This window comes from Paenibacillus harenae DSM 16969, assembly GCF_000422465.1.
GTDB classification, from domain to species: Bacteria; Bacillota; Bacilli; order Paenibacillales; family Paenibacillaceae; genus Pristimantibacillus; species Pristimantibacillus harenae.
The window spans coordinates 1,606,710-1,664,380 of the sequence record NZ_KE383842.1 but is presented as its reverse complement, the minus strand read 5'-3'; the positions used below and the strand labels follow the sequence as shown (position 1 = coordinate 1,664,380).

The 57,671-nt window shown below is 50.7% G+C and carries 52 protein-coding genes, 2 tRNA genes and 1 riboswitch (2 of these 55 cut by a window edge); of the genes, 35 read left to right on the top strand and 19 right to left on the bottom strand.

Annotated elements, in window-relative coordinates:
• The 5 genes from ectB to H581_RS0118225 all read left to right on the top strand — a co-directional run.
• Positions 1-1,091: the 3' portion of a diaminobutyrate--2-oxoglutarate transaminase gene (ectB, locus tag H581_RS34420; RefSeq protein WP_051250926.1), read on the top strand. 193 nt of this gene lie to the left of the window's left edge; only the last 1,091 of its 1,284 coding nucleotides appear in the window; its start codon lies beyond the left edge, outside the window; its stop codon occupies positions 1,089-1,091.
• 287 nt (positions 1,092-1,378) lie between these two features.
• On the top strand, positions 1,379-3,040 hold the full coding sequence (locus H581_RS0118240; protein WP_028611278.1) for a PhoX family protein: 1,662 nt from the start codon (positions 1,379-1,381) through the stop codon (positions 3,038-3,040).
• A 64-nt stretch (positions 3,041-3,104) separates the two neighbouring features.
• Positions 3,105-3,326 (top strand): twin-arginine translocase TatA/TatE family subunit, encoded by a 222-nt coding sequence (tatA, locus tag H581_RS0118235; protein WP_028611277.1) that lies wholly within the window; start codon positions 3,105-3,107, stop codon positions 3,324-3,326.
• 1 nt (position 3,327) lies between these two features.
• Complete coding sequence (gene tatC, locus H581_RS0118230) at positions 3,328-4,065, top strand: twin-arginine translocase subunit TatC (RefSeq protein WP_028611276.1); 738 nt, start codon at positions 3,328-3,330, stop codon at positions 4,063-4,065.
• Positions 4,066-4,258: 193 nt separating this feature from the next.
• The gene (locus H581_RS0118225; protein WP_028611275.1) at positions 4,259-5,368 is read left to right on the top strand and encodes an N-acetylmuramoyl-L-alanine amidase family protein; all 1,110 of its coding nucleotides are present in this window, start codon (positions 4,259-4,261) and stop codon (positions 5,366-5,368) included.
• 42 nt (positions 5,369-5,410) lie between these two features.
• On the opposite strand, the gene H581_RS0118220 is transcribed toward H581_RS0118225, so the two are convergent.
• The 4 genes from H581_RS0118220 to H581_RS0118205 are packed head-to-tail and all read right to left on the bottom strand — an operon-like array spanning position 5,411 to position 9,318.
• On the bottom strand, positions 5,411-5,614 hold the full coding sequence (locus tag H581_RS0118220; RefSeq protein ID WP_028611274.1) for a hypothetical protein: 204 nt from the start codon (positions 5,612-5,614) through the stop codon (positions 5,411-5,413).
• Positions 5,611-6,723 (bottom strand): GerAB/ArcD/ProY family transporter, encoded by a 1,113-nt coding sequence (locus H581_RS34415; protein ID WP_051250925.1) that lies wholly within the window; start codon positions 6,721-6,723, stop codon positions 5,611-5,613. Before H581_RS34415 ends, H581_RS0118220 begins: the two co-directional genes overlap by 4 nt.
• Positions 6,724-6,728: 5 nt before the next feature.
• Positions 6,729-7,862: a Ger(x)C family spore germination protein gene (locus H581_RS0118210; RefSeq protein WP_483823582.1), complete on the bottom strand. Its 1,134-nt coding sequence runs from the start codon at positions 7,860-7,862 to the stop codon at positions 6,729-6,731.
• 4 nt (positions 7,863-7,866) lie between these two features.
• On the bottom strand, positions 7,867-9,318 hold the full coding sequence (locus tag H581_RS0118205) for a spore germination protein (protein WP_051250923.1): 1,452 nt from the start codon (positions 9,316-9,318) through the stop codon (positions 7,867-7,869).
• Positions 9,319-9,529: 211 nt separating this feature from the next.
• Between H581_RS0118205 and H581_RS0118200 the strand changes: the two genes are divergently transcribed.
• The 3 genes from H581_RS0118200 to H581_RS0118190 all read left to right on the top strand — a co-directional run bounded on the left by H581_RS0118200 (position 9,530) and on the right by H581_RS0118190 (position 12,509).
• Positions 9,530-10,204, top strand: coding sequence for a DUF1961 family protein (locus H581_RS0118200; protein WP_028611271.1), 675 nt, complete (start codon positions 9,530-9,532; stop codon positions 10,202-10,204).
• A 282-nt stretch (positions 10,205-10,486) separates the two neighbouring features.
• Entirely contained in the window at positions 10,487-11,938 is a 1,452-nt protein-coding gene (locus H581_RS0118195; RefSeq protein ID WP_028611270.1) for a SulP family inorganic anion transporter, read from the top strand.
• A gap of 97 nt (positions 11,939-12,035) precedes the next feature.
• Positions 12,036-12,509, top strand: coding sequence for a GNAT family N-acetyltransferase (locus H581_RS0118190; RefSeq protein ID WP_028611269.1), 474 nt, complete (start codon positions 12,036-12,038; stop codon positions 12,507-12,509).
• Between the two features lie 99 nt (positions 12,510-12,608).
• Here the strand turns inward: H581_RS0118190 and tlp are convergent, their stop codons facing one another.
• From tlp to H581_RS0118160, 6 genes are all read right to left on the bottom strand, one after another.
• Positions 12,609-12,824: a small acid-soluble spore protein Tlp gene (gene tlp / locus H581_RS0118185; protein WP_028611268.1), complete on the bottom strand. Its 216-nt coding sequence runs from the start codon at positions 12,822-12,824 to the stop codon at positions 12,609-12,611.
• Positions 12,825-13,015: 191 nt separating this feature from the next.
• Complete coding sequence (locus tag H581_RS0118180) at positions 13,016-13,225, bottom strand: YrzA family protein (protein WP_028611267.1); 210 nt, start codon at positions 13,223-13,225, stop codon at positions 13,016-13,018.
• A gap of 61 nt (positions 13,226-13,286) precedes the next feature.
• Complete coding sequence (locus H581_RS34410) at positions 13,287-14,726, bottom strand: sugar porter family MFS transporter (RefSeq protein WP_051251060.1); 1,440 nt, start codon at positions 14,724-14,726, stop codon at positions 13,287-13,289.
• A 235-nt stretch (positions 14,727-14,961) separates the two neighbouring features.
• Positions 14,962-16,314, bottom strand: coding sequence for a helix-turn-helix domain-containing protein (locus H581_RS0118170; protein WP_028611266.1), 1,353 nt, complete (start codon positions 16,312-16,314; stop codon positions 14,962-14,964).
• A complete protein-coding gene (locus tag H581_RS0118165; protein ID WP_028611265.1) occupies positions 16,289-17,740 on the bottom strand; it encodes a sensor histidine kinase in 1,452 nt (483 codons plus the stop codon). The genes H581_RS0118170 and H581_RS0118165 overlap by 26 nt, the downstream gene beginning before the upstream one ends.
• The gene (locus H581_RS0118160) at positions 17,737-18,735 is read right to left on the bottom strand and encodes a substrate-binding domain-containing protein (RefSeq protein ID WP_028611264.1); all 999 of its coding nucleotides are present in this window, start codon (positions 18,733-18,735) and stop codon (positions 17,737-17,739) included. Before H581_RS0118160 ends, H581_RS0118165 begins: the two co-directional genes overlap by 4 nt.
• A gap of 255 nt (positions 18,736-18,990) precedes the next feature.
• On the opposite strand from H581_RS0118160, the gene H581_RS0118155 reads away from it, so the two are divergent.
• Together H581_RS0118155 and H581_RS0118150 are read left to right on the top strand one after the other, a co-directional pair.
• Positions 18,991-20,655, top strand: a complete 1,665-nt coding sequence (locus tag H581_RS0118155; RefSeq protein WP_028611263.1) for a hypothetical protein — start codon at positions 18,991-18,993, stop codon at positions 20,653-20,655.
• Positions 20,656-21,033: 378 nt separating this feature from the next.
• A complete protein-coding gene (locus H581_RS0118150; RefSeq protein WP_028611262.1) occupies positions 21,034-23,790 on the top strand; it encodes a glycoside hydrolase family 2 protein in 2,757 nt (918 codons plus the stop codon).
• A gap of 62 nt (positions 23,791-23,852) precedes the next feature.
• Here the strand turns inward: H581_RS0118150 and H581_RS0118145 are convergent, their stop codons facing one another.
• On the bottom strand, positions 23,853-24,272 hold the full coding sequence (locus tag H581_RS0118145; protein ID WP_051250921.1) for a GNAT family N-acetyltransferase: 420 nt from the start codon (positions 24,270-24,272) through the stop codon (positions 23,853-23,855).
• Positions 24,273-24,604: 332 nt separating this feature from the next.
• Here H581_RS0118145 and H581_RS0118135 point away from each other — a divergent pair, with 332 nt between their 5' ends.
• Complete coding sequence (locus H581_RS0118135) at positions 24,605-25,984, top strand: M48 family metallopeptidase (RefSeq protein WP_036718793.1); 1,380 nt, start codon at positions 24,605-24,607, stop codon at positions 25,982-25,984.
• 85 nt (positions 25,985-26,069) lie between these two features.
• Here H581_RS0118135 and H581_RS0118130 read toward each other — a convergent pair.
• The 3 genes from H581_RS0118130 to pdxR all read right to left on the bottom strand — a co-directional run bounded on the left by H581_RS0118130 (position 26,070) and on the right by pdxR (position 27,752).
• Positions 26,070-26,146, bottom strand: a tRNA-Pro gene (locus tag H581_RS0118130).
• A gap of 8 nt (positions 26,147-26,154) precedes the next feature.
• Positions 26,155-26,230, bottom strand: a tRNA-Thr gene (locus H581_RS0118125).
• Positions 26,231-26,339: 109 nt separating this feature from the next.
• Positions 26,340-27,752, bottom strand: coding sequence for a MocR-like pyridoxine biosynthesis transcription factor PdxR (gene pdxR, locus H581_RS0118120; RefSeq protein WP_036718791.1), 1,413 nt, complete (start codon positions 27,750-27,752; stop codon positions 26,340-26,342).
• A 110-nt stretch (positions 27,753-27,862) separates the two neighbouring features.
• On the opposite strand from pdxR, the gene H581_RS0118115 reads away from it, so the two are divergent.
• Complete coding sequence (locus H581_RS0118115) at positions 27,863-28,387, top strand: pyridoxamine 5'-phosphate oxidase family protein (protein WP_028611258.1); 525 nt, start codon at positions 27,863-27,865, stop codon at positions 28,385-28,387.
• Positions 28,388-28,458: 71 nt separating this feature from the next.
• On the opposite strand, the gene H581_RS0118110 is transcribed toward H581_RS0118115, so the two are convergent.
• Positions 28,459-29,778: a hemolysin family protein gene (locus H581_RS0118110; protein WP_028611257.1), complete on the bottom strand. Its 1,320-nt coding sequence runs from the start codon at positions 29,776-29,778 to the stop codon at positions 28,459-28,461.
• A gap of 239 nt (positions 29,779-30,017) precedes the next feature.
• Between H581_RS0118110 and H581_RS0118105 the strand changes: the two genes are divergently transcribed.
• The 9 genes from H581_RS0118105 (at position 30,018) to thiI (ending at position 39,981) form a co-directional block, all read left to right on the top strand.
• Positions 30,018-30,788 (top strand): DUF1836 domain-containing protein, encoded by a 771-nt coding sequence (locus H581_RS0118105; RefSeq protein WP_028611256.1) that lies wholly within the window; start codon positions 30,018-30,020, stop codon positions 30,786-30,788.
• A 71-nt stretch (positions 30,789-30,859) separates the two neighbouring features.
• A riboswitch (cyclic di-GMP riboswitch) is annotated at positions 30,860-30,944 on the top strand.
• An 84-nt stretch (positions 30,945-31,028) separates the two neighbouring features.
• A complete protein-coding gene (locus H581_RS0118100) occupies positions 31,029-32,783 on the top strand; it encodes a methyl-accepting chemotaxis protein (protein WP_028611255.1) in 1,755 nt (584 codons plus the stop codon).
• Between the two features lie 279 nt (positions 32,784-33,062).
• Positions 33,063-34,466, top strand: a complete 1,404-nt coding sequence (locus tag H581_RS34405; protein WP_051250919.1) for a sensor histidine kinase — start codon at positions 33,063-33,065, stop codon at positions 34,464-34,466.
• Positions 34,459-35,157, top strand: a complete 699-nt coding sequence (locus tag H581_RS0118090) for a response regulator transcription factor (protein ID WP_028611254.1) — start codon at positions 34,459-34,461, stop codon at positions 35,155-35,157. Before H581_RS34405 ends, H581_RS0118090 begins: the two co-directional genes overlap by 8 nt.
• Before the next feature lie 75 nt (positions 35,158-35,232).
• Positions 35,233-35,919 carry a YwaF family protein gene (locus H581_RS34400; protein ID WP_051250917.1) on the top strand — a complete coding sequence of 229 codons (687 nt, stop codon included), beginning with the start codon at positions 35,233-35,235 and terminating at the stop codon, positions 35,917-35,919.
• A gap of 100 nt (positions 35,920-36,019) precedes the next feature.
• Positions 36,020-36,622 (top strand): nitroreductase family protein, encoded by a 603-nt coding sequence (locus tag H581_RS0118080; protein WP_028611253.1) that lies wholly within the window; start codon positions 36,020-36,022, stop codon positions 36,620-36,622.
• Positions 36,623-36,835: 213 nt separating this feature from the next.
• A complete protein-coding gene (locus H581_RS39335; protein WP_028611252.1) occupies positions 36,836-37,513 on the top strand; it encodes a lytic transglycosylase domain-containing protein in 678 nt (225 codons plus the stop codon).
• Between the two features lie 96 nt (positions 37,514-37,609).
• Positions 37,610-38,758, top strand: coding sequence for a cysteine desulfurase family protein (locus H581_RS0118070; RefSeq protein ID WP_028611251.1), 1,149 nt, complete (start codon positions 37,610-37,612; stop codon positions 38,756-38,758).
• A 2-nt stretch (positions 38,759-38,760) separates the two neighbouring features.
• Entirely contained in the window at positions 38,761-39,981 is a 1,221-nt protein-coding gene (gene thiI / locus H581_RS0118065) for a tRNA uracil 4-sulfurtransferase ThiI (protein ID WP_028611250.1), read from the top strand.
• Between the two features lie 25 nt (positions 39,982-40,006).
• On the opposite strand, the gene H581_RS0118060 is transcribed toward thiI, so the two are convergent.
• The gene (locus H581_RS0118060; protein ID WP_028611249.1) at positions 40,007-40,702 is read right to left on the bottom strand and encodes a TerC family protein; all 696 of its coding nucleotides are present in this window, start codon (positions 40,700-40,702) and stop codon (positions 40,007-40,009) included.
• Positions 40,703-40,842: 140 nt separating this feature from the next.
• Between H581_RS0118060 and H581_RS0118055 the strand changes: the two genes are divergently transcribed.
• The 6 genes from H581_RS0118055 (at position 40,843) to H581_RS0118030 (ending at position 45,755) form a co-directional block, all read left to right on the top strand.
• Positions 40,843-41,502, top strand: coding sequence for a TerC family protein (locus H581_RS0118055; RefSeq protein WP_211231473.1), 660 nt, complete (start codon positions 40,843-40,845; stop codon positions 41,500-41,502).
• A 170-nt stretch (positions 41,503-41,672) separates the two neighbouring features.
• The gene (locus H581_RS0118050; RefSeq protein ID WP_028611247.1) at positions 41,673-42,155 is read left to right on the top strand and encodes a hypothetical protein; all 483 of its coding nucleotides are present in this window, start codon (positions 41,673-41,675) and stop codon (positions 42,153-42,155) included.
• Between the two features lie 41 nt (positions 42,156-42,196).
• The gene (typA, locus tag H581_RS0118045; RefSeq protein ID WP_028611246.1) at positions 42,197-44,038 is read left to right on the top strand and encodes a translational GTPase TypA; all 1,842 of its coding nucleotides are present in this window, start codon (positions 42,197-42,199) and stop codon (positions 44,036-44,038) included.
• A 78-nt stretch (positions 44,039-44,116) separates the two neighbouring features.
• Positions 44,117-44,428: a YlaH-like family protein gene (locus tag H581_RS0118040; RefSeq protein ID WP_028611245.1), complete on the top strand. Its 312-nt coding sequence runs from the start codon at positions 44,117-44,119 to the stop codon at positions 44,426-44,428.
• A complete protein-coding gene (locus H581_RS0118035) occupies positions 44,425-44,697 on the top strand; it encodes a hypothetical protein (RefSeq protein WP_028611244.1) in 273 nt (90 codons plus the stop codon). Before H581_RS0118040 ends, H581_RS0118035 begins: the two co-directional genes overlap by 4 nt.
• Before the next feature lie 17 nt (positions 44,698-44,714).
• Positions 44,715-45,755, top strand: a complete 1,041-nt coding sequence (locus H581_RS0118030; RefSeq protein ID WP_028611243.1) for an LCP family protein — start codon at positions 44,715-44,717, stop codon at positions 45,753-45,755.
• Positions 45,756-46,021: 266 nt separating this feature from the next.
• Here the strand turns inward: H581_RS0118030 and H581_RS0118020 are convergent, their stop codons facing one another.
• Positions 46,022-46,561 (bottom strand): YhcN/YlaJ family sporulation lipoprotein, encoded by a 540-nt coding sequence (locus H581_RS0118020; protein WP_036719257.1) that lies wholly within the window; start codon positions 46,559-46,561, stop codon positions 46,022-46,024.
• Positions 46,562-46,683: 122 nt separating this feature from the next.
• Between H581_RS0118020 and H581_RS0118015 the strand changes: the two genes are divergently transcribed.
• Both H581_RS0118015 and H581_RS0118010 read left to right on the top strand, forming a co-directional pair.
• Positions 46,684-48,015, top strand: coding sequence for a PhoH family protein (locus H581_RS0118015; RefSeq protein WP_028611241.1), 1,332 nt, complete (start codon positions 46,684-46,686; stop codon positions 48,013-48,015).
• A 168-nt stretch (positions 48,016-48,183) separates the two neighbouring features.
• Entirely contained in the window at positions 48,184-49,473 is a 1,290-nt protein-coding gene (locus tag H581_RS0118010; protein WP_028611240.1) for an ABC transporter substrate-binding protein, read from the top strand.
• Between the two features lie 48 nt (positions 49,474-49,521).
• Here the strand turns inward: H581_RS0118010 and H581_RS0118005 are convergent, their stop codons facing one another.
• On the bottom strand, positions 49,522-50,625 hold the full coding sequence (locus H581_RS0118005) for a coiled-coil domain-containing protein (RefSeq protein WP_036718785.1): 1,104 nt from the start codon (positions 50,623-50,625) through the stop codon (positions 49,522-49,524).
• A gap of 75 nt (positions 50,626-50,700) precedes the next feature.
• Here H581_RS0118005 and H581_RS34395 point away from each other — a divergent pair, with 75 nt between their 5' ends.
• Positions 50,701-51,867 (top strand): class I SAM-dependent methyltransferase, encoded by a 1,167-nt coding sequence (locus H581_RS34395; RefSeq protein ID WP_051250913.1) that lies wholly within the window; start codon positions 50,701-50,703, stop codon positions 51,865-51,867.
• Positions 51,868-51,941: 74 nt separating this feature from the next.
• On the opposite strand, the gene H581_RS0117995 is transcribed toward H581_RS34395, so the two are convergent.
• Positions 51,942-52,178, bottom strand: a complete 237-nt coding sequence (locus H581_RS0117995; protein ID WP_028611238.1) for a DUF2626 domain-containing protein — start codon at positions 52,176-52,178, stop codon at positions 51,942-51,944.
• Positions 52,179-52,444: 266 nt separating this feature from the next.
• On the opposite strand from H581_RS0117995, the gene H581_RS0117990 reads away from it, so the two are divergent.
• From H581_RS0117990 to H581_RS0117970, 5 genes are all read left to right on the top strand, one after another.
• Positions 52,445-53,095 (top strand): RsfA family transcriptional regulator, encoded by a 651-nt coding sequence (locus H581_RS0117990; RefSeq protein ID WP_028611237.1) that lies wholly within the window; start codon positions 52,445-52,447, stop codon positions 53,093-53,095.
• Positions 53,096-53,294: 199 nt separating this feature from the next.
• Positions 53,295-54,332: a ketopantoate reductase family protein gene (locus H581_RS34390; RefSeq protein WP_051250911.1), complete on the top strand. Its 1,038-nt coding sequence runs from the start codon at positions 53,295-53,297 to the stop codon at positions 54,330-54,332.
• On the top strand, positions 54,307-54,708 hold the full coding sequence (locus H581_RS0117980; RefSeq protein ID WP_028611236.1) for a DUF3397 domain-containing protein: 402 nt from the start codon (positions 54,307-54,309) through the stop codon (positions 54,706-54,708). Before H581_RS34390 ends, H581_RS0117980 begins: the two co-directional genes overlap by 26 nt.
• A gap of 144 nt (positions 54,709-54,852) precedes the next feature.
• Positions 54,853-56,493, top strand: coding sequence for a bacillithiol biosynthesis cysteine-adding enzyme BshC (bshC, locus tag H581_RS0117975; RefSeq protein ID WP_028611235.1), 1,641 nt, complete (start codon positions 54,853-54,855; stop codon positions 56,491-56,493).
• A gap of 50 nt (positions 56,494-56,543) precedes the next feature.
• Positions 56,544-57,671 carry the 5' portion of an adenosylhomocysteinase gene (locus H581_RS0117970; protein WP_028611234.1) on the top strand. Its footprint extends 138 nt past the window's final position, so only the first 1,128 of its 1,266 coding nucleotides appear in the window; its start codon is at positions 56,544-56,546; the stop codon falls past the right edge of the window.

Genomic DNA, 57,671 nt, shown 5'->3' with positions numbered 1-57,671 from the left:
TGGAATCCGACGGTATGACGCACGGTTTAGATATGCATACATCGGCGAAGGAAATGTTTCTAAACCGGTTTTCGGAGCTTATTTTACAGCCTAGAAATCTGTCCTATAAAGTCCAATTCAGCGGACCGACCGGCACGAATGCGGTCGAAGCGGCATTGAAGCTGGCACGCAAGGTGAAAGGGAGAAGCGGCATATTCTCGTTCATGGGGGCATTTCACGGAATGTCGCTCGGCAGCTTAGCCGCCACCAGCAATTTATATCATCGAAACGCTGCAGGCACGGATTTGGATCGTGTCCATTTTATGCCTTTTCCGCAAGGCTTTATGAATTCATTCGATACGATTCAATATTTGGAAGAGGTTCTTACGGACGGCCATTCCGGAATTGAGAAGCCTGCCGCGATCATATTCGAAACGATTCAGGCTGAAGGCGGAATTAATGAAGCTCCGATTCCATGGATGAAGCAGCTGCGAGAGCTTTGCGACTGGCATGAAATCTTACTCATTTGCGATGAAGTCCAGGTTGGATGCAGTCGGACAGGCCCGTTTTTTTCGTTCGAAAGAGCGGATATCGTTCCTGACATCGTCGTGCTTTCGAAATCGATCAGCGGTTACGGTCTTCCGATGTCAATCGTTCTCATGAAGCCGGAGCTGGATATTTGGAATCCGGGAGAGCATACCGGCACATTCCGCGGCAACCAGCTTGCTTTTGTCGGGGCGACAGCCGCACTGGAATATAGCGAGTTGATCAGTCTCGAAGCGGATGTCTACCGGAAAGGGCAGTTTATCAGTCAGTTTTTGACCAATACTATTGCACCGATCAGTCATTCCATCGCTATTCGAGGAATGGGGCTTATATGGGGAATCGATGTTTCCGCGAGCAAGCATGACAGCCTTTCTAAGGAAATTGCGTCACGCTGCTATGAACTCGGTCTCATTCTTGAACGGGTAGGACGCGACGATAAAGTGATTAAACTGATGCCGCCGTTAACGATCTCTATGGAGGAGCTTGAAGAGGGTTGCGCAATCGTGAAGCAGGCGATACAAGAATGCTTTGAGAAGTATAATGCTTCCGAATACCTGTTGGCGTAAGCAGGCTTGAATGATGAACTTCAATTGTAAGTTGTGAACGATGATCCGGAACCTGATATTCACGATTCGAATGAGGCACTATTCGTAAAAACCGCGCGCTGCTCGGGCGATTAGCCCCGGCAGCGCTTGGTTATGCCATGTTCGCATATCATCACGGACAGCAATGATAATGATTCCCGCATTTACAAACAATACAGGTCCAGGAAACAATAGCTTAACACTACCTTATTATCCTTATATCTGTAGAGGATCTTAATGATAGGGAGTGGACAAGCTTGAATAAGAACATGGATCGTAAAACGTTTCTTTCTTTTTTAGGAACCGGAGCAGCTGCTTTGGCTGCGGCATCGGCGGGACTAGGTGCGTTAGATGGTAAAGCGTCCGCAATGTCATCGACTGCTGACCATTTGTTCGGCTTTAAAACGAATAAGGTTAGCGGATACTTTGATCCGATTCAACCAACGAAAGAAGACAATCTGGTTATACCTAAGAACTTTAAATATGATGTTGTCGCTGCTTTTGATGATGTTATTAACACCGCCGGAGAAAAGTTTGGCCAAGGTGCCGACTATAACGCATTTTTTCCAATCAATGGATCGAATACGCGCGGATTGCTTGTAACTAACCATGAGTATACGAATATTTTCTCTTTAGGTCCGATTGTCGATGATAAGATGACTGCAGACCAGATAAAAAAAGATCTTTATTATCAGGGTATGTCTGTCATCGAAGTATTCCGTGACGAGAACGGTACCTGGAAAATGGACACAACTTCTAAATATGCGCGCCGAATCAATGGAACAACTAAATTTGATCTTACAGGGCCGGCAAGAGGGTCCGCAGCACTGGGCAACTCGACAACCGCCATCGGCACATTTGCGAATTGTTCCGGCGGAGTAACGTTCTGGAACACGGTTCTGTCATGCGAAGAGAATTACTCGGATACTGCTGCAAACGCAAAACTTCCCGACACACATTACGGATGGGTAGTTGAAGTTGATCCTTTTGATCAAGCTTATCTTAAGAAACATACGGCTTTGGGGCGTTTCAACCATGAGAACACGGCAATGGGAATGGCAGCCGATGGCAGAGTCGTCGTATACATGGGCGATGATAAAAAGGACGCTTGTGTGTATAAATTTGTAAGTAAGGGTAAATACGATAAGCTGAAAGGCCGCGGCAATTCCGCATTGTTGGAAGAAGGGACGCTATATGTAGCGAATCTCAAATCGGGTAAATGGCTGCCTGTCACCATTGAAGAAGTGAAAAAAGTATTATCCAATGAAAAATATAAAAATCCTTATGGCATTTCCGCAAAGAAAGAAGATCTTCTTAAAAAGTTCGGAACTCAAGGCGATGTCGTAACATTCTGCCATGAAGCCGCGCTGCTGGTAGGCGGGACTCCCACAGACCGGCCGGAGGATATCGAGATTTCACCGTTCGACAATACGGTCTTTATCTGTCACACAAATAATGATACTCATGGTAACATTCATGGGCACATCACACGTATTTTTGAAGCAGGCAACGACTTAGGTTCGCTTGAGTTTGACTTTGAGATTTTTGCGGCCGGCGGCAGACAATCCGGTTTCAGCTCGCCGGACAATTTAGCGTTTGATTCAAACGGAAATCTATGGGTAGTTACGGATATCTCCACGAGCAGCCACAATAAGGGTGTATACAAATCGTTCATGAATAACGGATTGTTTGTTATTCCGACAAGCGGAGAAGGCAAAGGTACGGCGCTTCAGTTTGCTTCCGGGCCGGTAGATGCTGAATTAACGGGGCCGTTCTTCACACCTGATGAACAGACTTTATTCTTATCTGTGCAACATCCAGGTGAAATGACTACTGATCTAAATAAACCGACAAGCACATGGCCGCACCGCAAGGGCGATAAGATGCCTCGCTGCGGAGTTGTAGCGATAAGCGGTTTTAAATTGGGTTAATGTTCGTAAGATCAGCCACGGATTGCATCCGTGGCTGAATACTATCATCTAAGGAGAGGTTTATATGCCGTTTGGTAATATTGGAATCGGAGGATTAGTGCTAATTCTCATTATTGCGCTTATTGTTTTCGGGCCGTCGAAGCTGCCCGAGCTGGGCCGGGCTTTCGGGCGGACGCTGAGCGAGTTCAAAGGGGCTACGCGCGGACTGGTAGGCGGCGATGACGAAGACCGCAAAGACAGCAAAGATGAGGAAGCGTCGAAGGCTTCGGCGGCTGTCGGCAAGTAAGATGAAAAATCCGAATGAGCAGAGTGTTATCGGTCATTTGGAGGAGATGCGTTCGAGATTAATCCGGACGCTGGTCGCATTCCTTGTTGCGATGGCAGCGGCTTTCATCTACGTGAAGGATATCTATCAGTGGCTTGTCAGGGACTTCGACCAGAAGCTGGTGCTGCTCGGTCCTTCTGACGTCATCTGGGTATATATGATGATTGCGGGCGTCGTTGCAATTGCCATTACACTTCCGATTGCAGCCTACCAGGCTTGGAAGTTTGTCACGCCTGCGCTACCTCAGCAAACACGGCGCGCGACACTTCTGTTTATACCGGGCATTAGCTTGCTGTTCATCATCGGCATATGCTTCGGATACTTCATTTTGTTCCCGATGGTGCTGCATTTTATGAACAGCATGGCCGCAGACGAGTTTGTTACAATGTACACGGCTCAGAAGTACTTTACGTTCATGATTCACATGACGGTGCCGTTCGGGCTGTTGTTCGAAATGCCGGCCATCGTTATGTTTCTGACGAAGCTCGGGATTCTGAATCCCAACCGTCTGGCGAAAGCGCGCAAGCTGGCTTATTTTATACTGGCGATTGTTGCGATCACGATCACCCCGCCGGATATTTTGTCGGATATCATCGTCATAGTGCCTTTATTTCTGCTCTATGAAATCAGCATTACGATCTCTAAGTTCGTATATCGCAATCAGCTTAAGATTCAAAATGATAGGATGGCAAACGTATAAATTAACAAAGAAGAGCAGCCGCCGGGCTGCTCTTTTTTGCAGCGACACAACTGTCGTATGGCTATAATTCCAGTTTTTTGACGGCGCATGGAGAATGCTGGCGTAATTTTGCATATTTAGGTCTGCACGAATCTAGTAATTTCAGGTATAATAGTAGACCTACATATCCTAAAGTATATTGAAGGAGATTTGTATGAAAAAAATTATATACCTGACAATTTTGATCTGCGGGTTGGTTGGTATTACCGGTTATATACCAAATCTGGCGGAAGCAAGCGGCAGTTACATAGCCAAGGTGTACACCGACTCATTGAATGTCCGCAGCGAACCTTCGTCTGAATCGTCGATCGTGGGTTCTTTGAAGAAAGGCGAGACAGTCACCGTTTCGAAGGAAGAGTACGGCTGGCTGCGCATCAAGTCGGACCGGGTCTCCGGCTGGGCGGCAGGCCAATATATGAAGAAGGTCGATGGCAAGGTCGTTACGGCAACGGCGACAGATCAGGACGGCAGTGTGCAAAAGAGTTCTGCGGCCACCCGGGCGACTGTGCTGGCAGATACGCTGCGGATCAGGGACGGCGCCGGATTGAACTATGACATTCTGGGTTACCTGACAAAGGGCGAGGCTGTTACGATAATAGACAACCGGAAAGGTTGGGTTCAGATCCAGACTCCGGATGAGCAAGTCGGCTGGGTATCGGATCGTTATATCGAGAAAGGCGCATCACAAACGGCGGCGGTTTCTTCGGGAAAATCGAAGGGACTGAAGGGGAGAGTAATCGTCATTGATCCCGGTCACGGCGGAGACGACCCCGGAGCGATCGGAACGAAATATGAAACGATGGAGAATGAAATTAATTTGAGCACTTCCTTCTACCTCGAGGATGAGCTTCGCAGCCGCGGAGCGCGCGTTCTTATGACAAGAACGAAGGAAGAGGAGAAGCCCGAGCTTTCCGACAGGGTGAGGATAAGCGAATCATCCGATGCGGACGCTTTCGTCAGCATCCATTATAATTCTTCGGAGAAAAAAACGTCCGGCATACTTACCTTTTATTATTCGGAAACGAAAGATCGGCCATTGGCGCGTGCGATCGAAAACAGACTTGCTGACGGTATCGGCTTGAAGAGCAACGGGATTTCTTTTGGCAATCTTCACGTTTTGCGGGAAAATGATACGGTATCAACGCTCGTAGAGCTCGGTTTCTTGTCCAACGCAAAGGATGAATCTATCGTCCGCCGCTCCGGCTATCAGAAGAAAGCAGCCAAAGCAATTGCGAATGGGCTGGAGGATTACTTCAGCAGGTAACTGTATACTTGAGGATAAGAACGGACCGCCAATTGTGGCGGACTAAACGAGCCGATCCAGGATATCGCCAATAAGTTGATTGATATCGATGGGACGGCGCTGTATAAGGCTTCCCCATAAAAGAGCGCCTAGCAGGGTTATGGCGATAAACAGAAAGTAATCTCTGCCGGTGCCGTTCTTATCCTTACTTAAGAAGAACGCGCCGATGGCGACAAAAACGACGAACAAGGCGATGAGTCCCGTCATGCCGGTCGATTCCCGCCGCTTAACGGCGCATGGTTCATCCGCCTCATCCAGGCAACCAGCAGCAGGAGCACAGGGAAGACGATGCCATACAAAGCGTAATAATGAAACAAATAGTTGTCCACCCATTCGACGTTCATGACGATATTTTCAAACAACAGCGAATAAGCGGATAGGAACCAGATCAGGGGGTAAGCCACGGCGGAACGCTTCTTCACGCCGAACAATTGGCAAATGGCAAGCACGGCGCAATAAAAAACGATGCTTAATTTAAGGCATACGACAAAAAGAATGTTGATCGCCAGAATTGCTTCCAGATGCTCCAGAAACCCCGTGAACTGCATTTCCCGGAAGAGCACGAAAATCGGGTAGACGAGATGCGCGCTGCGCTCGACCCCGAGACTTCCGATCGGCATCAACACGCTGAGTATCATGATGGTCCCGGCCGCGAAAACCCCTAATAAGTATGACGTCTTTAAACGGTTATGCACGTAGGGGAACAGCATCATCAAAGAGACGGTTTCCATAAACGGAAAGCCTAATAGATACTTGGTTTGATCGAAGGTATTCAAGAAATGGAACTCAAACGGCACATTGAAATTTTGCCAATCCCATTCTCGTGCGACGCCCCATGTAACGGGAATCCAGAAAACAAAGTGAAGGTACGGCGTTAGCAGCTCCGTGACCATTGCGATCGATTCGATGCCTTTCACGACGGCATACGCGCAAATGATTAACACCATGACATGAAAAACGGATTGAGGCGTCCTCGGCATTAAGCTGATATTCATAAAATCGCTCAAATTTCTTGTCACCCATGATGCGATTTGCGTGAAGTAGAGGATGTAGAACAAAGCCACCAAGCCGCCGGCCCACCGGCCTAATACGAGGGTCACAATTTCAATCAGGTTTTTGCCCGGGAACCGTTTGGCCAAGAAAAGCCACAGCAAAGCGATGGCAAGTCCGTAAACCATGGCCCACAGACATACGAGCCAACTGTATTGCTTGGCGTCGCTGATTAATTTTCCCGGAAGGATGATCCAGGTTGTACCCGCTGTGAAAAAGAACGTAATAACGAACATTTGCCATCCGCTTATGCGCGCATTTTCCAATCCGTTCACTCCTTCTCAAAAAAATAGGGTCCGATCGTGTTGCCGATCATCCTCGCGCTGGAGCTAATCTCAAAGCTTACGGGAAAAGTGCGCCATTTCCGCTCCTCGACGCCTTGGTCTTGCAGGCCTAACAAATCCCAGTTTTTTTGTCTCGCGAGTTTAAGAAGGGATTGCGCCTTCTCCTCCAGCTTTTTATTAAACGCTTCTTCAATGGCATGGAGATTTTGCTCCGACATGACGATGTTCTGCTGGTTATTAATAACCCTCAGGTTGGCATGCACCTTCATCGTAAGTCCGGATCCGCTTTCCCAGTGCCGCTCGGCCTGAATATCCCGGGCTTCCAAATCGATCATGCTGCCGTTCAGATAAACGGTTTCCACATAAGTAATTAAATCCCCATTCAGGAGAGAGAATATTAGTTTAGTAGGGATATCGAACCGGCCCACCATACGTCCGTGAATGAATACGGCTCCGCCGGTAAACACGATGGACTGCTTGTTCACGTCCGCTTCTTCAAGTCTTTCCGTCGTATCGGCGGATCGGTTTGAGGTGTATTTGATCGTCGGCATGACCGTCGGCTTACGGCGGTAGATGCTCTTGATCATGTCCCTCATCCGAATCGGCTCGAAGCCGGATGTATATCCCTGCCCCGTTAGATTCGTCAAAGAGCGGATGTATCTCCCCGGTATGCGGTCCAATGGCGTATAGCTGTTCATGATCGTCGATAGGGGAGATTCCGTAACGATAAAAACGATATTGCTCCTGCGTTCGGGACTGAGCTCATAGTAATTCAGCAAATCGAGCACCCCTTGCTTGGCATACCTCTCCGTCACGATTATGGCTTGCATATGCGGCATAAACAGTTGCCGCGGCATTAGCGTATTGGTTTTGACAGTAAATTTGCCCAAGCTGTATTCTTTGAAATGAAAGGTATAGACGGCTGCGTTCTGTCCGCCGCTTAGCCTGGCGGAGAGGCCGCTCGGATTAATAACTTGATAATAGGCGGTTATAGTGCCCGTCTCCGGATTTTTATCCACCCCACCTAAATTGACGATGGCTAATTGATTTATCTCTTTCGTGTCCCAACATCCCGTACACAAAAGGATGATACACGCCCAAAGGCATATCGGTTTCAACACGCCATTACCTTCTTCCCTTCTTCGTTCTTAAGGAGCCAGTCGGCCGTTTCATCCAATTGTGCGGTATTCGGACGAGCGTGTCCTTCCAATCGGATACGATAACCGGAGCGAGCGGCGTCATGTACTTGACGCCGAAAGAACGTATGGAAACCAAGTGAACGAGCAAGAAAAACACGCCGCACATCAGACCGAATAAACCCATGACGCCCGACAAAAGCATAAACGCGAATTGAATAATTCGCTGCGCGATACCAAAGCTGTACAACGGCGAGATGAAGTTGGAAATCGCGGTCAAGGATACGACGATAACCATTGCCGCGGAGACGAGCCCGGCTTCCACAGCTGCTTGTCCGATCACGAGGGCGCCTACGATCGAGATTGCTTGACCTGCGATACGCGGCATGCGAAGTCCCGCTTCGCGCAAAATTTCGAACGTAATGATCATAATCAGTGCTTCGACTATAGCGGGAAAGGGCACTTCCTCTCGTTGGGCCGCCAGGTTGATTAGAAGCGGCGTCGGCAGCAATTCTTGATGGAAGCTGACAATGGCGACATAAAGAGCAGGAGTAAATATGGCTAACAGAAACGAGAACATTCGCAGCCAGCGAAGCAGCGTGGCGATGTCGGCGCGTTGGTAATAATCTTCAGGCGAAGAAAACATCTGAAAAAAAGTAAGCGGTCCAACAAGAACCATCGGCGTGCCTTGGGTCAAGACGGCTACTTGGCCTTCAATTAGCTTGGCGGCTACAGCATCCGGACGTTCCGTGCTAAGCACCTGGGGGAAAGGAGAGAAGGTCTTGTCTTGAATCCATTCCTCCATATACGCGCTCTCCAAAATACTGTCCGTTTGGACCGCGGATATACGGGATCGAAACTCCTTTACGATTGCGTCATCCGCAACGTTGGCAAGATACGTCATATAAATGGTGGTTTTTGTCGCGCTTCCGATCGAGAATTCTTCAAAGATGAGATTAGAACTTTTTAGCCGTTTCCTGATCAGACCGACATTGCTTTCAATATCTTCGAGGAAGCCTTCCCTCGGCCCGCGGATGACAGCTTCTGAACTTGGCTCGGTAATGCTCCGATAATCGTTTTTAGCCGTACAATAAACCAGTAAGGTTTGGCTTGAAGGATCCCAGATTACACAATTTCCTTCCAATATATTTTTTACGGGATCGTCTTTGGATGCGATTTGCTTCTTTTCAGGAACGGGGATCGAGGCCCTGAGCAGGCTAACGGAATCTTTAAAAGACTGGTTATCTTGAAGACTCGTTTCTTTTATCGGCTTCACGATCAACTCGTCAATAACGCTCGAATCCGTAATCGTTGTCAAATACATGCAGTAAACATGGGATAATCCTTGGATGACGACTTTCCGGCAAATAAAATCGGGGGAGTGACCCAAAACAGCTTTGATTTCTGATACGATAGGTTCCACAGGATCAAATCCGCTCATGGAAAAACCTCCCTTGAACCATTTCTTATTAGGGTGTCATCGAAGTGATAATTTATTCATGATTTTCATTTAAATCCCAATGGATCAATAGAACCATTTAAAGTTTAGAATCGTTCTATTCCGAAGCAAATCGATAGATCGCATCATTGTTTACCTTGTGCGATAATCTTACAATAAGGAAGCAATTGTTTAGGAAAGGGGCGCTTCGGCGATGGACAAAGAGGGGCTTACACTGATTTATGAGAATAAGCTGGCTGCGGAGGAGGATGTGCGGAGCTTCCGGCTGGAGGGCCAAGCAAAGCTCACATTCCCGAACGGACGGCTGCGGATGGAGAACGCGATCGATCCTTCAAAGGAGCAGGCGGCGAATTATGTATTCTGGTGCCCTGAACAGTTTCCGGGCGACATTCAGGTCGAATGGGATTTCTGGCCGGTCCGCGAGCCCGGGCTGTGCATGCTGTTTCTTGCCGCATCCGGAATGAACGGAGAGGATTTGTTCGATCCCGGGCTGCAGGCAAGGACGGGGCAGTATGAGCATTATACGTTCGGGGACATCCGCGCCTTGCATATCTCTTACTTCCGTAGAAGGTATCCGGACGAGAGAGGTTTTCATACGTGCAATCTGCGTAAAAGCTACGGTTTCCATCTTGTCGCGCAGGGCGCGGATCCGATTCCGAACGTGGAAGATTGCTTGTCCCCTTATCATCTCAAGCTGAGTAAGCGGGGGGCGGAATTCCGTCTATCCATCAATGATCTGCCCGTGTTGGAATGGGCGGATGACGGGGAGGCGTACGGTCCCGTTCTCGGCAGCGGAAAAATCGGGTTTCGCCAAATGGCGCCGTTAATCGCCGAATATGCGAATTTGAAGGTATATCGTCTGGAATGACGATATAGCCGAATAACGTGAGGAATCGCGGAAGAGGCGGCATAATGCCGCCTCTTCTGCGATTTGATTTTCGTGGGATAGCTCCCGATGGTTTATTCAGATGCATTTTTAAGTAAAATAGAGAATTAAGCAGCATTCATCATGTTTAAGCGCTTACTTCGATTGATCATGCGGTAGTTATATGTGACCGATCTGTGTATACTAATGTTCAGTGATCATCGGCCCCGACTTTTCTGAGAGTGGAAAGTCAAAAATTCATACATTCAAAGGAGATTATTTAACTTGCTTACACAACTGAAAAGCACATGGTTCTTCAATGCCAGAGGGGACATTTTAGCCGGATTAACCGTAGCGCTTGCGCTTATTCCCGAGGCGATCGCGTTCTCCATCATTGCAGGAGTCGATCCTATGGTAGGCTTGTATGCTTCTTTCAGCATAGCCGTCCTGATTTCGATCTTCGGAGGCCGTCCCGGCATGATTTCGGCTGCAACCGGCGCGATGGCGCTCCTTATGGTGACCCTCGTAGCGGACCACGGCGTGGAGTATTTATTTGCCGCTACCGTTCTAACCGGCATCATTCAATTTATTTTTGGCGTGTTCAAGTTCGGCAGGTTTATAACCTTTGTGCCGCAGCCCGTCATTATCGGATTTGTGAATGCGCTGGCTATTCTGATCTTTATGGCGCAATTGGTTCAATTCAAAGGTCAAGGCTGGTTGATGTACGTATTAGTCGCTTCGACGTTAGCTATCATTTATATTCTTCCGAGATTTACGAAAGCCGTTCCTTCGGCGCTCGTCGCCATCATTATTATGACTCTGATTACCGTTCTGGCAGGCATGAATGTGAGCACGGTAGGCGATATGGGGAAGATTACGCAGCAGCTTCCGATGTTCCATATTCCTCAAATCGAGTGGACGATGGAAACGCTGATGATCATTTTGCCCACTTCCTTGACGTTGGCCATTGTCGGCCTGCTCGAGTCGCTGATGACGGCAACGATCGTCGATGAAGCAACGGAAACAAAGAGCGATAAAAATAGGGAAGTTCGTGGACAAGGCATTGCCAATTTCGTAACCGGCTTTTTTGGCGGGATGGCTGGCTGCGCCATGATCGGACAGTCCGTTATTAATGTAAAATCAGGCGGACGAGGCAGGTTATCCGCCTTGGTTGCAGGCGTGTTTCTTTTATTTTTAATTATGGTGCTGGGGAAAGTGGTCGTTCAGATACCAATGGCTGCATTAGTAGGCGTCATGATCATGGTATCCATCGGCACATTCGACTGGCAATCCCTGACGAACTTAAAAAGGATTCCCGCGGCCGATTCAATTGTTATGGTGATCACGGTTGCAGTCGTCGTATATACGCATGATTTGGCAAGAGGCGTTCTAGCAGGCGTCGTATTGAGCGCCATTATTTTCGGTTGGAAAATGTCTAAAATCCAGGCATCGTCCCAAATGAATAAGGACGGAACGAAGCTTTACGTTATTCGCGGGCAAATGTTTTTTGGAACGATGAGCCATTTTGGCGAGCTGTTCGACGTGAATCGGGATCCGGATAAAATCATAATTGATTTCTCCGCATCCCATGTCTGGGATCATTCCGCCGTAACGGCGATCTCGAAGGTCGTCTTGAAGTATGAGCAAAATGATAAAAAGGTCGAGATAACGGGTTTGAATGAGGAAAGCCGGAAAATGATCGACCGGATCGGACTTGCCGTTTCATCAGGTCATTAACGCAACATGCAGCAGCCCTTTGGCTGCTGTTTTTTTTTATATGTGAAACGACGTTTTGATGTATAATGAATGAAAAAACGAAATGGGAGATTTTATTATGTCCGATATGCTTGTTAAGCTTTACGAGCTGCCAAAGCTTGAACCGGATATCCAATCGCTGGCTGATAAAGGGATCGACATCCGCCGGGCGATTGCGCCCGAGAAGCATATTGTTATCGAATGGGTGCGCAACCATTTTAACGAAGGCTGGGCAAGCGAATGCGAGGCTGCTTTTGCGAATCAGCCGGTTTCCTGTTTTCTTGCCGTCAAAGATGGCGAATTGATTGGGTTTGCCTGTTATGAAGCGACCTGCAAAAACTTTTTTGGTCCGACCGGCATTTCGGAGAACGAACGTAAGGCGGGAGCGGGAAAAGGCTTGCTCCTGGCTTCTCTCCACGCTATGCGCGGACTTGGCTATGGCTACGCCGTTATCGGCAGCGCGGGGCCTAAGGAATATTACGCCAAAATGGTCGGAGCCGAAATCATTGAAAATTCAACTCCGGGCATCTATAAGGGTCTTCTGACCAAGTAAACGGAGAGACGGTAAACAGCCGGAGGACTAATCAGGTCGTCCGGCTGTTTGATTACGTTATACGATGCCCATGAACGGGATTCGAAACAATCGCAGCCCTTACTGGCCTGCTTCGTCTTGCTTCTCAGCTGCGAATCCCTGGATGCTTTCCTCGCGGCGCTCATTTTTTGCTTTAATAGCCTGCTTCTCTTCTGCAGAAATTTCATCCGCAAATTCATTTAAATACTCGTTAGCTTCCTGCATATTGGCTTCCGTATTTTCGATATTCTCCTGTAAACGAGCAACATTATCCGAACGGTCATCCGGTTTAGCCATGTCAGTTCCTCCTTTTAAATGGGTAATACCTCAATAAGATGACCCAAATCATTGGAAGTTATGCCAGCTTTCTCAATTTACCGATGGTAATGGTTGACCGCTTATGAATGGGAATGGACAAACGTAAAACGCCCACCGTATAAACGGTGAGCGGTTTTATGTCAGAGATGACGGGTGCGAAAGACGGTAAACTACCTTTTGGCTTTAAAATGAACGACCGCGCTGTAATGCATTTTCTCTGTTTTCGGATTGAACACGGCTTGGTGACTTACGCTGCTAACGTCGAGCAGAAGCGCTTTATTCGTTTCGATCTGCCGGTCGATTTTTTGTTCAAGCGCCGTAAGATCATAAGCTTCAAAAAATTCGATCTTGGTCTCGATTAAATCTAAACGGAAATCCATCTCTTCGTCTCCTACTGTCAGGTTATGGGGATAACCCTATTATACATGGGAGATGGAATGATTATAAAGCTTCAATTGGCGAGACAGCTTTGGCCTCGTCGGACTCCGAAGTTCCTTTGACTGCCGCAGGCGTCTTCGGTGTCCATAACGCTTCGATCTGCTCCAGCGATTTCCCTCTTGTCTCGGGCACGACGCGCCAAGTGAAGAAGAAGGCCAGCAAAGCCATGCTGCCGTAAATCCAGAAGGTAGCTGCCGGCCCGGCGGAACCGAGCAGAGGCGGGAAGGTCTGGGATACGACATAGTCTGCCGCCCACAAAGCCATTGACGCGATCGCAATCGCTTTGCCGCGGATGCGGTTCGGGAAAATCTCGGACATCATGACCCAGACGACCGGTCCAAGCGAGATCGCGAAGGAAGCGACGTAGAGCAATATAAATACAAGCACCAATGGTCCTGCGGTTTGACCGGTCTGGAATGCGATGCCGATGACCAGCAAGCAAACGGTCATGGATGCCGAACCGATCAGCAGCAGCGCTTTGCGTCCGACCTTGTCGATTAACCACATAGCGACCAACGTGAACAGGAGGTTAATCAGTCCGACCAGAATAGTTTGCACAAGCGATGCATTCGTGCCTGCGCCCGCTGCTTTGAAAATTTCCGGGGCATAATACAGAACGGCATTAATACCCGTAATTTGTTGAAGAACGGCAAGACCGACACCAACGACCAGGGCAATCCGAAGACCGGGTTTGAACAGCTGACGGATCGTTCCGCTCTCCGTAGCGAAGGAATGTTTGATATCGATGACTTCCTTCTTGGCCAGCTCCTCGCCGTGAATTCGCAATAGAATCGGAAGCGCATCCGCGGGACGATTTTGCTTGATCAGCCATCTTGGGCTTTCCGGAACAAGGAACAGCAGCAGCAGGAAAAGCAAGCCGGGAACCGCGCCCACTCCGAACATCCAGCGCCATGAGTTGCTTATTCCCCAAGCCTCGTCCCCAAAGCCGGAAATCCACAGATTAACGAAATAAGTAAGGAAAATGCCCGATACGATAGCCAACTGGTTCAAAGCGACCAGTCTGCCGCGATACCTGGCCGGCGCAATTTCGGCATTATACAGAGGGCATAGGGTGGAGGTTATGCCGATGCCGATGCCTCCGATCATACGGGCAATAACAAATCCGGAGAACGTTTCCGGAACCGCCGTGCCGATTGAGCTGATAATAAACAGCAATGAGGCAGCTATGAGCACCCGCTTGCGGCCGAATCTGTCGCCTAATATGCCGGATATCGCGGCTCCGGCGATACAACCAATGATTAAGCTGGATACCGCCCAGCCGACCTGTATTTTCGATAAATCAAAGTGCTGCTCCATAAATCCGACGGCGCCTGACACGACGGCTGTATCGAAGCCGAACAGCAGGCCTCCTAAAGCGGATACGATTGAAACAAGCGTGACGAACTTCATGCTCACCTGCTCGTTTTTTTGTTTTACAGTCATTTCCACTGTTTCCCATCTCCTCTCTGAAATACCCGTTCTGCCTTGAAACGATTTTCATTATAGCACGCGGAAGGCTCCGGTCAGCGGTCAATTACCTTCACTTATCCGTGTTGTTCCCGCATTAAATTCGGGCTTCCTCCAGTTTGCGGGGCAATAAGGGGAAACTAGCATTTTGTTGACTGCCCGAGCATAAAAAAGTCCATGTCGGCATGACATGGACGTTCAATCTTTACCATTATTTACTTTTGTTACGGTATTCCGAAGGGGGAAGCCCCGTTACTTTCTTGAAGACGCGGCTGAAATAATTCGGATCATTGTACCCGACCTCGAAGCAAACCTCCTTCAGGCTTAAATGACCTTCGGCCATCAACGCTATCGCCTTATCGATCCGAAGGCCGGTTACATAATCGATAAAGGTCGTGCCTACCAGCTGCTTGAAGATTTTGCTGAAATAATGAGGATTCAAATGAACGTGGTCGGCCACCTCTTCAAGCGAGAGCTCTTCGGTATACCGGCTTTGGATATAGCTCTGCGCCCGGTCCAGCACGGATTGCGTATGCTGCTCCCGCTGTTCTCGTATGCGCTGCATGGCTGTCAGAACGTATGCTTGGCGGGCGGAATCCGCGTGATCCGCCTTCACCGACCGATCCCCAAGCTCCTCGTTCAACAGGCCGTTCCGCTGCGTCAGCTCATCGAACCGGCACACCTTGCCGCTTTGCTCGTAATAGGTTGAGGCGAACACGGCCTCGAAATACGATTTGCGCAGACCCTCGGCCCCGGATCTCGTCGTCCCTATTCCGATGGATGCTTCTGCTTCCAGGAGCCTGGCTGCAAGCGCGCGCAGCTCTTCGCCGAACGACGAAGTCCGGTCCTTCCAACGCTCCTCCGCCGCGGTTGGCGATTTTCGAAGGAAGACCGCCATGTGCCGGTCGATCATGGAACTGACGATGCTGTTCTTCTCGAAGGATTTAACGTAGCTCCTAACGGCGTCGGCTATCTTCGGTTTATGATCGGCTTGCATGATTTCCGGTAAAGCAAGAACGAAGGCGCAGCCTTGATCGAGAGGGAAGTCCAGCCAATCGGACAGCTGCTCCGGCTGCGTATCCGTAACCGGATTGATCATGAGCATCATCGCCAGCTCGTTCTCTGCGAGCGGCAGCAGCTGCGACAGTTTAGCCTTGAGCTCGAGCTCCTCGGAGCGCTTGCGTTTCTCATCGTCAAGCTCTTGCATAAGCTGCTCTAACGTATGAACGATCTGCTCCCGTCCCGCGGGCTTGACGAGGTATTCCTTAACGCCGAGCGACAGCGCCTCCTTGGCGTACGCGAAATAATCATAGGCCGTCACCATGACGAATTTGGCATCCGGCAGCTTATTCTTAATTTCCCGGACGGCTTCCAGTCCTTGTATGCCGGGCATATTCACGTCCATCATAATAATATGAGGGCGATGCTCCTCGGCCCGTTCGATCGACTCGCGCCCGTTCGCCGCATGAATGACCTGGAACCGGTCAGGCAGCATGCGCCGAATGATCCATTCCAAGCCTTCGCGCTCCAGCGCCTCGTCATCCGCGATCAGAAGTCGGTACATACGCTTGTTCACCTTCCTTTTGCTCCGGGATCAGAATCGTAACCGTTGCTCCTTTTCCCGGCTCACTCTTGATGTCGATCATAGCGGGCTTATCATAAAATAACTGCAGCCGTTTGAACACGTTTCTGGTGCCCAGTCCCGTAGACTGTTTGTTATCCGTCCCGGCTTCGAGCCGCAGCAGGCTCAAGCGTTCCTCCCCGCTCATTCCGCGGCCGTTGTCCGTCACGGATACGGATACCCCTTCCGGCGACCGCGAGATGCCGAGACGAATCATCGCGCCGCTCTCCATCTGCTCAATCCCGTGCAGGAAGGCATTCTCCACAAGAGGCTGAAGCGTTAACGCCGGAATCGGAACGCGCAGAACCGTGTGATCGATGTCCAGCTCGAGCCGTACCCGGTCCCGGAAGCGGGCTTGCTGGATTTTAAAATACGCCTGCACATGCCGGACTTCATCCTGCAGAGTCACCGGCTGGTCCAGGTTTCGCAAATTGTACCGCAGCAGGTTCGACATGGACACGATCAGATCGCTTGTCCGCTCGGCTCCTTCCAGCAGCGCAAGCTTGGATAACACATTCAGCGTATTGAACAAAAAATGAGGATTAATCTGACTCTGCAGCGCATGCAGCTCCAGCTCCTTGACGAGGCGGTCTTTCTCTAAGCTTGCTTTGTCCTTCTCGATGAATACGGACAGGTCGTTCGACATTTGTTCGAGCGCCTCCGATAATGCGCCAAGCTCATCGCTCGCGCGAAACGGCGAAGGCTTTGCCTTCAGCTCGCCTTTGGAAATTTGCTTGGCCCGGGCGACCAGCCGGTTGACGGGACCGGTAACGCTGCGGGAAATCCAGACCGCAATGAGGATGCTCATCAGCGTATTGATGACGAATACGGCGGCGCCAAGCCGGTTCATCCGGTTATTCTCGGCTTGTATGCGTTGATAGACCGGCTGATAGAAGTCCAGCTCCTGGTCAACAAGCAGCTGCCCGTCCTCGCGGATGAAGCCGGCTGTCTTCTCCGCCTCGGCGTATAGGGCGAGGGCGGAGCGGGGAGTCTGTCCCTGCGCGGCGTCGAAAGCCGCCTGCTCTTGCTCCATGAACGTATCGACCATATGCACGTAGTTCTCCAGTGCCGCTGCATGATGGGAGTAATGTAACTGCTCCTCAAGAGCCGCGCGTTGGTCCCGTAAGCGAAATCGCGCCTCCTTCAGCTGCAACCGGCTGCTGTCATTCGGATTCAGCAGATAGATATACAGCCTGTTAAGAGTATCGTCGGTTGTCCGGACGGAAGACTTGTACAATAACAGACGGTCCATCATCATATGATAGCTTTGCTGCACGAGCTTGCCGCTCTGATACAGAAAGAAGGAGACCGAGCCTACGAGCAGGACGAGTAGAGGGATGAAAATGAGCAGCTTCGTACGGATCGTCATCGCTTATCGTCTCCGTTTCCGCCATCGTCAACCGTACGGCGATTCAGCACGTTAGCCGGCGTATACAGCTGCTTCGGGAGCTTCTTCCCTTGGAAATGGGCATCCAGCTGAACAATCGCTTCGCGTCCGATCTCATAAGGCTGCTGCACGATCGAGGCCATTATTTTTCCTTCCCGTATGCCGGTTAACGTTTCCTCCAGGTCATCGAAAGCAAATATCCGCAATTGTCCGGAGCTCGTCCGTTCCGCAGCCTCCAGCATGCCGATCCCGTCCAATGCGCTGAATCCGACCAAATAGCCGACCTTCGGGTATTTCGATAGAATATCCTCCGTTTCACTGGCCGCCTGCAGCCTGGAAATGTTCGACGAACGAACCTGTGCGACGGCAAGCCCCGGGTAACGTCCGATCACCTCGCGGAAGCCGTTAAGCCGGAGCTGCTGATTCGGCGAGGCTTCATTCCCGATCAGGGCGGCAATTACGCCTTGTCCGGAGGACGCCTCCGCCACGAGCTCTCCCATTCGTTTGCCCGCTTCATAATTGTCGGTGCCGACATAGGTCAAGCGTTTGCTGCCGGGCTCGTCCGTATCCACCGTAATGACCGGGATCCCCTGGCTAACGGTTGTGTCGATGACCGAACGATAGCGGGGATCATTCAGCCCTTGCAGCAGAACCGCATCTACTTTCGAGGCAATCGCTTTCTCGAGCAGTTTGATTTGTTCCTCCGGATTGATGCGGTACGGACCCTCGTAATCGAGCAGGAAGCCGTACTTGCGGGACGCATCCCGCGCGCCTGCTTCGATTGACCGCCAATAAGGGTTATCCAGCTCCTGCGCGATAAACACGACGTGACGGGCTGCTTCCATGCTTTCGTTTACTTCAAATATAGGCTGAATCAGCGCCCGGATGCGAACCGTTGAGAACAGGAAGCTCAGCAGAAAGCAGGCGAATAATAGGAACAGGACGGCGATCCCGATATTCCATTTTCGATTTGACATAGTGCTTCTCCCTTACAGCATCCATTTAGAGGCTAATTATACAAGAATCCAAGCGTAATCGAAAGGCGCGGCCGGCGTTAGTTCTTCAAATATAAGACTTTATAAGTTTAGCACTTATAAATGGGCTTATATTTCATCGAGAAACGGTTGCGTCCTCAGACAGGGACACCGATAGGCGTTTCTGCTTACTATACAATTCCGGCGCCAGCCCGTATAATTTAGTAAAAATTAGGGGATGGGGAGCGTGACAGCCAGATGGATAAAATTTGGAAGTATAAGCTGCATTATATCATTGTAATGCCGGCTATTTTATTGATTTTCATTTTTAAAATATGGCCTTTTTGCTACGGTATTATTTTGTCCATGGAAGACTATAAACCGTTTTCAGGCATCTTTTCCAGCGAATGGGTCGGATTTCGGCATTATATCCATCTATTTCAGAATCCCGATTTTCGTCAGGTGCTTGCCAATACGCTTGTGATCAAAATCGGATATGTATTGGCAAGCGCTATCGTCGCGTTCGTCGTCGCCCTGGCACTCAGCACAATCCGCTGGAACGGATGGAGACAGATCTTCTCGGCATTGTTTTTGCTGCCTTTTTTTCTGCCTTCCGTCGTCATCGCAAGCGTAGCGATCTATGCGTTCTCGCCTTCGCAATCGCCGTTTTCCATGGGGGAAAATTTCCTGCTTGCCGATCCATCCTCATTCCGGCCGCTCGTCATCCTTACGGAGCTGCTGAAAACATGCGGCATTCCGATAGCGGTTGCTCTTGCCGCCATTGCAGCCAAGTATGGCAGCGATTCCGGGAAAGCGCGGGATCCGGGCATTCCTGGCGGAAGCTTCATGCAATGGCATGTATATCCTGCGCTTAGAGCCGTAACCGCTTTCGGACTGCTTCAAATGTCCGCAGTGCTAAGCACCGATTTCGAGCTCATTCACAGCCTCGTTAATCCGTTAGTCTCCGAAACCGGAGATACGCTCGATACTTTCAGCTATCGGGCAGGTCTTCTTCAAGCGGAATTCAGCGTCGCAGCAGCGGTTGGCATCATTCAGCTTGCGATTCAGCTGTTATTCACGTTAGGGGCGTATTTCATCGTAAGGGGATCGTTTCTAGTAGATTTATTCAGCCGTTTCTCCGTTCCCAGGATCGCGCCGGCAGGCATGGGGAGCGGCGCAGCCGGAATCATCATTGCCTCCTTATACGCCGCAGCTGTGATTGTACCGTTATACTTGCTGTTCATCCATCCTTTTACGCAAAGCGGAGGGGTAGGGCGTTCCGTATTCGACTGGCTGCCGGCCGGCAGTTTGGTTTCATACCTGTTTTTGAATTTTGCCGCCGTTATCATCCATCTGCTGATGACCGTTACGCTGGCATATCCGTTAACCGTCAAGGATTTGCCCGGACGCGGGCTGTATAAACTGTTTTTGCTGTTCGCACTCGTCATTGGAACGGGGACGATAAGCGAGTTTATGTTTTTTCATGGCGCCGGCATGATCGGTACGTTATTTCCGCAGCTATTTACCGGTTTCTTTCATATTGTGAGCGTATTTGTGCTTAAAAGCATCTTCAACAGCAAATATGGCGATTTGAAGGCGAGGGCGGCTGCGGAAGGAAGAGGAGAGCTTCATACGTTGTTTGCCTTGTTTATTCCGAAAATATGGAAGCCGCTGCTGGCGCTAGGCATTCTGCAGTTCGTTGCGCTTTGGAATTCGTATCATCCGTCTCTGTTATATACAACCAATCCGCAATCGTTCTCGCCAATGCTGCGCTTCATGCAGCTGTCCCATTCGGGAGAAGCGGCTGCTCCGGAATTTCTGCAGCTCGGAGCGCTGCTTAGTTTGCCGCCGATCATCCTGTTTCTGTTGTTCCGCAAATGGCTGACCTCCGAAGTGTTATTAAGTCAGATTCGAAAGCTGTAAAAACTGTGAAAAAGTTATACATGAAAACAGGCAAAGCCACCTCGCAAACGGAGGGACCTTGCCTGTTTTTTTGGCTGGGGCGATATTGGTCGTGCACTCATCACCTGTTTTACTCACCAACGTGCTCTGGATCGTTATAATTTGCAGTCAATTCGTCAACACGTTTATCGAAGCGATCTGTTGTCCAATTTTTTCAAACGTGAATTTTATTAATTTAAAAGTTCATTATACTAACTATTTCAAACGATTTGTTGACAAATTAGTTTATAAAGTCGTATTCTGTTTACGAAATAGTTGTTTTTCTTTTATTTAATTAACTATTGGATTAATAAAATGAGAAACGATTTTTACATCCGCATGGAGAGGTTGTGAAGACAGATGATGACGAATACGGCAAACGCCGCCCATACCGATGTTCCGCGGGCGGAATATCCGCGTCCGGACTGGCAGCGAACAGAGTGGCTTAATCTGAACGGAAGCTGGTCCTTTCAATTTGATCATGAGAATCAAGGGCTTGCAGCGAATTGGCATCAGTCGGACGCCGGGCAATTTCAATCCGAAATTACGGTTCCGTTCTCGTGGTCAAGCCCGCTGTCCGGCATCGGCAGCAGCGATAAAGGGATTGCCTGGTATTACAGGGAAGCGGATTGGACTCCGGCAGATGCCGGCTCCCGCGTGTTTCTTCGCTTCGGCGCAGTCGACTACAAATGCGATGTGTGGGTGAACGGACAAGCGGTCGGCACGCATACGGGCGGCTACGGCACCTTTGAATTTGATGTGACGGATGTATGGGCTGCGGATGCGGCGAATAAAATTATCGTTCGCGCAGAAGATTTCGATCACAGCTATCAAGCGCGGGGCAAGCAGGGCTATGGTGAAATACGCGGCATATGGCAGTCGGTATGGATGGAAGCCAGGCCGCGAAACTATGTTCGCGAATCCAAGTTCAACACCCGCATCGACGGTACCGTCGAGGTGACGACCACGATTATCGCGGGTCATCCAGGTCAAGCGAAGCTTTCCTTTTCTTTTGCCGAAGAGGAGGTCTCCCACCAGATTGAAGCACTCCTGGCAGAGGGGAGCAATGTGATCCGGACGTCGTTCGTGATCGATCAGCCCAAGCTGTGGAGTCCGGAAGCTCCTTATCTGTATGAGGGGGAAGTGAGCCTATCCAGCGCAGGCCGGACCGATAACATCCATACGTACTTTGGCGTGCGCGAGGTCGGAACGGCTATCGTCGGCGACCGGGATTACCGCTGGATTACCTTGAACGGCAAGCCGGTGTATTTGAACGGAACGCTGGATCAATCCTTCCACCCAACCGGATTTTTTACTTATCCGACGGACCGGGAGATGCAGGAGGAGATCTATCTGCTGAAGCGGCTGGGTCTTAACTTCGTTCGTATCCATATTAAGCCCGAAGAGCCGCGCAAGCTATACTGGGCCGATAAGCTGGGCATTCTTGTGATGGAGGATATGCCTTGTTTCTGGGGGGACCCGGACGAGCAGGCGAGGGAAGCTTACGAAAGCGAAGCGAGCGAGCTCATTGACCGCGATTATAACCATCCGTCGATCTTCTCCTGGGTTATGTTCAATGAAACCTGGGGACTGAAGACGAATAGCAGCGCCGCTTCGCTGACGGCTGACGACAGGCGCCCGCATAACTATCTGCCGCAGACGCAGGAATGGGTTCGCCGCATATACCGCTGGGCGAAGCAGGCAGACTCGACACGTATTATTGAGGATAATTCGCCTTGCAATTATGACCATGTGGAATCCGACCTTAATACATGGCATTTTTATATTAACGGCTACAAAGAGCTTCGCGAGCATGTTTCGGAAGTGGTCGAGAAGACTTATGCCGGCTCTGCGTTTAACTACATCGGAGGAAATAAACAAACCGATGCGCCTCTGATGAACAGCGAATGCGGCAACGTGTGGGGCATCGATGGCGGTGCCGGTGACAGCGATCTGGCATGGCATTACCGTTACATGATGAATGAATTCCGCCGTCATGACAAAATGTGCGGCTTCGTCTTCACGGAATTCCGCGATGTCATCAATGAATTCAACGGTTATTACCGTCTCGACGGCTCGGATAAGGATTTCGGCTACGAATGGTTCGTGCCGGGCATGACCGTTGCCGATTTGCACTCGCCTGATTTTATCGTCATTGACGCTCCTCCTTGTCAGACGCAGGCTGCGGGCTCCAAGGTATCGGTGGAGCTTCTGCGCTCCAGCTTCTCGGATCAGTATCACGGCGAGACCCTGCAACTGGCCTGGGAGCTGTGGCACGATAATCTGGGAACGCGCACCGTTGCGGAATCGGGCATCGAAGAGGTGGAGTGGAATGGTTACGGCGTAAGTCGGCTTGAGCCGCTTTCCCTGACACTCCCGGACCAGGATGCCGCAGCCGTGCTTGCCGTCCGTCTCTTGACGGCAAAAGGCAGTGTCATTACCCGCAATTTTATTGCGTTCGATGTTCGCAGCGGCGAGCCTCAAGGGCGGTATGAAGCCGACGGTCAAGTGATAAGCGTGCCGGTGGGCAGTTATTCGGACAGCGATTGGCCGTATAGCTGGAACGCTCTGCAGAATCATAAGGCGAACGGAGGCGAAGCCGGCCATTTCACTTATGAGGTTGAGCTTCCCGGGTCGGAGGAGCAGGCGGCGATATATGCTGTGGAGCTTTACTTTGAGGCGAGCGCCAAGCGTTTGCTGAAGCGCAATAAAGGCGAGAGCGAGGCCGCAAAGCTGGATATCTCGTTCATGCACGGCAAGCTGGCTGATCCGGAATATAACGGAAACACGTATTTTATGACCGGCTCTGAGCGGCATGCATCCAAGCTGAATGTACGGATCGACGGGGAGCTTGTGGATACGATCGTGCTTCCCGATAATCCGGCTGACAGCCGCGGCTTATTGTCCTGGCATTACCAGCAGGTAAGCAGAAAGCTTGAGGAAGCGGGCTCCTATGGTTACCTGTGCAAGGTGACGGTGCCAAGCGCGCTGACTTCTAAGCTGAACGCATCCCGCAAATTCAAGCTGCAGCTCGAAGCAACCGAAGGCGGGCTCGCCCTCTACGGGCGCAACGCGGGCCGTTACCCGATCGATATCGTCGTTCATCTTAAGGGTTAACCGCGAATAGCAAAAAGAAACGGCTGCGCGTATGGTCATCCAAGGCCGGACGCGCAGCCTTTTTATGTGTCTAGGATCTTAAACATTCCCGTCATTCCCGGCGCATGATTGGAAAAGCCGAACCGTTCATAAAACGTATCCTTGCCATGTGAGGCGAATAGACCGACAAAGCCTGCTCCTGCGCAATGGGACTCTACATAAGCGAGCAGGCTGTCCATGATCCGCTTGCCGAGTCCTTCGCCTTGATGAGCAGGAAGCACCGCGACATCCTGGATATAATAGTACATAGCGCCGTCGCCAATAACCCGCCCCATGCCTGCTATTTCACCGCTGCACAGGATAACGACGCCGTATAAAGACCGTGCCAGCGACGGGCCTGACATTTCCGTATTTACGCTGCCCCAGCCGACAGCCTCCCATAACGTCCGGTGCTCCTCAACGGTCGGGAGACGTTTTATTAATTCATAGGATCGTATTGTCATCGACTAGTCACCTCTTGGAAAGAAAATCAATTTACAAACATTTAGCACTAGTATAAACGGAAAGTTACGAATTTGTTAACGATTTTGTTGCGAGAAGCCGAATAATATCTTGTAAAATAGACGAAGAAGAATGGAGGCTTACGAATATGAATGTTCCGACGGGCGTATGGATCTTTGCAGGCATTATTGTAGTATTACTTACTTGGATGACTCTCTGGATAACGAAGAAGGCTTATTCGAAAAAATGGGAAGAATCCGATCAGTGATCCTCCTCGAACGGATCATGATCTTATAAATACGGGTGTGAACGTTTTTTGGGGGGGAAGCGGCAATTGAATGACAATCACTTGGACTCATCTCTTATTCATATGAAAGAGAAACGATATTTTATCCTTGCGCTTATTTTTAGTGTTTTGGCGTACATGGCTCTCATCATTTCCGTTTTATTTATTGTTATAATACCGATTCTAATCCTGCTCCCTTTATTTGCGCAAGCCGTTATGATGGCGAATATTCGAACGAATGGCGTACGGATATCGCCGAGGCAGTTTCCGGAGGTCTATGACCTCGTGCAGGAGCAGAGCGCAAGGATGGGCTTTTCCACTGTTCCTGACGTGTATGTGATGGAATCCGGAGGCTTTCTGAACGCCTTTGCCTCACGATTTTTTGGACGTAATATGGTTGTGCTTTATTCGGATTTGTTTGAGTTGATTCAAACGGGCGGCAGCAGGGAGCTTGCGTACGTGATTTCTCATGAGCTTGCGCATCACAAACGTAATCATCTCGTCAAGCAGCTGCTCATTATACCCGCTTTATGGTTTCCGTTCATCGGAGAAGCGTATTCGCGAGCATGCGAATATACTTGCGACCGGATGGCGGCCTACTACACAGGCGATGCGGAAGCGGCCATGGATGGCTTAACGGTTCTGGCGATCGGCAAGACGCTATATAAACGGGTTGACCGCGAGGAATATTTGCTACATAGCAGCAGAGAGAGAGGGCTCTTCGTCTGGCTCGCAGAGAAGCTGTCAACGCATCCCCCGCTGCCGAAGCGTATTTACGCCATTCAGCAATTTGCAGGAATAACGCCGTCAGCCGAATTCAAATCGTCCAAAAAAGGACTCGTCATTGCAGGAATCGCCGTGCTGGCGGTTGCCGGCTCGATTACGGTCGGGGTCGTCTTCTCGAAAGGGATTATGCAGATTGCGGATACTTTCATGGATTCGGCATCCGAAGACGAGCTGCTAACGGCAGCCTCCGAAGGCGATATGGAACGGGTGCAATCCTTGCTTGACGACGGCATTAATCCGAATGTGACGGATGAAGAGGGCTGGACGGCGCTCATGTGGTCGGCACAGTTCAACGATACGGAGATGGGCAATTTGCTGCTGGATGCGGGAGCCGATCCGAACCAGGTGGAGGTAAGCTACGAGGAGACGGCGCTAACCGTTGCCTTATATAATCAAAGCCATGAATCCGCGGCGCTTCTGCTTGAGCATGGAGCCGATCCTAATTTGCAGGACAGCTTAGGCTGGTCGCCATTAATGACGGCGGCATCAGGAGGCGATATGGACGCCGTGCAGCTGCTGATTGATACCGGAGCCAACCCTGGGCTGACCGATTCATCGGATCTGACGGCAGCAGATTATGCGTACGAGAACGGGTATGAAGAGATCGCTGCCTGGCTCCAGAGTCGGGGAGAATCGATATAACGGCAAAAAAAAGAAGCTTGAGTGATCAAGCTTCTTCTTCGAATATATTAGGCTTATATTTCACAGCGTAAATTTGTATACATCATGGTCGGGACGACACGATTTGAACATGCGACCCCCTGGTCCCAAACCAGGTGCTCTACCAAGCTGAGCTACGTCCCGTGAAAAGATGGTGCCGTCGAGAGGACTTGAACCCCCAACCTACTGATTACAAGTCAGTTGCTCTACCAATTGAGCTACAACGGCATCTGTTTTTCGTGAAGCACAAGAAATATTATTACACAAAAGCCAAGTTAAATGCAACTGTTTTTTTGAAATTGGATTTGCCCTTGCAGCGATAGGTGCAGGAGGAAGTCTAGTGTGAAAACCACGCTTTGCCGAGAAGCTCTATTCCGGTCTCGATTTCCTCCACAGATAATCCTCCGAAGCCTAACATGACAAGTGATTCCGGGCACTGTGCCGGGTAAAGCCAATGCTTGAGGGGAGAATACACCTTGCATCCAGACTGTTCGCCGCGCTCGATGAGCCAGCTCCTCGACTTGCCCTTCACATCAAGCAGAATATGGAGGCCTGATCCGTCTCCGATAATTGTTGCTTTGTCGCCCATATGCTTCGAAACGGCTGCCGTCAGCGCCTTGTGCTTCATTTGATAGAGGCGTCTCATTTTTCGCACATGTCTTGCATATTCTCCATTTTTCATAAAGAGCCAGACGGCTTGCTGAATAATCGGCGATACGGGCTGGTTGTAATCCTGAAGCCATTGATGAATGGACCGCATGAGCTCTGGCGGGATAATCATGTAGCTGAGCCGCGCTGCCGGCAGAAACGACTTCGAGAAAGTGCCCAGATAGATGACCCTTTCCTGTTTATCCAGCGCTTTAAGCGAAGGGATCGGTTGGCTGTAATAGCGGAATTCGCTGTCGTAATCATCCTCGATAATATATGTCCCGTTCTCTTCAGCCCATTGGAGCAAATGAATGCGTTTCTGGATCGGAAGGACCATTCCGAGCGGGAATTGATGAGAAGGCGTGACGTATACGGCCTTCACATCGGCGGCCCGAAGCGAATCCAGCCGAATGCCGTCCTGTTCCAGCGCTATGGGGGTAAGCTTGCAGCCATGGTTGATCAATACGGTCCTAACGCCATGATAGCCGGGATCTTCCATGCCGACAGCGGTTCCTCTTAAGGGCAGCAGCTGGCATAACATGCTGACTGCCTGCTGCGTTCCTGCGCTAATGATGATTTGATCAGGGTGGCAGGCGACGCCGCGCGATTGAAATACGAGATTTGCGATTTCTGCGCGCAATCCTTCATGACCAAGTCGATTGCCATAGCCGAGCACTTGGGCGTCCGCCGCGGACAGGGTCTCGACCAAGCACCTCTTCCACGTCTCCAAGGGAAAGCGGTTAAGCTCAACATCTCCGTACTGAAAATCATAAGCATACTGCCGGCTCGTTGCCTCGGTATTCTCGAACAGCGGTTCAGCGGCGGCCGATTTCATGCTGATGCTCAGCTCATCGAGCGGCAGGACGAGATATCCGTTCCGCTCCCGGCTTTGAATATATCCTTCCGCCAGCAGCTGTTGATAGGCCGACTCTACCGTGTTCTTGCTTATGCTTAAATGCTGCGCCAGCTGTCTGATGGACGGCAGCCGGTTTCCTTCGGCGATCGCGCCATTCTCGATCTGCGAACGGATGTAGTGGTAGAGCTGCATATAAATCGGCGTTATGCTGCGGGTGCCAAGCAGCGGAGTAAATCCTAGGCTCATCGCGTTCTGTCCCCTTCGATTATGATGATTCTGTCACTTTTAATGGTTACAAGAACCTTTTATAGTTGAACATATCACAAATCATATCATTCGAGAAGGGGAGTTTATCCATGTTTTCTGTGCGATTAAAGAAACGCGAATGTACGGACCCGGCGAAGGTGGAGCAATTCCTCGCGCAGGCGAAGACGGGATTTCTTGGGCTTGCTGACGGGCGTCAACCCTATGTCGTTCCGCTTAATTTTGTTAAAATCGGAGATTCGTTTTATTTTCACGGTGCGGAAGAGGGACGGAAGCTGTCGATTATGAGGGAGAATAACGAAGGCTGCTTTACGGTAAGCGAGCATTATGGCACGATTACAGATCCGGTGCCTGCCAAGACCGATACGGCGTATATGAGCGTCATGGCTTTCGGCCGCATAGAAGAAGTCACGGAACCGGACGAGGCATGGAAGGCTATGCAGAGCTTGCTGGACAAGTATGTGCCGTGTTATTACGATCAACCGCTGGCGAAAGCGCATCTTGAGAAATACCGGTCTTCAATGGGGAGCGCAACCGTTGTATTCAAGCTGGCCGCGCGTCAGCTGACTGCGAAGGAGAATGAAACATCCCCCGGCCAAATGTATGGGCAGGGCTGACTAAGCCGTGCAAAAGGCTGTCCCTTTGCCATTCGAAATGACCAAGGGACAGCCTCTATGCTTTTATATGATTATGCCGTTTCGCCTTCGATTGCCGGTACATTTTGCTGAATAAGAAGTTCAACCTTGCGGATACGGTTTTTGCTTGTTTCGCGGATAATAAATTTAAATTGCTCGAAATCATGCTCCTTGCCCGGCTTCGGATCCGATACCTGGCTGTATAGCCAGCCGCCGACCGTATCCACATCTTCATCCTCGAAGTTTGTGCCGGTCAGATCGCTAAGCTCGTTCAACGACACTTTGCCGTCCAGCAGATAGCAGTTGTCTGCGAGCTGTTCGATTTCCTTCCGTTCGTCCGCATCGAATTCGTCACGAATTTCGCCGACGATTTCCTCTAATATATCTTCGATCGTAATGAGGCCCGATGTTCCGCCGTACTCATCCACCAGGATGGCGATATGGACGCGCTCCTGCTGCATGCGCTTAAGAAGCATCTTAACCGGCGTTACCTCAGAAACGCTAAGTACGGGATGAACAAGCTTCTTGAACTCTAATTCACGATCGGTTTCATACTCCAGAAATAACTGCTTCGTATTAATCATTCCGACGATATTGTCCTTGCTTTCCAAGGCGACAGGGAAACGGGTATACTGCTCTTTTCGAATGATTGCCATGTTTTCCTGCAGTGATTTGTTCGTGTATAAGCAGATCATATCGGTGCGGGGCACCATTATTTCTTTGGCCAGCAGCTCGTCAAACGCGAAGATGCGGCTTACGTATCCATATTCGGTGTTATTAATTTTACCGCTTTGGAAGCTTTCGTTCAGAATAATTTGAATTTCTTCCTCCGAGTGCGCTTCTTCATGATCGGTAGCCGGCTTTAAGCCGAACAAACGAACGAGTCCGTTCGCCGAACCGTTGAGAAGCCAAATGAACGGATACATAATCATATGGAAAAAAATGATCGGTTTCGCCGTTAAGAAGCTGATAAACTCCGCCTTCTGGATCGCCCACGTTTTTGGCGCAAGCTCGCCGACGACGACATGAAGAAATGTTACTGAAATAAATGCGATTAAAAAGGATAAAATATGACTGATGTCACTGTTTAATTCCATTCGTTCAAATAAGGGTAAAAGCATTTTTTCAACTGTTGGTTCTCCCAGCCAGCCAAGCCCAAGCGCTGTAATCGTTATACCTAATTGGCAGGCTGACAAGTAGGCATCCAGATTGCTCGTAACCCGTTGAACGGCAAGCGCGTTCTTCCGGCCTTCTAGCACTAACTGATCGATCCGGCTGGAGCGAAGTCTGATGATGGCAAACTCCGTAGCAACGAAAAAAGCAGTTAATAAAATTAGAAGAGCAATCATGAATAAATTGAATCCTATACCCATTTTCGATTCTCACTACCCTTTTTTATATAAATTTTTTTATGCTTATGATCTACTATAACGAAAAATAGCCTGCTATGACAAACGCCGTATGCAACGATAACGGCCTTTTTGGCGCTTTAAAAACGATTTATGGAGATGGAAAAGCTCATTATCATCGATTTTCGAGCCTTTACAAGCTTCATTCTCGGGCATATGATGAGTTCATGTGAACTCGAACGCTATGGCGAGGAGGAACGGCGATGGAATCCTTTACGCTCACTCGAAAAGAAATGGCGTACTTGCTGCTGGCGCTTGCCGGAAAATCCGATAAGAAGCCGATTCAAGTTCTGCAATCCGCATGGAACAACACGCATAAAACCGATGCGGATAAGGGCGAGGTTCTTCCCGCCTTTTTATCAACGACGCTGCCCCCTATCATTGAGAAGCTGATCAAAGGAAGCGAGCTGAAAGGTTTTTCTCTGCATGAAATCGCAACGCTCGGACAGCTGATTGAATATTCCAATCTCTCGATCACCTCGATGCAAAACTGGGTAAAGCGGGATTTCAAGCCTTTCTTCGAAAGCCCGAAGGCAGGAAAGAAATATTCGCTTAACCAGGCAGCGCTACTGTTCATTATAGACGATTTAAAATCGAATCTTGATTTCGAATCCATTCGCAGGTTATTTGATATCGTATTCAATAAGCCCGAGGACGATTCGGATGACCTTGTCGGACCTATTGGACTATACGCCTCTTACACGAGCATGTTCGAAGAGCTGGATGCGAATAACGACCAGCTGCTTGATATAACCGGGCATCTGAAGGGAAACCCGCATCAGGAATTGTTAACCGAGCAAGTCCTCCGGTCAGCTGCCGATCAATTTGCCGGCATGCTGCCTAATTTAACGGCCAGGCAGCGGGAAGCGGTTCGCAATATTTTATTAGTTGCCGTCATTTCGATTCAAACGTCCTATTTCCATTCGCTCGCCAGGCGTTACTGCAATGCGACTTTATTTCTAATTCCTGATTGATATAGGGCTTAAGGGGTATACAAAATGGTTGAAATATCCTATACTTAATTGGATCATACGAAATATAGACATACTGGAAAAGGCAAACTTTCCGAAAGGAAAGGACGCAAAGTTATGGGCCTAAGGTGTTACTGCTATGGCTGCCAGACCGCCGGAAGGTTTTGAACGGTTTAATGCTGTCCGCCTCCTGTGGCTGGATAGCTTTTTTGTTTTTTTCAGAAAACAGAGGAGAGAGAAATTGTGGTTCAGAAGTTTGGTTTGGAGAAAATGGTTGGCCTCATGAAGAAGATGAACATGAGAAAGATTACGACGAGATTGCTTGTGATTACAGCGATTATTACGATTTTCAATGTGGGTGCAGGTATTTTCATTTATGTGCAAAATCTGTCGGTCGCCAAGGCGGTGAAAGACACGCAGGAGTTGACGAATATTGAACGAAATTATCGTGAGATTTCGAATGTCATTCTGAATTCAATCCTGCGGATGGTGGATGCGATCGAGAACGGCGAGAGCGATGCGGAAGCCATTATGGAAGAGATTAGAACGCTTCCGCCGCAAATCGATGAGCTGGAAAAGCAAATGCTCGTATTGGATCGGAAATATCCTGCTGAGGAAGACGGGCCGCTGTATGCTAACCAGGTTAACGTGATCCGGCTTGCGCTCGATAACCTGATCAGGACGGATACGGATGTGGACGGTCTGCGTGCCGAAGAGAAATCGCAGCGGGTATCGACTTTAATTAGTACATATACGATCATTCTAAGTTTTGCGAACGAAACGATCGATAGTCGTTTGACCGGGGATTCGAACGTCTCGAGGGAAGATCTGAATCACAGCGTTACAAGTGCCAATGTCATCGTGCTCATTAACGTAATCCTGTTAGCCGTCCTTCCGGCCTTAATGATTTTTGGCGTCACGCAGTCGATCAAGACGGGACTTGCCGGCATTACAAGACGAATCAACGCGTATGGCGGGAATGATTTTACAAGCCAAGAGCGTCTGGCCCGTTCGGATGAGTTCGGACAGATCGACCTGGCGTTGGCCGATATGGGGAATAATCTTCGCGACACGATTAAATCCACCTTGGCGGTCAGCGAGACCGTTCTGCATGTATCCCGGAATATGGATGCGATGATCGGCAGCAACCGCCAGGCGTCGGAGGAAGTAAGGGGGCAGGTCGATCTTGGCAGACAGGTGCTGCTGTCCCAGTACGACGATGCATCGTCGATCTCTGCGGTTACGGAGCAAATTTCGGCAAGTTCGCAGGAAATCGCGGCTTCAAGCGAATACATTAATACTGATATGCAACATATGAAGAATTCCTCCCGGAACGGCTCGGAGCATATGGCGGGCGTCGTTCGGATGGTGAACGAAACCGCCCATCAATTTGCCAAGCTGACGGAAGTGTTCGAAACGATGAACGACCGTTACGGCAATGTATCGAAGTTTCTGGCAGGCATTCAAGATTTGAACACGCAGACTAACCTTTTGTCGCTCAATGCTTCAATCGAATCGGCAAGAGCGGGAGAGCACGGCCGCGGCTTTGCCGTAGTAGCGGATGAAATCCGTAAGCTTTCCAGCCAGACGGACACCATTTCCAAGCAAATTACGAAAGAGCTGATGTTGATCCAGGGCGATGTGGAAGCTAGCAGCCGGACAATCGGAAGCTTCTCGAATGTCATCCATTCGACGCGCCAAGCTTCGGAAACGGCAAGCGCGACCTTCCAAACCCTTGAGTCCCAAAGCTCGGTGCTGTCAGATCAGGTAAGCGAGATTTCTACCGCCATCAGCGAGATTACGAAGGGGATGACGCATATCGTTTCCGCCGTCGATAAGCTGCTTCAGACTTCTTCCGACGTTAACGGTAAAATGGAACTAATGAGCGGGCTGTCCGGCAAGCAATATGACATCTCCGATGAGTTGCGCTCGCTGGCCGAACAGCTGACGTTATCGTCGAAAGAACTGAAGGAAAGCGCGTCCGTATTTAAGGTATAGTACATTCATCATTTCAACCGTCCGGCGGTTTGACCGGGCGGTTGCTTTATGTTGGCAGGCGGTTGCGTCCACCCGCAAGGACGCCGATAGGCGTTTCTGCCCGAATTCTAAGAAATGTAAGTTTCATACATAGATGTGCTTAGAATTTTCCGCGAAACGGTTGCGTCCTTTGACATGGGCGCCAATAGGAGTTTCTGCTCAAAAAAGAGGGATAAACGGGTAAAATGCCGAAATGAACGTTGAGAAGTTCTAACCATCGTACATCTAAGGAGACGTCATATGCTGTTCGTACTAATCGCACTATGGACGATCGCGGCCATCGTCTGGTTTTCGGACCGGAGAGCCGCCGTTAACCGATGGCTCGGTGCCGTTGCTTTCAGCGGAGGAGCAGGAGCGCTGGCGGCCGTCCTTGATCAATACATTCTGCCGGCCGCGGCGGATGCAGGCATGAATGAAGTGGCCCAGCAGCTGCTATACCGCTTGCAGGCGGCCGCTTCCGTATTTTCATATTATGGTTTGCCTTATGCTTTCGTATTGTTTGCGATCGCCTATCGGCCCGTCCGATTATCTGAGCGGCAGGGGCAGCTCATTCCTCTTCTGCTGCTCGTTCCCATTATCGGCTGCTTGATCTTTACCCCTCCATACAACGAGATCTATCCGATCACGTTCCGTGTCGTCGTCTGGTGGGCTGTTCCTTATATCTTGTACGGCACGGTGCAGGTGCTGCTGAAGCGTCAATTGTATGCTTCCTTTTCCCGTACGCATTGGATCGTTTGTTCAGCCGTATTGCCGCCGGTTATGTTCAGTATGGTGATGAATTACGTCCTGCCCAGCTTCGGCCATCTGCGGATGTGGGTCTATAATACTTGGATTGTGGGGCTTGGCGTAACGGTATTCGTGGTCGGTTTATTTACTTACGGCTTCATGGGCGTCCGCATCTTGGTCGATCGCCGCCGATTCGATACGACGCTGCGGGCTGTTACGTCAGGCACGGCGATCCTGAATCATGCCATCAAGAATGACGCCGGCAAAATGCGTCTATTCTCGGAGAAAATCAGGGCTTATGCGGTCGAGACCAATCAACGGGAGCTGTTAGCCGACATAGAGACGGTATTACACGCTACCCGCCATATGCAGGATATGCTGCAGCGGGTGCACCGGCGTACGGAGGATCTGGAGCTGCGGGCCGAGGCCGTCGATCTGTCCGAGCTTATTCGGCAGACGCTGAAGGCTTATGAGCCTGTGCTTGAGCATGTGAAGCTGCGCTGCGGGCTTGTTGAAGGCTGGACCTGTCTGATCGATCCCGCGCAAATCAGCGAAGCGCTCGGAAATCTTGTATCGAACGCGATCGAAGCGATGCAGGGCCGCGGCGAGCTGTACATTCATCTAACCGAAACGAAGCGGGAGTTGGTCATAGAGATTCGGGATTCGGGGCCGGGCATGAGCAAGAAGGAGACGGCGAAGGTGCTCGAGCCGTTCTATACGACCAAGAGCGGCAGCAGCGCGAATTTTGGCCTTGGTCTGCCGTATGCGTACCATGTCATGCGTAAGCATAGAGGGATGCTTATGCTCCGCAGCAAACCGGGATCCGGCACTTCCGTTTACATGACATTTCCGAAGAAAAAAGTTCATGCTGTGAGGAACCGCATTAACCGCAGAGAAGGGAGCAAGGTCAATGTCTAAAATTCGGGTATGGATCGTCGAGGATGATCCCGACTGGCTGCGCGGCCTTGTCGCATACTTAAATAAGGAACAAGATATGGAGGTCGTATGGACAGCAGACCGGGCGGAGATTGTACGATTGGCTTTATCGGATGACCAGCATGCGCCGCTGCCGGCGGACGTCATTCTGATGGACATCATGCTGGACGGCCGGCCGGAAGGGGTTATGCTCGCCGAGGAGGCTGCCTCCGCTACCGGCTCCCGCGTGATCATGCTGACGTCGATGGAAGAGAAGGAGCTCATCTTCCGGTCGTTTCAGGCGGGCGCGATCGATTACCAGATCAAATCCGACTTTGAAGCGCTGCCGGCGGCTGTTCGATCCGCGTATCGCAAGCAGTCGCCGATTAACGCGGCGGTCGCGGAACGGATGCGGGAGGAATTCCGCCGGCTGAAGCAGCTGGAGCGGGAGTTTGAAGCGAAGAAGCTGCATGACCTCATTACGCCTTCCGAGCTGCAGCTCCTCGACTTGATCGACCAAGGCTATACGCAGCCGCAAATTGCCGATAAGCTGGTCGTTTCCATTCGCACCGTCAAAAATCACGTGAATCATATATTAAAAAAGCTGAATCTCCCGGGCTCCCGCGAAGCGGCAAATAAAGCGAAGGAAATGGGCTTATTTCAAAAGCAGAATGACAATGATAGTACCAAGTAAAGTTGGTACTATTTTTTTTTGCCGCAATTTAACAAAATTGAAATAGAGACAGCGGGATGGAAAGGGGGAGAAGACGTGGATTTTGAACTTTTCTCGGCGGCGCACTTATCGGCATTGGCAGCCGCTTTGCTTGTATTTACAGGTATTCTCTTGCTCCGGAAGAGGCTTCGGCAGCCAAAGGCGAACAAAATTACGCGGATCAGTCTGGCGGCTCTGCTGCTTTGCTCCGAGGCTTCGCTCCAGCTCTCTTATGTACTAGATCGCAACTGGGAGGTTGCTTCATTGCCGTTCCAGCTGTGCAGCCTGATGGTCCTGCTGTCGGCGCTCACGTTGATGACGAATCATAAACGGCTGTACGGTCTTGTGTTTTTTCTTGGCAGCATGGGCGCGCTGCAAGCGATTCTCACGCCGAATTTAGATGTAAGCTTTCCCCAATTCCGGTATTTTCATTTTTTTATCGCCCACATCGGAATCATTGGCGCAGCCTTGTTCTTAATGGCCGTTGAACGTTACCGCCCGACTTATCGTTCCGTGCTGAGCGCGATGCTTTGGCTGCACGTGCTGGCCGTTCCTGCCGCCATTACAAATATCGTTACAGGAACGACGAACTTCATGTTTCTTGCGCGCAAGCCGTCCACGGCTTCACTGCTGGATTTTCTGGCACCCTGGCCATGGTATCTCTTGCAGCTTGAGCTGGTCGCTTTCGGCATTTGCATGCTGCTGTTGGGAGCTGTCAAACTGATCGGGCATATTTACGATTAGATGGGGAATAATGATTCCGTGCTCTTGACATTGTTTTATATAAATATTATAGTAACTATATTAAATTAAGTAATATATTAAAGGAGAGGCAGGAGAATCAATGACATCCCAACCCTTTTTGGAGGCAGTAAAAAACAGACGCTCGATCTATGGGATCAGCAAGGAAGCCGTCATTTCCGATGACAAAATCGTAGAAATCGTCCAGGAGGCCGTTAAGCATACGCCGTCTTCCTTTAATTCGCAAAGCACGAGAGTCGTCGTGCTGCTTGGCGAGAACCATAACAAGCTCTGGGACCTGACAACGGGAACTCTTCGTAAAATCGTGCCCGCCGACCAATTCGAGTCGACGGAGCAGAAAATGAACGCTTTTAAAGCCGGCTACGGCACCGTTTTGTTTTTCGAAGATAAGGATGTCGTCGACGGATTGATGCAAAGCTTCCCGTCCTACGCGCAGAACTTCCCGATTTGGTCGCAGCATACGTCAGGCATGCACCAATTCGTCATCTGGACAGCGCTTGAGGCCGAGGGCCTCGGGGCTACGCTTCAGCACTACAACCCGCTTATTGACGAAGAGGTCAAAGCAGCCTGGTCCATTCCTGATTCCTGGCAGATGGTTGCGCAAATGCCATTCGGCAAGCCGACGGCAGAGCCGGGCGAGAAGGATTTTAAACCGCTTGAGGAGCGCGTGAAAGTTTATAAATAATGCGATCTTAGAAGCTTTGCTTATAAAGAGCGGATCATTCCTCATTGCAGGCATGATTCGCTTTTTAATATTTTCTTATAGGCTGGCTTCGGTCGATCAGACAGGCTGGCTGTTTGGGCTAAAAACATGTACAATAAGAACCGATATAGATAATAGAACGTTTATTTTGATCTCGAATTCTTATTTTCATCGCAATCAGGCCGGGAGGAAATCATGAGTATCGATCCGCGTATTTTAAAAACATTGCTTCAGCTCCAGCTGGCGCCAGGCGCCAATATGCAATCCGCTGCCAACCCGTTGAATGCGTCTGCCGGCGACGGCTCCGCTTCCTTATTCGATACTTTATTGTCTCAATATATGTCTTCCGGCTTATTAGGCGGCCATTCTTCCGTATCCGTCGTACCCGCGGACGCGCTGGCGCAGCTGTCGTCTCTGAACGGATTAACGAACGTTTCGTACATAGGCGGCAGTGAAGCGGCAGAACGAAGCCCAAGCGAATACGATACCCTGATTGAAGAGGCTTCAGCGAAATACGGCGTGGATGCCGGTCTCATACAGGCGGTCATCCAGACCGAATCGGACTTTCGGGCGGATGCCGTATCCGGCGCCGGAGCGAAGGGCCTGATGCAGCTGATGGACGGAACGGCGAGAGGGCTTGGCGTTACGGATTCATTTGATCCTGCGCAGAACATTGACGGCGGCACGAAGTACTTATCCATCCTTCTTCGGAAATATAACGGTAATGAGCAGGTTGCTCTGGCAGCTTACAACGCCGGACCGGGACGCGTCGACCGCGCGGGAATCCGGACGAATGAGCAGCTGACAGCAAATCTAGAAGCGCTGCCGGAAGAGACGCAGCGTTATGTCGCTAAGGTATTGCAAGTTAGATAACAAAAGCGGCAACAAGATCACGATCCTGATTTTCTGCGCTTTTTTGCAGAGGCGGTCGCTGATCTTTTTCTTTTTGAAAAGGGGGATACTACGGATATGTTATATTTTGACCACTGCGCTTCAACGCCGCCTTACGACGAGGTCGTGCAGACGATGATGGAAGTGATGCGTTCGGAATATGCGAATCCGTCATCGCTCCACCTTGCGGGTACAGCCGCTGACAAACTGATTGAGCGGTCGCGCGCGGTAATCGCAAGCCAGTTACAAACCAAAGCCGGCTCCTGGATTTTTACGGGGGGCGGGACGGAATCGAACAATCTGGCGATTAAAGGCGCGGCGAGGCAGTATGCCGGCAGGGGACGGCATCTCATCACAACGCAAATCGAGCACGCTTCGGTATACGAAGCATTTGCCCAACTGGAGCAGGAAGGCTTCCGCGTAACTTATTTGCCGGTCAGTGAATCCGGCCATGTCACCCCGGAGCAGGTAGAGAAGGCTCTTACGGACGAGACCATCCTCGTCAGCATTATGCATGTCAATAATGAGATCGGTTCCGTGCAGCCGATTGGCCAAATCGGCAGTCTTCTGAAGCGGCTGCCGAAAGTGATATTCCATGTCGATGCGGTACAAAGCATAGGCAAGCTGCCCTTGCAGATTGAGGAGTGGGGGATTGACCTGTTGTCCGGCTCGGCGCATAAGCTTCGCGGACCGAAGGGCGTCGGTTACCTGTATATGCGCGACGGCTTGTCGCTGCATCCGCTGTTTACCGGCGGAACGCAGGAGTTCGGATACCGGGCCGGCACGCAAAATGTTCCCGGCATCGTCGCATCAGCGAAGGCGCTGCGCATGTCGATGGAATCGATGGAGGAGCGGCAGCGGCGAATGCTCGGGCTAAAGCGGCAGCTGATCGGAATCATCGCGGAAATTCCGGAGCTGAAGGTGAACGGCGGAGAGCCCTCGGCCGCGCACATCCTTCACTTCTCCTATCCCGGCATGAAACCGGAGGTTGTCATCCACATGCTGGAGCAGCATGGTATAATGGCATCAACGAAATCGGCTTGCTCATCGAAGGACAATAAGCCAAGCCGCGTCCTGCTTGCCATTGGCGCCAGCCTCGAACAGGCGTCGGGCGGCATTCGGATCAGCTTCGGCGACGAGCATCAGGAGCGGGATATCGCGGAGCTGGGCGCTGCTCTTCGCCGCATTGTCGGGCAATTAAAGCCGCTTGAGAGGAGATTGACCTAACCTTGCTTTATGATCAAATTGTATTGCGTTACGGCGATTTAACGATGAAAGGGCGAAACCGGAACCGATTCGAGAAGCGGATGATCGATCAGGTCAAGCAAGCGCTAATCGGATTTGGACCGGTTACGTACTTTAAGTCATATGGGCGATTATACGTGAAGCTGAACGGGCTGCCCTATGAACCAGTGGCGGACCGGCTGAAGGATTTGTTCGGCATTATTTCAGTCAGCCCCGTCATGAGCACGGAGCTGGAGCTGGAGAAAATACAAGCCGCGGCCGCAGCCCTGATGCAGTCTATCCCGGATAAGCCCGCCACCTTTAAAGTGAATGCCAAGCGCGCCTGGAAGGCATACCCGCACACCTCGCAGGAGATGAACCATCTGGTCGGGGGTTACGTGCTGCGTTCCATGCCTGAACTCAAAGTAGACGTGAAGAAGCCCGACGTGGAACTGCGCGTAGATATCCAGGAGGAAGCGGTCTATCTCTATTACGAGGTCATAACGGCAGCCGGCGGCTTTCCTTACGGCTCTAACGGGAAAGCGCTGCTGCTGCTTTCGGGCGGCATCGACAGTCCGGTAGCGGGGTGGATGGCGCTGCGCAAAGGATTGGAGCTGGAGGCCGTGCATTTCCACAGCTATCCGTTCACAAGCGACAAAGCGAAAGACAAGGTGATTGAGCTGGCGAAGCGGCTTTCTTATTACAGCGGTGAGCCGATCAAGCTGCATCTCGTGCCTTTCACGGATCTCCAGACAAAGATTGCCCAGTCGAAGAACGATAACCTGATTATTACGCTTATGCGCAGGGCGATGCTTCGAATCACGGAGCAGCTTGCGCAGCGTAGCGGCGCGGGCGGAATCGTCACGGGCGAGAGCCTGGGACAAGTAGCTAGCCAGACGCTGGCCAGCATGAACGTAATCGGAAGGGCAACCGGGCTGCCGCTTCTCAAGCCTTTAATTATGATGGACAAGCAGGAGATCATTGACGTGGCCGTGCGGATCGGAACGTTCGAAACGTCTATCCTTCCTTATGAGGATTGCTGCACCTTGTTTTTGCCGAAGTCGCCGAGCACGAATCCCAACCTCAATATCGTTATGAAGGCGGAGAAGCAAATGCTTGGTTATGATGAGCTGATAGCGGCGGCCGTCGAAGGTACGGAGGAGCTGATGCTGTCAGCGGCTAGTCAGACGGCCGTACAATCAGCGGGGGAAGACAGCTGGTTTTAGCCGAAGAAAAAAAGCAGGAATCCCGTTAGTGGGATTCGCTGCTTTTTTGCCTTGCCGCCTGCCTGCGCGAGTTGGTAAACCAACCGGCTGCAATCGTAAGGATAATGGCAACCACGACAAAAGACCAATAGATTACCGGGTTCGTCTCAAAAAACTCTTTGAATGATTTCTCATGCGTAATCATCTTAGCAGCCGTATAGGCAAGAACAGCCGATCCGACATAAACGATCCATTCAAAGCGGTTGATGATCTTGATGAACAGGGTGCTTCCCCATACAACGATCGGTACGCTGATAATGAGACCAAGAATGACAAGCACCATGTTGTTATGCGCTGCGCCTGCTACCGCAATGACATTATCGATGCCCATTGCCGCATCCGCGATAATAATGGTGCGAATCGATTGCCACAGCGTATTGCCGGCTTTCACGTTGTCATGCGAATCATCCTGAACCAGCAATTTGTAGGCTATCCATATAAGCAATAGACCTCCTACCAGATTAAGCCACGGCACATTTAGAAGCTGAACAACAAGCAGCGTAGCGATGATCCGGATACCGACTGCACCTACCGTACCCCAAATAACAGCTTTCTTCTGTTGTTCCTTCGGCAGATTGCGAGCTGCCAGCCCTATGACAATGGCGTTGTCTCCAGCCAGAATGAGGTCGATGAAAACGATAGTCAACAGAGCGGTGAAAAACTCAGCCGAGAATAAATCCATTAGATGTTTCCCTCCTCTCTAAACAAGCACTTCTTGAAGTCTACAATAAATACGAGCCTTCGGGAAGAAGGATTCAATTTTTTTTTTGGACATATTCCCCACAGCTTGTTCATACAGCTGATTAGAGGGGGGGATGCATCATGGACAGCGTCATTATTTTTATCCAAATTATTTTAATTAATGTACTGCTGAGCGGAGATAACGCAATCGTCATTGCGATGGCCAGCAGTCATTTGCCGCGGGAGCAGCGCAAGAAAGCCGTGTGGTGGGGGGCGCTTGCGGCGGTTGCGCTCCGCTGCGCGCTTACGGTCGCGGCGATATCGCTGCTGCAGGTTCCGTATTTGCAAGCAATCGGAGCGCTGCTGCTATTTTATATTGCGGTCAAGCTGCTTGCGGACGCGGGCGGACATTCGGGGCGGCAATCGGTGAAAAAGGCGCAAACGATCGGCCAGGCCATCTGGACGATCGTCGTAGCCGATTTCGTCATGAGTCTGGATAACGTGCTTGCGATCGCCGCGGTCGCGGAAGGAGACATCGTCCTTATCCTGCTCGGAATCGCGCTTAGCATCCCGATGATCATTTGGGGGAGCCATCTGCTCGGCAGCCTGCTGCAGAGGTTTCCTGCATTATCGTATATCGGGGCTGCGCTGCTTGCCTACGCCGCAGGAGAAATGCTCATGAACGATCCCGGCCTGGACAAGCTGTTATTTCACAGCTCGAAGACGCTGGCGGAGGCGATACCGCTGCTGTCTGTGCCTCTTGTCATTGCGCTGGCGATCATAAAAAGAAAGCCGGCTTGACGCTGTTTAGGATACGAACCGTTCACGCAAAATATAGCGGAGCGGTTTTTTTTGCGCAAACTCATGCTTCGTACTGGTATTTTTGGTTCAGTTCCATTAAACTAGTATAGATAAAAACTGTCGTCTTTCGTTGAAATATGCGATAGGCGTTGTAAGGAGCGGAAGCGCGCATGTCTAATAACAAATATTCCGCTGGAATCATTTTGCTGTTAGCCGGGGTCGTTATTTTGCTTGGCAAGTTAGGTGTGTTCAGCTTCTTGGGGGCTATCTTCTGGCCGCTGCTCGTCCTGATTCCCGGTTTATTGCTGCATGTGCTTTATTTCGGCAGGCTGGTTCCGGCAGTTGTCCTTGTCCCGGGCGGAATGCTTATCGTCCATGCCTTGCTGTTTATCGTTTGTAACCTATTTGGATGGGATAGCTTGAAATATTTGTGGCCGCTGTTTATTTTCGGAGTATCTGCGGGCCTTTACGAATATTATTTGTTCGGTTCATCCAGAACGCGAGTTGTGCTCACGGCTTCGATTGCGCTTGCTGCCGCATCTGCCGTGTTTATCATTCTTCCATTTTTGTGGAGCTGGGGGATATATGCGATTGCCATAGCGCTCATAGCAGCAGGCGCCTGGATGATGCTGGGCAGACGCAGACGTTGGTAGAAAATCTATAAATAAAAAACAATTGGAGTGGATTACTAGTTATGCAAGCAAGAGAGAAATTACGGAATATCGCCATTATTGCCCACGTTGACCACGGCAAAACAACATTGGTCGACAAATTGCTTCAACAATCCGGAACGTTTCGCGAGCATGAGGCGGTACAAGAGCGCGCGATGGACTCGAACGATATTGAACGGGAACGCGGAATTACGATTTTGGCCAAAAACACGGCGATTAATTACAAGGATTATTTGATCAACATCGTGGATACGCCCGGACATGCCGACTTCGGCGGCGAGGTAGAGCGGATCATGAAGATGGTCGACGGCGTGCTCCTGGTCGTTGATGCGTTCGAGGGCTGCATGCCGCAAACGAAATTCGTGCTTCGCAAGGCGCTTGAGTCCAAGCTTACGCCGATCGTAGTCGTCAACAAAATCGACCGTCCGAACGCCCGGCCGTCGGAAGTTGTGGACGAGGTGCTCGATCTGTTCATCGAGCTCGGAGCCGATGACGACCAGCTTGAATTCCCTGTCGTTTTCGCCTCGGCGCTCATGGGTACTTCCAGTCTGGATCCGGACAAACAGGACGAGAACATGGAAGCGATGTATGAAACGATTGTCAGCCATATCCCGTCGCCCACCGAGGACGTGAATCAGCCGCTTCAATATCTGGTTACGCTGCTTGACTATAATGAGTACTTGGGCCGCATCGCCATCGGCCGCGTTAACCGCGGAATCATTCGCCAAGGCCAGACGGTTGCCGTCATGACCCGCGAAGGCGCTGTGAAGCAAGCCCGTATCGAGAAGTTGTTCGGTTTCCAAGGCTTGAAGCGGATTGAAATTGAAGAAGCCGGCGCAGGCGATATCGTAGCGGTTGCCGGTATTCGCGAGATTAATATCGGAGAGACGATCGCCGATCCCCAGAAGCCTGAAGCATTGCCGGTTCTCAAAATCGATGAGCCGACGCTGCAAATGACATTCCTTGTGAACAACAGTCCGTTTGCGGGTCGTGAAGGCAAATGGGTAACTTCCCGTAAGCTTCGCGAGCGCCTGTTCAAAGAGCTTGAGACGGATGTGGCGCTTCGCGTCGATGAAACGGACAGCCCGGACGCTTTTATCGTATCCGGCCGCGGAGAGCTTCACCTTGGAATTCTGATCGAGAACATGCGCCGCGAAGGCTTCGAGCTTCAAGTGTCGAAACCTGAAGTCATAATTAAGGAAATTGACGGGCAGAAGAAAGAACCTTACGAGCGCTTGCTTATCGACCTTCCGGAAGAAAGCATGGGAGCGGTCATGGAAAGTCTCGGTACACGCAAAGCGGAAATGGTCAACATGATTAACAACGGAAACGGCCAAGTGCGCCTGGAATTCATTATTCCGGCTCGCGGCTTGATCGGATACCGTACGCAATTCCTGACGATGACGCGCGGTTACGGCATCATGAACAATGCGTTTGACAGCTACGGACCGCTTGCGGGCTCTAATGTCGGAGGCCGTCATCAAGGCGTGCTGGTTGCGAGCGAGAACGGTACGTCAACGTTCTACGGCATGATGGGCGTAGAAGACCGCGGCATTCAATTCCTGGAGCCGGGTACTGAAATTTACGAGGGCATGATCGTCGGCGAGCATACGCGCGAGAACGATATTATCGTTAACATCTGTAAAGTGAAGCAGTTGAATAATATCCGTTCAGCAGGCAAAGACGATACCGTTACTTTGAAGAGTCCCCGCCTGTTCTCCCTGGAGCAAGCGCTTGAGTATTTGAACGATGATGAATACTGCGAGATTACGCCAAAGTCGATTCGTCTTCGCAAAAAAATATTGAACAAAAGCGAGCGCGAGCGTGCCGAGAAGCATCGTAAAACCGCTCAAGCCGGCGTGTAACAAACGATTTAAGACGAACGTAAGGCTTTGCGGCAGCGCAAAGCCTTGCGTTCTATTTACAAAAGGGAGGTACGCTGCATGCAAGCATGGCTAAGTGATCATAAGCTGGTCTCTTATTTGCTGATACTGGGCTTTACGATCTACATATTCAATAAAGTGTTTCGCGCTCAGCAGAAGCTGCCGTTATTAAAAGAAATTGTTGTCTATATCCTGATTGCTTTCGGATCGTTTATTCTCATGATATTGCAGGTCGATAAGCTGCCGATTATTCAATGCATGGGGGTGGCGGTAATTATGATGCTGATGCTTCGCGGCCGTCAATTGTACGACAAGTGGAAAGGGAATAAATCGGCAGATCCGGCGGCGCAGAAAGCGGAATCGGGGAAATGAGGCTCGAAGACGCTTTGTTCAACTGGCTTCAGATCAAGCTGGTTGCGGCTGCCCGTCCCGATGATCAAGCGGCGCTTGATACGGCCCAATTTTTCGAGCAAATATTGACGGAGGATCACGGGCTTGGAGACTTTGCGATCGCGAAGACGGATGAGACGATGATCCATGTGAAATATGTGAAGGATGGACGCCCGAAGCTGCAGCTGTTCCCGCGGGAATCGGCCGAGCAGCTTCTCGCGGATATTGAAGCGAATCCCAAATACAACTGAGCTTGAAGGTGGAACTTATGAGTCAAGGATCAGCATTGCCTCCAAGATCGGGGGGCCGTCAAACGCCGAAGCAGAAAAAGCAAAAGCCGCGAAAAAAACGTTCGTTTCTGAAAATGTTTTTCTTTACCATATTTGGCCTTTTACTTATTACGGCTGGCATTCTCGCTTACCTGGTGTTAAAGATAGATGACGCGGTCGAGACCATTGGCGTAGACAACGATACGGTCGTCATACCGGCAGGCGAATCCGTAAAGGATAAGCCGGTCGCGCTTGTGCTGATGGGTCTTGATTCCCGATCCCATGGCGGCGGCTTGAATACGGATGTTATTATGGTTGCCGCATTTAAACCGAATACGAAGACCGCTACGGTTGTTTCCATCCCGCGGGATTCAAAGATAGACGTCGAGGGTTATAGGGAGCGTAAAGCCAACAGCTTCTACGCCGACTTCTATAGCATGGCGCTGAAGAACGGCTTGGAGAAGGAAGCGGCTTATGCCGATGCGAAGCAGGAAGTGCGGACGGTGATGAGCAAGCTGTTCGGCATTGAGGTAAAGTATGCGGCGGTCATCAACTTCCAAGGCTTCGCCGATGTAGTCGATGCGCTTGGCGGCGTTGAAGTGGATGTCGATATGCGGATGAAATATACCGATTCGCAGGACGGGACGAATATTGATCTGCAGAAGGGCTTCCAAAAGCTAAACGGCGACCAGGCGCTTGATTTTGTCCGTTACCGCAAATCGAACGACGGCAAGAACATGTCGAGCGACTTCGACCGGAACAGACGGCAAAGCGAAGTCATCGGCGCTTTAACGGATAAGATGAAATCGCTCGGCGCAGCTCCGAAGATCGGCAACGTCATTGAAGCGGTCGGCAACAATTTGACGATGGATATGCCAAAGGGTGAAATCACTAGCATGATGAAGATATATTTCGGGATGAGCCGCAGTGATATTACATTTATACCGCTGGAGGGAAGCTGGAGAAGCCCGTACGTATATCTGGACGAAACGAAGCTAGATGAAGCGCGGGCGGCGCTTCAGGCAAATATGGCTGAATAACCATAGACGATCTCTAATATTATGGATATAATGATGCTACAGAGGCCATTTTGAATTCTGTTCAGAAGGAGGTCATGTGGAATGACCGAATCCGTAACAGCAAGCTCCGTCCAAATGGAAAATAACATAGAAGAAAGCAGCGGACTGTACATGTGTACAAGTTTCCGCCGCTGTGAAAGAGCCTGGTGATAAACTCACTAGGCTCTTTGTGTCTTTCGGGGCTGTTTACGATTTCTTTATATTTAAACGACTGCCGATGCGAACAATCACAATTTTTTATTTAGCTTTGGAGCATCCTGCTGCTCGGGCTCCTGCGGCATAATATCGCGCGGCAGCTGCGGAACGAGCCGGCCTATAATATCCGCCATTTCTTCAGCAAAGCCGGCGATTGGCCTTCCGCGCCTAATATCGGCGCCAATCTCATTCAGCCGCTGGGCCAGATCTATGTCAGCTGTGACAAGCGCATCCACGCCGTACGGGTCTTTGCGGAATGCCTCGGCAACGGAGTATTTAATGGTGCCGACTCTTGATCGTTCCATTTTGGCGTCTACATCGATGCCCACTATGGCCGTATTTCCGAATACGACGCAATGAGCGTTCGTAACGCCGTTAATTCCTCTGGCCAACTGCTCCAGATGTACCGCAACCTGCTCCGAATTTTGAATTTCTTTTTTGCGGGGTTCGGTTTGCTGAGCTCTTACGTTGCCATTATTTTGCGGAGAGGGTGATGTGTCATTCCGTGCAACGGTAGTGCAGCCAGTCGCAGCAAACAATAAAATAAGGATTGACGCCAGCCATTTATGCATGCGCATGTTAGCCACCTCTTTTTCGTTGAAAATAAGTACATTGCTTGTCCGCCATAGTGTAACCGCAGTTTAGCAGGGTTATGTATGTATTCTAATGATTATCCAACGCCGGGAGGGTTCTCATGAAAAAAATATTCGTGCTCGATACTAATGTGCTGCTTCATGATCCGCAAGCGATTTTTGCTTTCGATGATAATGAGGTCATAATTCCCGCTGTCGTGTTGGAGGAAATTGATTCAAAGAAAAGATTGGCGGATGAATTGGGACGAAATGCGCGTTCGGTATCACGTCTGCTTGACAAGATGAGAGAAAAAGGGCATTTGCACGAAGGGATCGAGCTTCCGGGCGGAGGCTTGCTCAAGGTTGAGTTAAATCATCGCAGCTTCATGCGCGTGCAAGAGATGTTTGGCGACATGTCCAATGATAATCGGATATTGGCGGTAGCGCTGAATTATCATATAGAGCAGGAGAATGAAGAGGAGAAGCGCAGCATCGTTCTTGTCAGCAAGGATGTTCTTGTAAGAATAAAAGCTGACGTGCTCGGTCTACAAGCACAGGATTATTTATCGGATCAAGTCGTGGTATCGTCGGATTTTTATGCAGGTTATATGACGTTGTATGTTCATCCGGCCGTTATCGACGAATTTTATACGTACCGGTTTCTGACTGTCAATAATTTGCATTTGTCCACACGGCTAAATTCGAATGAATTCGTGATCCTTCGCGATGAAATGGGAACGTCAAAGTCTGCGCTGCTTAAGGTTAGCCTGGACGGCGTAAGGCTTGAGCCTCTGTTTCTCAGCAATGATCCGATCTGGGGGATTACGGCGCGCAACGCGCAGCAGCGTATGGCGCTTGAGCTGCTCCTCAACGATGATATCCCGCTCGTCACCTTAACGGGCAAAGCCGGAACGGGCAAGACGCTTCTGGCGCTCGCTGCAGGCCTTCTCAAAACGGAGGATGAGCATAAGTATAAGAAGCTTCTTATCGCGAGGCCCGTCGTTCCAATGGGGAAAGATATCGGATATTTGCCGGGCGAGAAGGAAGAAAAGCTGCGCCCATGGATGCAGCCGATTTATGATAATCTCGAATATTTGTTCGATACGAAGAAATCGGGCGACATCGACAAAATACTGATGGGGATGGGGAGCATTCAGGTTGAGGCGCTGACCTACATCCGCGGAAGATCGATTCCGGGACAATTTATCATTATCGACGAAGCGCAGAACCTGACGAAGCATGAGGTCAAGACGATCGTCTCGCGCGTCGGCGAAGGCAGCAAAATCGTGCTGATGGGCGATCCGGAGCAAATTGATCATCCGTATCTCGATTCCATAAGCAACGGACTGACGCATATCGTAGAGCGGTTTAAAGGGGAAGGAATAAGCGGTCATATGACGCTTGAGAAAGGCGAACGCTCCAAGCTGGCACAACTCGCCGCCGATCTGCTGTAAGAGAAAGCTTCAGTTATTCGTCTCCCTTGTCCTTCAAGGGGGATTTTTTTATGTGTTCTTGGCAAGGATGCCGATAGTCGCTGCTGCTTGCAGAAGTTCATTTGGACAATGAATGGAAATATTGCTATCCTGTGTGTAGTAGGTCTTTTGGACGAAAGGAAGAATGCCGTGTCTCCCCGAAAATATGCGCCGCTCATCATTGGAGCTCTGCTGCTGGCAGCTTTGCTGCTTATACAATTTTCCCGCAATGCGAATACGGCGAGCATTGGCAAGACGGACGGCCAATCAGCCGATCAGCCGGCAAGCGGCGAGCTCGTCATAGAGCAAAGGTCGGAGATTCATGTAAACGTTTCCTTGCCGCCGGATCAATACAGGGAGCTATCAGAACTAAATCAAAATTTCATGTTGAAATTTCCCTATATTCAAGTAACGCTCAATAATGAACCTGCGGTGGATAAGGCATATGAGTCCTGGAAGCTGGACAGCCAGCGGGGAGAGGCTGCAGATATTATGCTGCTTGATAACAGCTGGGTAAGGCCTTTCGCGGTACGGGGGTATTTGCAATCCGCGGATAACGCCATGTCGGGGGATACGCTCACCGACCAATTGGCGGGGCTGCTGGATCCGTTGAAATGGAACGGCTACTTGTGGGGAGTGCCGAAGGATGTGAATCCTTACCTGGTGGTCTGGAACGGCGCGCTGCTGTCGCAAGCAGGGCTTAAGGCTCCGCCGGGCGACTGGCCGTCTTATCAGGAAGCAGCGGCCAAGCTGATTGAAATAAATGCGGAGACGCGTATCTTGAATTGGAGCGCCGGTGATCTGCGGCAGCAGCTCGTATGGCTTGCAAACTTTCAAACCGACCCAGCCGGTCTCATTAACTTATTCAAGTTCAATGAAGCGCAAATTAACCAGCTGAAATGGATTCAGTCGATGGGCAGCCATGTCAGCCGGATTAACGCGGAATCATCGGCGGAATTGAATGAAGCGTTTCTTGCAAACAAGCTGCTTGCTGCGGTCTTGCCATGGGAGACGTTCGAGAAATTCTCGAAAGGCGTGCAAGATATGCTGATGATTGACCGGAATCATATCCCTTTTCCGTGGTTGAACGGTCACAGCTACGTTATGTCTTCCTCAACATTGGCGGAGGAGGAAGCGATTCTGTGGATTCAGGAGATGACGGGAATTCAAAATCAGCAGAAAAATTATGACCGGTTCGCGAAACTGCCTGCGAGCGCCTCGTTATATGCTTTAAACGGCAGCATCCAAACGGAGCAATCGCATACCCCGCCCGCCTGGTGGGAAACGGTACTGAATACGAATCAGCCCGCCGATCATATTCCGTTCCCTGATCCGCTTTGGCCCGAGAAATGGCAGTTCCGGGAAAGCGCGTGGAGGAACTTCTCCCAAGACGGATTTCAAATCGACGCCTTTGTTCAGGCACTGCTTCAGAGCCCGTGACGCAAGAAGAGACTGCTTCAGGATAAAAACCGGCAGTCTCTTCTTCGTTTACAGCTTAAGGCTAAGCTCGATAACGAGCTTGCCGTCCTTCATCTCCACGGACTTCGCTTTCAGGAACGAGACGATCAAATCGGGATAGAAGCCCAGATCAAATTCCCTCTCGAGCGCTTGGCGAGTCGTGTCCGGCAAGGTAAATCCATTAAATATAAGCTCGTCTACATGAAATAGGATGGCGTTTTTCGGTTCATTTACAATCGTATAATGGCCGGTGATCCGGATTTCCATATTGTCGCGCTGTCCTTGGGCCATAACCGCGCCTTCGGAAAATTCGAAGGAGAAATGCTTGAAAATTTCATTTTGCTCCTGCAAAAATACATTGATGTCATTCTCGGGTACGGTTATCGTATATTGAAATCCATCAATCTGCAGCAGCTGCTTATTGTCCTGTATCCAGCTAGGGAGCTTCTGCATCGCTTTCGACAGCGCTTGAAAATATTGCTTCACCTCGTCGATCCCTACGGATTCCCAGAAGGAGGTAAGCTCTTTCATGAGTAGCCGCAGCTTATCCGCATCGGAGCGACCGGCCAACTGCTCGTCAAGCTGCTGTTCAAGCAATAATACACGTTCCCGCTGCGTCTGCAGCTGTTGTTCGATAAGGGTAAGCTCCTGCCGACGCGACTCAAGCTGCTTGTAGCCGTCTTTCACTTTTCTGTATTGCTCGACGTACGCTTTCAAGGTATGCTTGTCATGCGAAAATAAAAGCTCCACATAATCCAGCATTTGAAACAGGTCGGGCAAGGAGTCAAAAGAAATTAACGCAGATAACAAAAAATCCCGTTCACCCATATAATAAGCGCGCAGGACGCTACCGGCTTCATCCTGCTTGTCCGAAATTTGCCGCTCCTGCAGTCTTAACTGCCGGTCGGCATCTTCCATTCTGGCAGCGAGCTGGTTTTTCTGCTCTTGTATGCGAACGATTTCCTTGTCGATCTCTACGACGGACAAGCTTTTCTCGAGCAGCGCATGCAAATCGTCTTCTTCCGGCTGAGGTTCGGCTGCTGCGGGAAGCCGAAGGATAAGTAACAAAGCGAGCAGCAGAGCAGCGGCTTTTTTGACGATGCGGTTACGCTTGGCGGTTTCGACCAATGGCATCCTCCCTCCTCAGCATTCATTTTATGCGGCAATGAAATCTATTATATCTTACATTTGGAAAAGGATGAACTCATCATGAAGGATAACGCGCTTGCAGCTTTCATTTCCATGCGAATTGCGGCATCGCCGGCGGCCGGCTGGCGCTTCGATGCGCAGGGCGTCAAGCATACGGAGCGTTGCGTCTCCTTCCGGGAATATATGAGCGACTGCCTGTATCACCCGGAATACGGTTATTACCGCACGGGGGTCATCCGCATCGGCAAAGCCGGCGACTTCTATACAAGCTCGGGGATCGGACGCATATTAGCGGAGGTATTAGCCCGATATTTGAATGAATTTGTCCAAGCTGCACCTGAGGGGTGGAATCCGCTTCAACTGATTGAATGGGGGGCCGGAACGGGCAGGCTCTCGGCACAAATCGCCGCCGCAGGCAGCAGGCTGAGCGGTAATTGGAATGAGCGATTTCTTCCCGTACTCATCGAGGACCATCCGAAGCATGCGGCTGCAGCCCGGGAGAGCTTCAAGAGCGAAGCGTTACTTCCATCTCCGGTCATCGTCTCATCGGAAGAAGCCTGGTCAGCGGATTGGCTCGGGCATCCGTCGATAATATTGGCTAACGAGCTGTTCGACGCATTCCCGGTGCATCGGATTCAGCGCTTGAACGGCGAGCTGGTCGAGCTTGGAGTCGCGGGCGATGTAGAGCGAGGGCTGTACGAGGTGTTTATGCCGCTTACGGAACCTAGAATCGGCGGTTGGCTGGAGCGGGACGGAATCCGGTTAATCGAAGGCCAGAAAACGGAGGTGCACGCCGAAGCGGCCGATTTCCTGGAGAAGCTTGCGAAGAGGATGACTAAGGGACGTCTGGTCTTGATTGATTACGGGCATGAAGCCGCTGAATATACGGCCGAGCACCGGATGCTGGGCACGCTGATGTGCTACTGGCGGCATCAGGCAAGCGACAGCCCTTATGAGAGGATTGGCAGGCAGGATATCACCTCGCATGTGCCGTTTACGTTTATTCAACAGACTGCGGCGGAGAGCGGGTGGAGAATGGTCAGCTATTCGAGCCAGAAGCAATTTTTAATGGACAACGGGGTTCTCGAAATGCTTCAAAACCATAACGGCTCAGACCCGTTCGGCGAAGCGGCGCGAACGAATAGAGCGGTCAGGCAGCTTCTGCTCAGCGATCAGATGAGCGAGGCGTTTAAAGTGATGGTTTTGGAAAAGGATAACAGCTTATAATATCTTGTCATAAAAAAACGGCGTCCACTCTGCACGAGGGACACCGTTTTTTGTGTACTTGAACGAACGAACTTCTAGAAAGGCAAGTCCATTTTGAAGACCGACCAATACGTAAAGCCTACGAATGAAAGGACCATATATCCCCAGAACATAACTATGTAGGTTCTCTCGGAGAAATTCAAGTAGCCCAGAAATACGAAAGCAACGGCCTGCGCGAAAAACAAGAGCGCAAATTCCGTCATGTGGCCTGCGAAAGCCATTAGTCCGATTACCAGGGTCCAAAAGCCGAGTACCCGATACATGCGCGCCATGATAACATCCCCCTTTCGCTTGCGACCCGATTTTCTAATGATCATTATAACGTTTGAAGAAAAAAGTGTAAACTGTCATCGGTGACGAAATCGCAAACTTTTTGTCTGCGAAGCGGTTCCTTCATGTAGTTTGCGCGAATATCAGACCTAACATGTATGAGTCCGAGAAAAAATGGTTATACAAATTAGTATCCAATAGATTCTATGAACTCTACCAAGGGCATAGAGATAAAGTAAGCGCCTTTACGTTAGGAGGTTTTCGTTGCATGACAGCAGTCAGACAAGATGCGTGGAGTCCGGACGACGATTTAATTCTCGCCGAGGTTACGCTGCGCCATATTAGAGAAGGCAGTACACAGCTTGCCGCATTTGAAGAAGTAGGGGAACGAATCGGAAGAACATCCGCAGCGTGCGGTTTCCGCTGGAATAGCTGCGTCCGCAAACGGTATGAGGATGCGATTCAGATCGCCAAGCAACAGCGTCAAAAACGCAATTACTTGAAAAAACAAACGGTTGTCGCAACGCCGCAAGTTTCATCGATTGGCGTATTTGAAACGGATGAACGCGGATTTAGGCAGGACGCCGGCTCGATCGAGGAAGGTATTTCCATTGACGCGGTTATTCGTTTTCTGCGGGGATGGAAAACAACTTATCAGGATTTAACCAGACAGATAAAGCTGTTCGAGAAGGATCTGAAAGACAAAGAGGAAGAGCTATATCGATTGCGTGAGCAGAATGAGAGATTGTCTAAGGAAGTAAACAATGTACAAACGGATTATCGCGCAGTCAATGACGACTATAAGACATTGATTCAAATTATGGATCGCGCGAGAAGATTAACCGTGTTAACGAATGACGAGGAAGCGAAGCCAAGATTCAAAATGGATGCGAACGGCAATTTGGAACGTATTGAATAAGTTATTATGAACAATAAGCGAGGCGCACCGGTGACCGGTGCGCCTCGCTTATTGTTATTTAACCGTTAGAAGACCGGCATTATGGAAGTTGCAATATTTTCGGCCTATTTGATACGATGGGTGCAATAACGGCCAATGGAACAATGAGGAAACACGATAACTCGATAGAAAGCGAAAGCCTTAAAGAGAGGGGTACGACGTGATATTCGATGTAATCGGCGGCGGTTCGCTCGGATTGCTGTTTGGCGGCAGGCTGGCGCAGGCGGGAGCGGATGTGACGGTTTGGACGAGAAGCCGGGAGCAAGCGGCAGAGCTTAAGGCTCAAGGCATTAGATTGCAGGCGTTGGACGGCGGCGAACGAGTCGTCCCCGTTAAGGGTAATTGGGTTGAACATGCTGCCGCAAGGCGTCATCCGGAGGAAAGAGGAACGAATGCTGCAGTCCGCTTTATCCTGCTGACGGTGAAACAGACGGATTTGAACGATCGATTACTGGATCAAATAAAGGCTTTGGCGGGGAAGGGGGCCGAAAGCGCCAAGGGGGTCGTCTGTCTGCAAAACGGAATCGGTCATTTGGAGCGCATTCAAGTCTGCTTGGACGCTATCCCCGTCATTGCCGCAGTTACGACCGAAGGGGCCAGACGGTTAGATGCAAGGACAGTCGAACATACCGGAACGGGACAGCTATGGCTGGGTCATTGGGGGGGACAAGACGGAAACGGGAGCAAACCGGAAGAATTGAACGAAAGCTTGCAAAAAATGTTGATTCCTACGCTGCAATCGGCAGGATTTACCTCCTTTTTGTCGAATGACATGGAAGATCGTATTTATAACAAGCTGTTAATAAATGCGGTAATTAATCCGCTCACTGCGCTGTTTGACGTTACCAACGGGGAGCTGCCCGCCCATCCGGCCCGCAGGACGCTTATGAAGGCGTTGTATGAAGAAACGGCTAATGTTCTCAGGCAATCGGGCATAGCTGCAGATGAAGACGGCTGGAAGCTCATCCTGGATGTGTGCGGGAAGACGAGCGGGAATGTGTCCTCCATGCTGGGCGACGTTAGAGCAGGAAGAAAGACGGAAATTGATGCGATTAACGGCGGCATTATTGCGATGGCCCGAAGCCTGGCGCTTCAAGTCCCGCTGAATCAAGCGGTTACCGCTTTCATTCATGCGCTGCATAAGAGTCCGAACACGAAAGGAGTGAATGATCTTGGAGACCATCTGGGAAAGCATTAAATATTTATACGCTTACTTAGCCGTGCTTCCCGTCATTCCTTTCGCCGTCATCTGGTATGGCTACGGAGCGATCGTCCAGGACCGCAAGAAAGCGTTCCACTTGGCCATGGATATTACGACTGCGCTGCTCATCGGCTGCGTGGCTGTCTTGTTTGACAATATATTCGGCAGTCATTTCGGTTTATACGGCATCCTGCTGTTCATGATATTGGGCGGCGGATTGATCGGGAATGCGCAGTTTCGCAAACGCGGAAGCGTTGATGCCAAAAAGATTTTTCGCGCGGTTTGGAGACTCAGTTTTTTTTCGATGAGCTTTCTTTATATTGTGTTTATGATCATCGCAATCGGCATGAAGATTTTCGCATCGGGTGCCTAGCGCCGCCAAGCAGACACCTCTACCGGATTGGAGGTGTTTTTGTTTTGACGGCTGCCTTTCCCTTTGTGTACAATGACGAGGGTAAGATTAATTCATATAGAGTCGCTTGGTGCGACTGGGAAGCGGGAGGTTGCTGGCTGCGCTATGAGAACGGAAACCTATTCAATGCCGGGCGCCCAGCCTTTGACAGAGGCGTATATCCACCGGACAGACAGCCGTATCGATTCATTATACGGTTATTATGCCGGGGCCGAGAAGGACTGGGAAAGACGGTTAGAGCGTTTAGATAGAAGCGGGGCTGTCAGGGCAAGCGCCGCAGAGGCAGCGGACGTGCTGCGCATATATAATGAGAAAGCAGGCGCTTCGCCAGAGACTTTCTCGAACATTTCGGCGATTGCGGAAGGAGCGCCAGTCGTCGTCGGCGGTCAGCAAGCCGGCTTATGGACCGGGCCGCTGCTTGTCATACATAAAGCCGTCTCCATTATCGGAGCAGCCAATTCAGCCGCTGAACAGCTCGGGAGACCGGTCGTTCCCGTGTTCTGGGTTGCGGGCGAGGATCATGACTGGGACGAAGCGAATCACGCTTATGTCGTTACGGCGGAGCAGGAGCTCCGCAAGCTTGCGGCGGCGCGCCCTGAAGGATCGCGGACATCGGTCAGCCGGACGGCTATCGCGACAGGGACATGGGAGCAATTGCTGAGCGAGCTGGAACAAGCGCTTCCGCACTCCGAATTTAAGCCGGCGCTGCTTGAGGAATTAAGCGGGATGGCTCAGAAAGCGAATTCCTTATCGGATATGTTCGCCATGATCTTGAGCCGATTGTTCGGCGAACAGGGCCTGGTCCTGATTGACGCGGATGACGAGAATGTCCGCCGCTTGGAAGCCCCGATGTTCCGTTCCATGATTGAGCGTAACGATGAGCTGGAAAGGGCCTATACCTCGTCGGCTGAAGAGATTAAGCGGCTTGGCTACACGCTTCAGGCGGATGTTACGCCGGGAAGCGCGAATTTGTTCCTGTTCCGGACGGAGAACGGGAATGAACGAACGCTGCTGCACAAGCGGAACGGCATGTATCAGGACCGCAAAGGCCAATTCGAGCTTTCGGCCGGCCAGCTGCTGCAGATCGCGGATGAGCAGCCGCTGCTGCTTAGCAATAACGTGCTGACCAGGCCGATCATGCAGGACTATTTGTTTCCGGTGCTCGCGACAGTCTTAGGTCCCGGCGAGATCGCGTATTGGGCGTTGACGGGGGAGGCTTTCCGCGTGATGGGGATGGAGATGCCGATTATCGTGCCCCGTATGTCCTATACGCTCGTGGAAGGGACAATCGCCAAAAATATGGATAAATACGAGCTGTCCTTCGAGGATGTGATGACCCGTTTCGAGGAGCGCAAAGCAGGTTGGCTGAAGGAGCAGGACGGCTTGTCCATCGAACAGCGGTTTGACGAAGCGAGGGCATCCTTCGAGGAGCTGTATAAACCGCTTCTGACGCTGGCGGCAAGCATCCAGCCGGGGCTGTCCAAGCTTGGAGATACGAATCTGCAAAAAATCGTGGAGCAGATCAATTATATGGGATCGAAGACCGTAGATGCCTTCAATAAGCAGTTCGAAGCCGCGACAAGGCAGTTCGACCGCATTCAGCTTGCTTTGAAGCCGCTTGGAAAGCCGCAGGAGCGCGTATTGAATATGGCATCGTACTGGAATCGATATCAAACGGCATGGGTAGGAAAATTGCTTGAAGCCCCTTATAGCCGCACTGGCGGACACCAGATCGTTTATTTATAAATCGGCACGGCATGGATGCAAAATATTTTATCCAGGAGGGATTCAGTACGATGAGTACAGCAGAGAAAAGCATCATCGCCGATTTATCGTTGGCGCCTGAAGGACGTTTGAAAATCGATTGGGTACAGGCTCATATGCCGGTATTGAATACGATACGCGAGCAATTTGAGAAGGAACAGCCGTTCAAAGGGCTAAAGGTTACGATTGCGCTTCATTTGGAGGCCAAAACGGCGTATCTGGCTAAAGTGGTGAAGGCCGGCGGCGCGGAAGTGACGATTACCGGCAGCAATCCGTTATCCACGCAGGACGATGTATGCGCCGCGCTGGTAGAGGACGGCATTACGGTGTTCGCGAAATATAATCCGAGCCCGAAGGAGTTTAAGGAGCTTAACATTAAAGCGCTTGAGTGGAAGCCGGATCTGATTATTGACGACGGCGGAGACCTGGCGACTATACTGCACTCGGAACATCCGGAGTTCGGGGAAAATCTGCGCGGGGGCGCGGAGGAGACGACGACCGGCATTATCCGCCTGAAAGCCATGGAGAAGGACGGTTCGCTTCGTTATCCGATGGTCGCCGTCAACGACGCCTATTGCAAGCATTTATTCGATAACCGTTACGGAACGGGCCAATCGGTATGGGACGGCATTAACCGCACAACAAACCTGGTGGTTGCCGGCAAAACGGTTGTCGTCGTCGGCTACGGCTGGTGCGGCAAAGGGGTGGCGATGCGCGCGAAGGGTCTTGGCGCCAATGTCATTGTCACGGAGATCGACGCGATCAAAGCGGTTGAAGCCTACATGGACGGCTTTGCGGTTATGCCTATGATCGAAGCGGCCAAAGCGGGAGAATTCTTCGTGACGGTTACGGGCAATCGCGACGTGATCCGCGGCGAGCACTATGCGGTCATGAAGAACGGCGCGATCATTTCCAATGCAGGCCACTTCGATGTGGAGGCGAACAAGTTGGAGCTCGCGGCATTGTCCGATAGCGTTCGTACCGTTCGCCGCAACATTGAAGAGTATAAGCTGAAGGACGGACGCAGCATCTACCTGTTGGCGGAAGGCCGTCTGGTTAATCTGGCGGCCGGCGACGGGCATCCTGCGGAAATTATGGATATGACGTTCGCGCTGCAGGCAGTTGCGTTAAAGTACGTGAATGAGCATTATCAACAGATC

Excerpts from the sequence above, each read along its gene's own strand:
- H581_RS0118205 (WP_051250923.1), bottom strand. The coding sequence starts at position 9,318 with ATGAGCGGATTTGATCCTGTGGAACCTATCGTATCAGAAATCAAAGCT.
- bshC (WP_028611235.1), top strand. The coding sequence starts at position 54,853 with ATGAGAACGGAAACCTATTCAATGCCGGGCGCCCAGCCTTTGACAGAG.
- typA (WP_028611246.1), top strand. The coding sequence starts at position 42,197 with ATGCAAGCAAGAGAGAAATTACGGAATATCGCCATTATTGCCCACGTT.
- H581_RS0117995 (WP_028611238.1), bottom strand. The coding sequence starts at position 52,178 with ATGGCGCGCATGTATCGGGTACTCGGCTTTTGGACCCTGGTAATCGGA.
- H581_RS0118110 (WP_028611257.1), bottom strand. The coding sequence starts at position 29,778 with ATGGGTATAGGATTCAATTTATTCATGATTGCTCTTCTAATTTTATTA.
- H581_RS0118005 (WP_036718785.1), bottom strand. The coding sequence starts at position 50,625 with ATGCCATTGGTCGAAACCGCCAAGCGTAACCGCATCGTCAAAAAAGCC.
- H581_RS0118150 (WP_028611262.1), top strand. The coding sequence starts at position 21,034 with ATGATGACGAATACGGCAAACGCCGCCCATACCGATGTTCCGCGGGCG.
- H581_RS0118015 (WP_028611241.1), top strand. The coding sequence starts at position 46,684 with ATGAAAAAAATATTCGTGCTCGATACTAATGTGCTGCTTCATGATCCG.
- H581_RS0118180 (WP_028611267.1), bottom strand. The coding sequence starts at position 13,225 with ATGGATTTCCGTTTAGATTTAATCGAGACCAAGATCGAATTTTTTGAA.
- H581_RS0118190 (WP_028611269.1), top strand. The coding sequence starts at position 12,036 with ATGTCCGATATGCTTGTTAAGCTTTACGAGCTGCCAAAGCTTGAACCG.
- H581_RS34410 (WP_051251060.1), bottom strand. The coding sequence starts at position 14,726 with ATGACTGTAAAACAAAAAAACGAGCAGGTGAGCATGAAGTTCGTCACG.
- H581_RS0118060 (WP_028611249.1), bottom strand. The coding sequence starts at position 40,702 with ATGGATTTATTCTCGGCTGAGTTTTTCACCGCTCTGTTGACTATCGTT.
- H581_RS0118090 (WP_028611254.1), top strand. The coding sequence starts at position 34,459 with ATGTCTAAAATTCGGGTATGGATCGTCGAGGATGATCCCGACTGGCTG.
- H581_RS0118240 (WP_028611278.1), top strand. The coding sequence starts at position 1,379 with ATGGATCGTAAAACGTTTCTTTCTTTTTTAGGAACCGGAGCAGCTGCT.
- H581_RS0118020 (WP_036719257.1), bottom strand. The coding sequence starts at position 46,561 with ATGCATAAATGGCTGGCGTCAATCCTTATTTTATTGTTTGCTGCGACT.
- H581_RS0118105 (WP_028611256.1), top strand. The coding sequence starts at position 30,018 with ATGGAATCCTTTACGCTCACTCGAAAAGAAATGGCGTACTTGCTGCTG.
- H581_RS0118145 (WP_051250921.1), bottom strand. The coding sequence starts at position 24,272 with ATGACAATACGATCCTATGAATTAATAAAACGTCTCCCGACCGTTGAG.
- H581_RS0117990 (WP_028611237.1), top strand. The coding sequence starts at position 52,445 with ATGACAGCAGTCAGACAAGATGCGTGGAGTCCGGACGACGATTTAATT.
- tatA (WP_028611277.1), top strand. The coding sequence starts at position 3,105 with ATGCCGTTTGGTAATATTGGAATCGGAGGATTAGTGCTAATTCTCATT.
- H581_RS0118160 (WP_028611264.1), bottom strand. The coding sequence starts at position 18,735 with ATGTCAAATCGAAAATGGAATATCGGGATCGCCGTCCTGTTCCTATTA.
- H581_RS0118030 (WP_028611243.1), top strand. The coding sequence starts at position 44,715 with ATGAGTCAAGGATCAGCATTGCCTCCAAGATCGGGGGGCCGTCAAACG.
- H581_RS0118050 (WP_028611247.1), top strand. The coding sequence starts at position 41,673 with ATGTCTAATAACAAATATTCCGCTGGAATCATTTTGCTGTTAGCCGGG.
- tatC (WP_028611276.1), top strand. The coding sequence starts at position 3,328 with ATGAAAAATCCGAATGAGCAGAGTGTTATCGGTCATTTGGAGGAGATG.
- H581_RS0118220 (WP_028611274.1), bottom strand. The coding sequence starts at position 5,614 with ATGACGGGACTCATCGCCTTGTTCGTCGTTTTTGTCGCCATCGGCGCG.
- pdxR (WP_036718791.1), bottom strand. The coding sequence starts at position 27,752 with ATGAGCCTAGGATTTACTCCGCTGCTTGGCACCCGCAGCATAACGCCG.
- H581_RS0118115 (WP_028611258.1), top strand. The coding sequence starts at position 27,863 with ATGTTTTCTGTGCGATTAAAGAAACGCGAATGTACGGACCCGGCGAAG.
- H581_RS34405 (WP_051250919.1), top strand. The coding sequence starts at position 33,063 with ATGCTGTTCGTACTAATCGCACTATGGACGATCGCGGCCATCGTCTGG.
- H581_RS34395 (WP_051250913.1), top strand. The coding sequence starts at position 50,701 with ATGAAGGATAACGCGCTTGCAGCTTTCATTTCCATGCGAATTGCGGCA.
- H581_RS0118155 (WP_028611263.1), top strand. The coding sequence starts at position 18,991 with ATGGATAAAATTTGGAAGTATAAGCTGCATTATATCATTGTAATGCCG.
- H581_RS0118070 (WP_028611251.1), top strand. The coding sequence starts at position 37,610 with ATGTTATATTTTGACCACTGCGCTTCAACGCCGCCTTACGACGAGGTC.
- H581_RS0118225 (WP_028611275.1), top strand. The coding sequence starts at position 4,259 with ATGAAAAAAATTATATACCTGACAATTTTGATCTGCGGGTTGGTTGGT.
- H581_RS0118200 (WP_028611271.1), top strand. The coding sequence starts at position 9,530 with ATGGACAAAGAGGGGCTTACACTGATTTATGAGAATAAGCTGGCTGCG.
- H581_RS0118035 (WP_028611244.1), top strand. The coding sequence starts at position 44,425 with ATGAGGCTCGAAGACGCTTTGTTCAACTGGCTTCAGATCAAGCTGGTT.
- H581_RS0118080 (WP_028611253.1), top strand. The coding sequence starts at position 36,020 with ATGACATCCCAACCCTTTTTGGAGGCAGTAAAAAACAGACGCTCGATC.
- H581_RS0118040 (WP_028611245.1), top strand. The coding sequence starts at position 44,117 with ATGCAAGCATGGCTAAGTGATCATAAGCTGGTCTCTTATTTGCTGATA.
- H581_RS39335 (WP_028611252.1), top strand. The coding sequence starts at position 36,836 with ATGAGTATCGATCCGCGTATTTTAAAAACATTGCTTCAGCTCCAGCTG.
- tlp (WP_028611268.1), bottom strand. The coding sequence starts at position 12,824 with ATGGCTAAACCGGATGACCGTTCGGATAATGTTGCTCGTTTACAGGAG.
- H581_RS0118165 (WP_028611265.1), bottom strand. The coding sequence starts at position 17,740 with ATGACGATCCGTACGAAGCTGCTCATTTTCATCCCTCTACTCGTCCTG.
- H581_RS0118170 (WP_028611266.1), bottom strand. The coding sequence starts at position 16,314 with ATGTACCGACTTCTGATCGCGGATGACGAGGCGCTGGAGCGCGAAGGC.
- H581_RS0118055 (WP_211231473.1), top strand. The coding sequence starts at position 40,843 with ATGGACAGCGTCATTATTTTTATCCAAATTATTTTAATTAATGTACTG.